We start from the raw sequence: 55,536 nt of genomic DNA, 5'->3' as shown, positions 1-55,536 counted from the left end.
GCGCACTCGTCGACCGCGGTGTCCGCCTCGGTGAGCACCCTGCCGACCGCCGCGGCGACACCCGCGGCCGCGGCCTTGGCGGCAGCCAGCCCCGGTCGCGCACCAGCCCGATCAGCCGCGGTGACGGCGGCGCTGCCCAGCAGCCGGAACCCCGGCCTGGCGGGCGATGTCGACACCAGGCAGGTGGCGGCGCCGTCGGACAGCACGGTGAGGTCGCCGGGCAGGTAGCGCGGGCCGGGGGCGCGGTCGGCCACGGCGAGCAGCACCGAGCCCGGCCCCTCCGCGGCCAGCAGCCCCCTGGCCACCCGAAGTCCCGGTCCGAGGTTGCCACAGCCCGCCCCGCCGACGGTGAACACCGGCACATCGGGGATACCGGCCGCCACGGCGAAAGCGGTGGCGGCCGAGGCGGGCGGGCGGGCACCGATCGTCTCGCAGCAGTACACGGCGGCCAGCGGCCGCGTGCCCGCCAGGGTCCGTACCGCACTGGCGGCCGCCAGGACCTCCGCGGGCCGGTCGGCGACCAGGCCGTACCGGACACCCTCGTCGAGGAGCAGCTCCACCTCGTCCCGCGCGCCGACGAACTCGGCCAGCTCCGCCACCGGCACCCGGGCACCGAACTCGACCTCGAACCCGCTCAGGTACATCGCGCTCCTTCGACGGTCACCCGCGGCAGCCGCCCCGGACACGCTCGTGGTCATCACGGGGCCTGGATGGTGTCGGTCAAACGGTCGGCGATGGTGGCCAGTGGCACCGGTTCGAAGAGAAGGGTGACGTCGAAGTCTGCGGCCAGGGAATCGCTGAGGCGGCGGTAGACCCGGATCACCTGGATCGAGGAGGCGCCGAGGTCGGCGAGCGTGCGGTCGGGTCCGACGTCGTCCAGCCGGAGGACGTCGGCCACGGCTCGGGTGAGGAGGCCGGTGATCGAGCCCTCCTCGCGTGCGGCGGGAGCCAGCAGGGCAGGCAGGTCGGACTTGCGCACCTTGCCGGAGCGGGTGCGCGGGAGGTCGTCGACGATGACGACGCGCGCGGGGACCTTGTGCGGTGCCAGCAGTTCGACGACGTGGGCCCGCAGTTCCGGTTCGGTCACCACACGGTCGGCGACGAGCGCGATCACGAGTTCCTCGCCCAGGATCGGGTCGGCGACCGGGAAGGCGGCCGCCTCCCGGATCGCCGGGTGAGCCTCGAACGCGGCCTCCACCTCGGGACAGGAGACCTTGCGCCCACCTACGCTGACCACGTCCTTGGTACGGGCGACCAGGTGCAACCTGCCCTCGTCGTCGAGCCTGCCCAGATCGGCCATGCGGACCCAGCGGCCGCGGAACGTCGCCGCGGTCGCCGCCGGGTCGTTCGGGTAGTGGCGGACGGGGATGCCGGGCGGCAGCCGCAGCTCGACGACCCCGGTCTCGCCGGGGCCGAGCGGGGCGCCATGCTCGTCGGTGATCCGCACGGCGCAGCCCGCGTTCGGCGCGCCGACCAGACCGGGCCGGTGGCCGTCGCCGACCACAGTGGACGCACCGGCCCACCCCGACTCGGTGCTGGAGTAGTCGACCACGAGCTCGGCCGCCGGGAAGAGCGCGCGGAGGGTGCGCAGCGCGGGCATCGGGGCTCGCGCCGACCCCACGATCACCCGCCGCATCGTCCCCGGCCGGGGCCGGGCGTCGCGCAAGGCTGCCGCCGTGGCGGGCACCATGGCCGTGTCCGTGACACCGTGCCGGTCGACCAGTTCCAGGAACAGCCCCGGGTCGAGCCGCGCCATCGTGACCACGCGCAAGCCCGCCAACAGCGGCGCGAGGGCCGCCCACTGACCGACCGGGACCGAGAGCGGGAACGCGTGCAACAGGGTTCGCCCACCGGGACCATCGGCGAACTCCGGCAACCGGTCGGCCATCCCGAACATGATGTCGCCATGCGGGACGGCGACCGCCTTGGGTTCACCCGTGGTACCGGACGTGAACACCACCGTGGCGGTGTCCCCGGGTCGCACCACATGTCCCGGGAGTTCCCCGTCGGCGACCAGGTCTTCCGCGGCGAGAACGGGAACGGTCGACACCGGAGCGGAGACGGTCCACGCACGGGGACCCACGATCCGGGTGACCCGCCCCTCCGCGACCAGTCTGCCGAATCCGGGCCCGGTCTCGTCCGCGGGCAATAGCACGGCCACAGCCGCCAACCGATGCAACGCCGTGAGCAGCACGGCGAACTCGTCGATAGCCGCACGCGGAAACGCCAAGCCGACGCACTCTCCCACGGCGACACCACGTGCGTGCAACGCAGCCGCGACTTCCGCGCTTCGCCGTGCCCACTGGACATATCGGAGATCGCGACCGTCGGGCAATATGTGCGCGATGTCGTCGGGAAAGTGATGCGCCCACCAGTCGAGCAGTCCCGCAGTGGTGATCCGCGCGTGATCGGTAATCAAACCCAGCTTCCCTTCGGATGGACCACCCAGCTCACGCCGCGACGAGACTTCCCGCTCGCGCCAGCAGCGCTGGACGGTCGAGTTTGCCGCGGCTGGTGCGCGGCAGGTCCGGAACGTGCACGTAGTGGTCGGGAGTGGACGCGGGCGGTAGGCGGGCGGCCACGAAGTTCCGCAGTTCGGCCGCGGGGCGCTCCTTCCCGCTGTAAAAGGCGACCAGGACGCGACCAGCGGCGCCGAGTGGGGCGACCACCGCTACGGCATCGACACCGGGCGCGGCGCGCAGGCGGTGTTCGATCTCGCCGGGTTCGACGCGGGCGCCGCGGATCTGCACCTGCCGGTCGACGCGGCCGAGGAAGACGAAGCCGTCGGCCCTGCTGCGGACGACGTCACCGGTGCGGTACCAGCGGCGACCGTCCGCGTCCAGGAAGCGCCCGGCGTCGTCACGCGGGTCGAGGTAGCCCCCGAAGGTCTGCGGGCCCGCGACACAGAGCTCGCCCTCCGCGGCCACGTGCCCGTCGGTGTCGACCACGAGCCCGGACAGCCCGTCGTGCAGGTCGCCGATCGGCACTATCCCCTGGGGGGATTCGATGTCGGCGCGCGTGTACCGGTGGGCCGTGCACGAGATCGTCAGCTCGGTAGGCCCGTACAGGTTCTCCAGCCGCGAACCCGGTGCGCACCGCTGCCAGCGCTCGGCGTCGTCGACCGGCAGGGGTTCACCGCAGAACAGGCTCCACCGGAGGGAAGGCATCGGGCGCAGTCCGCCGGTCCGCGCCGCCAACGGGATGGCACTGGGTGTGGAGAACCAGACCGTGATCCCGGCGCGGGTGACGAACCCGGCGATGTCGCGCAACGCCTGCGGCGGCACGGCGACCACTGTCGCACCCGCGCCCCAGGCCGCGAACAGGTCGAACAGGGCCAGGTCGAAGCCGATGTCGAAAGTCTGGGAGAACACGTCCCCGTGGCCGAAGTCGTAACGGCGGGCGACGTGGTCGAAGTAGTGCGCGGCCGCGGAATGCGCGACCGGGACTCCCTTGGGGACCCCGGTGCTGCCGGAGGTGAACAGGATGTAGGCGGTGGAATCCGGGCGCACGGCGAACGGCTCGGCCAGTCCCCGACCGCGGTCGTCAGGGTGCACTCGCACCACGGAGTGGCCCGACACCGCCGTGTCGGTGATCATCGCGTCGACCCGGGCAGCGTGCAGCATCGCGTCCCGCGTCGCCGCCGGGACCGACGGACTGATCGGGACGACGGACGCGCCCGTGTAGAGGGCGGCGAGCAGAGCCGCGTACGCGACGCGCCGGTGCCGGGCGAGCACCGCGACCGCGCGCGGCGGACCCGACACGGTGTCCGCGACGCGACCCGCCCAGTGCAGCGCCGTCTCATGCAGCCTGCCGTAAGTCCAAACGACATCGCCATCGCGGATCGCGGGCGCGCCATCATCCAGCACGCCCAGGAATGGCGCGTGCAGGAGCCCTTCACGGGATGCAGTCACGATGGCCGACCTCGCAGAAACGGATACCGCTCGAAGACCGCGTACCCGGTCCCCGCGTCGAACCTACTTGGTCCAAGGACATCCGGGCCGACTATGGATGACCTTGGCCTGTAACCGATTCTGGTGACAGCCGGACGAGTGGTCGGTTGGCTAGGCTGCGGCCAGGGTTCAGAGTGGGGACGCGACCATGGCAAAATCGACCATCTCCACCGCGCCCGCGGTGACCACTCCGCGCTTCGTGCATGAGCTACTGGACACCGCGGCGGCGAGATGGCCGTCGTCGTCGGCCGTATGCGACGCCAAGGAGAAGTGGACGTATGCGGAGCTGCGCCTGCGTAGCCTCCGATGCGCGGAGTTGTTGAGTGATAACGGAATCATGCCGGGGGACCGGGTCGCCGCGACGCTACCGAACAGTGTCACCACTGCCATGCTGCTCTATGCCTGTTCACGGGCAGGAGCCGTGTTCGTCCCGCTGAGCCCGTCCCTTCCCCCCGAGCGACTACGCGTGATCCTCGCCGACGCCCGCCCGGCCCTCGTGATCACAGCCGAGTCCCCGGTTCCGGCTCCGTCACTGTCCGAACGGGATCTGCTGGTGGCGACGGCGACCGATCCGGTCAATTCAGCAGCAGGCGCCGACCGGAACGGCGATGCCCTGCTCCTGTACACGTCCGGAAGCACATCGGCGCCCAAGGGCGTGCTCTGCCCGCATGCCGGTGTCCTGTTCGCCACAACGGCCATCGGCGACCGTCTGCGGTACCGACCCGGGGACCGGATCTTCGTCCGACTCCCGCTTTCGTTCGACTACGGCCTCTACCAACTGCTGCTCGGCTGCGCCGCAGGCGCGGCGGTGTGGCTGTCGACCGCCACCCCGGCCGCCCTCCTGCGCGAGATCGCCACCAGCCGGGCCACCGTCCTCCCCGTCGTCCCCACACTCGCGGGCCTGATCGCCGAGATCGCCGAGCGCAGACCTGCCGACACCGTGGTGCGTCTGATCACCAACACCGGCGCGGCACTGGTCCCGCGCACGGCCCGGCGGCTGCGGACCGCGTTCCCGCGGGCAGCCGTCGTCGCCATGTACGGGTTGACCGAGTGCAAGCGCGTCAGCATCGCCGATCCCGACGAAGACCTGGCCCGTCCGGGGTCGGTCGGCAGACCGCTGCCCGGCACCCGGGTCCGGATCGTCGACGACGCGGGCGAACCGCTGCCGCCGGGAGTGATCGGGCAGATCGTGGTATCCGGCCCGCACGTCATGGCGGGCTACTTCGGCGACGCCGGAGCCACGGCCGAACGGTTCACCGTGGACGCCTCGGGCGCACGGTCGTTACGCACCGGCGACTACGGGTTTGCCGACGCGGACGGGACCTTGCACTTCACCGGCAGGCGCGACGGGATCTTCAAGCACAAGGGGACGCGAATGAGCATCGCCGAGATCGAGGCGGCGGCCGAGGAGCTCCCGGGCGTGCGCGCGGCGATCGCGGTCCCGCCAACCGAGGACGACCGGCTGGTCCTGGTGGTCGCCGGGGCGGTGCGGCCGGAGGAGGTCATGTCCGGCCTGGCTAGGCTGCTCGATCCGGACCGCAGACCGGACGTCGTCGTGGTCATGGCGGCGTTCCCGCAGACGGCCACCGGCAAGGTCGACCGGGCCGCCGTGACGGCCTCGGTGGCACCGTGACCGGACTCGCCGCGGCGGTCACCGAGCACGGGAGCCCGCTCTACGTCTACGACCTGGCCGAGGTCACCGACGCCGTCACCGACCTGCGCGAGCACCTGCCGGGGTCCGCGCTGTTGTTCTACTCGCTGAAAGCCAACGCCAACCCCGCTGTGCTGACGGAACTCGCCCGCCTGGGCTGCCGGGCCGAGATCAGCTCCGGTGGCGAGCTCGCCGCGGCGCTGGCCGCCGGGTTCACGCCGGAAGCATGCCTGTTCACCGGTCCGGGCAAGACGGCGGCGGAGATCGCCGACGCGCTCGCCGCGGGAGTGGTCCTGTTCTCCGCCGAGTCGCTCGTCGAGCTGCGCCGCGTCGCCGAGGCGGGCCGCGCCGCGCACGTGGTTCCGCGTTGCCTGCTGCGGATCGACCCGGGTACCTCCGACGGGGACGCGGGCATCCGCATGGGGGGCGCCGCCGCGTTCGGCCTCGACGCGGACCGAGCGGACGAATGGGCGCCCGCCGCGCTCGCCGAGCCCGATGTCACGCTGGTCGGCCTGCACCTGTTCACCGCCAGCAACGCGCGCGGCGAGGAAGCCCTGATCACGGAGTTCCGCGCCAACCTCACGACCGCCGCGCGACTGCACGCCGACCACGGCCTGCCCCTGGACCTGCTCGACCTCGGCGGCGGGTTCGCGACCCCGTACGCCACGCCGGGAGCACGGCCCGCGTACCCGGGTCTCGCCGCCGCCATCGCCGCGTTCGCCCTCCCGGCCAGGACGCGGCTGGCCTTCGAGTCCGGCCGCTACCTGGTCGGTTCGTGCGGCACCCTGGTGACCACCGTGCTCGATGTGCGGGAGGCGCGCGCGGGCACGCATGTGGTGCTGGACTCGGGGATCAACCACCTCGGCGGTCTCACCGGCCTGCGGCGGATGCTGCCGCCGCGGATCCGGGCCGAGGTGGTGACCGGCGGTGGCCCGGAGGCCCAGGTGACCCTGATAGGTCCACTGTGCACACCCGCCGACGTGCTCGCCCGCGATGTCCGCATGCCCCTGCCCGCGCCCGGCGACGTGCTGGCGGTGCCGAACACCGGCGCCTACGGTCTGTCCGCGAGCCTGGTCGGGTTTCTCGGGCGGGCACTGCCCGCGGAGATCGTGGTCCGCGGCGACACGGTCGTCTCGGCCACCCGGCAGGAGATGACCCGGCACGTCGTGCGGTCCCCGGACCCGGTCGCCGCCGCCGAGAAGGTCGTCCCGGTGCTGCGCGCCTGCGCGGGCCCGACGGACGAGAAGGCCGAGTTCCCGCTGGAGAGCCTCGCGGCGCTGAGAAGCGGCGGGCTCATGGGTCTACTCGTGCCGCGCGCGTACGGCGGCCTCGGCCTCGGACCTGCCCGGCTGGCGGACGTCGTGCGCGTCCTGGCCGGTGCGTGCACATCCACCGCCATGGCGTTCGCCATGCACTGCCAGCAGGTGGACGCGTTGGTGCGGTTCGGTTCGGCGGCCCTGCGCGACCGCGTGCTCCCGCGCGTCGCGGCGGGCGAGGTGTACCTGGCCTCGATCACCTCGGAGCGCTCGACCGGCGGGGACCTGTTCACCGCGCACGCCCCGCTGCGCCGCAACGGCGAGGAGCTGGTCGTCGAGCGGGACGCGCCCGTGGTGACCGGCGGCGCGCACGCCGACGGCTACCTGGTGACCATGCGGTCGGCGGACGACGCCCCGGAGACCTCCGTCTCGTTGGTGTATATCGCACGCGCCCAGGCCACCGTGGCCGCGACCGGCGGCTGGGACCCACTGGGCATGCGGGCGACCGCCAGCGCGCCGTTGCGGCTGACCGCCCGGGTCCCGGCGGACCAGGTGGTGGGCGTCCCGGGCCGGTTCCGGGACGTGGCGGTGGCCTCGTTCACGCCGATCGGCATGATCGGGTGGGCCGCGTGCTGGCTGGGCACCGCGCACCAAGCGCTTCGCGACGTCGTCGGCCTGTTCCGCTCCCCCGGGCGTCCCGCGGGCGCGGACCTGTCGTCGCACCTGGTCCACGAGCGGGTGGCCGTCATCCGGCACGACCTGGAACTGGTGAGCGGCTACCTCAGCCGCGTGGTCGACGAGGTGGAGCTGTGCCGCGCCCGTGGCGACGACCCGGCGGGCGGCGCCCTGCAGGCACACCTGACCTGCCTCAAGGTGACGGCCGCGGAGCTCACCTACCGGGCGGTCGACCGGTGCGTCCAGCTGGCCGGGCTCGGTCAGGGCTACCAGCGGGGCTCGTCCCTGCCGCTCGAACGCAACCTGCGCGACCTCCGGTCGGCCGCGATGAACTGCTCGAACGACTGGCTCCTGCGCGCCAACGGGGTACTGACCCTCGCCGACCGCGCCATCACCCTCGCCTGAGCCGATCCGACGAAAGGGAACCGACCGTGCCGCACGACTGGGACGCCGACTTCGACCGCATCCTGCGCACCGCGCTCACCGGCCTGCCCGCGGACCAGCCGCTGCGCCCGGACGCGGACCTCGCGACCCTGGGGATGGATTCGCTCAAGTCGATCCAGGTGCTGTTCGCCCTGGAGGACCGCTACCGAGTGAGCTTCCCGGACGACATGCTCGGCCACGACCTGCTGGCCACCCCGCAGTCGCTCTGGAACGGCATCGGCACCGCCCGACGATGCTGAGGCCTGCCCGACGCGCCGGTGGGGACCAGCTCGACGGTGAGTTCCAAGTGGACTTCGGCGGCCGCTTCCGGCTGCCGGTAGGGGTCACCGAAAGGCGCACGCACCACGATGGACACCGGCCGCCGTCGGGAGCCGGTGTCCGGCCAGCCGAAACGGTGTGACGGCAGGCACAGCACACAGGGGCGGCCGCGAGCCGCTCGGGGCATACTCGGACGGGTGGACCACGGCATTCGACCGGCCGGGGCGGCTCGGTCCCGACCGCGAGGTGGCCGGGGCTACCGATAGGATCATTGGCCTACGCACGTTACCCGGAAGGCCAACGATGATCGACATCGCGCTTGTGCGGACGAATCCCGACCTGGTCAGGCAGACCTGCCAGGCCAGGGGATCTGACCTCGACGTCGAGCGGTTGATCTGGGTGGACTCCGAGTTGCGGCGGTTGACCACGCACGCGGAGGGGCTGCGGCACCAGCAGAAGCAGTTCGGCAAGGACACGCCTCGGGATGTGGCGGTCGCGGTCAAGGAAGAGCTTAAGGAGACCACCGAGCAGGCGCGCGCGCTCGAACAGGAGCGTGACGCGCTGTGGGTGCGGGTGCCCAATCTGGTTGCCGAGGACACCCCGCTGGGTGATGACGACGGCGGCAACGTCGAGCTGCGGCGGGCGGGCGAGCAGACTCCCGTCGACGAGGAGCGGGCGCACGACAAGATCGGCGAGCGGTTGCGGATCTTCGACATGGTTCGCGGCGCGGAGGTCGCGGGCTCGGGCTTCTACTACTGGCGCGGCGACGGTGCCCGGCTGGCCTGGGCGATCTTCTCCTACACCCAGGACCTGCTCGGCAAGCGCGGCTTCGTGCCCATGCTGACGCCGTTGATGGCCCGTGACCGCACCTTCTTCGGCACCGGCTACCTGCCGTTCTTCGAGGAAGAGCTGTACCGGGTGCAGAACACCGACCTGTCGCTGATCGGCACCTCGGAGCAGACGCTGATCGGCTACTACGGCGACATGGTCATCGACCTGGACGAGCTGCCGATCCAGCTGACCTCGTTCAGCCCGTGCTTCCGCACCGAGGCGGGCAGTGCCGGTCGGCACAATCGGGGTGGCTACCGGGTGCACCAGTTCCACAAGGTCGAGCAGATCGTGATCTGCAAGCCGGAGGACTCGGAGCACTGGCTCGACGAGTGTCAGCGCAATGTGGAGGACATCCTCACCGGCCTCGAACTGCCGCACCGGGTGGTGCGGGTGTGCATGGGCGACCTGGGCGCGCCCGCGTACAAGAAGTACGACACCGAGACCTGGTTCCCGTCCTTCGGCGACTACCGCGAGACGCACTCGAACAGCAACCTGATCGACTACCAGGCCCGCCGCTTCAAGATCCGGTTCCGGCGCGACGGCAAGATGGTGCACCCGCACACCATCTCGTCCACCGGCATCACCGACCGGGCGGCGCTGGCCATGCTGGAGAACCACGTCCGCCCGGACGGTTCGATCCACGTCCCGGAGGCGCTCCGCCCGTACCTCGGCGGCCGCGAAACCCTGGGCGCCTGAGGACCTGGGCGCCGGAAAGCCAGTCCGGCCACGGCCGCGCGGTTCCACCGTCGCGGTCGTGGCCGTCCCGACGCGGCCGCCGCACGCCCGCCCGAGCGAGAGGCCCTCGATCCGGCGCTGAGCAGTCTCGGTCTGCGCCGGGCTCCCGCGCGCCGCGTCGTCCATTTCGGACAGCTCAACGGATCCACTCATGTCACCGGGTTGATCAGGACTCGTTGACCTCCACCATGGTCGAGATTGCACCATGGCGATATGACGACTTCCACCGATCAGCTCCGGGCATTGACCGACCGGGTCGAGATCACCACGCTCATCGACCGCTTCTTCCGGGCCCTCGACGAGCGCGGACTGGACCTGGCCTGGGGGCGCACGGTCTTCACCGAGGACGCCCACGTCGCCTTTCCCATCGGAGAACACCGAGGTCTGTCCGAGATTGTCGCGGCGCTGGCCGACGGGATGAGCCGGTTCGGGGCGACCCAGCACGCCGGGAGCAACTACCTCGTCGACGTGGACGGGGATCGGGCCAACGTCCGATGGAACGCGATCCAGACGCACCTGCCGCTGGGCGGGACGCCGTTCGACGTGCCGTTCGTGTCCGGCGGGTACTACGAGGGCGAGGTCGTGCGCACGGCCGACGGGTGGCGGTTCCGGGAGCAGCGGTACCACATCGTGTGGCTCGGTGGCCAGCTGCCGCAGCCGTGAGTCATTCCCTGACGGCGGTGAGGCCCCAGGTCGCGTAGGGCAGGGTGATCACCCCGCCCAGCTCGTCGATCGCCGCGGCCACTGCGGTCAGCACCTCGGCGAGCTTGTCCGGCGGCAGGGTGGTGAGGCCGCCGGAGGTGGGCACCAGGTCCAGCAGCTCGTCGCGGGTGTAGGCGCGGGCCCAGTCGTGGCGCCAAAGGGTCGGTTCGGCGAAGCCGCCCGCCGCGCGGATACCGTCCGCGGCCTTGCGGTAAAGCCCCTGGTAGGCGTCGAGGATCGAGGTGCCGGAGCCGGGGGCGAACCGCATCGGCGAGTCGGGGACCGCCCGGTCGTAGGCCGCGGCCAGAGCGGCGGCCACGGCGGGCGGCAGCTCGTAGACGTGGCCGAACGGGGCCAGCACGCCGCCGGGGCGCAGGACCCGGGCGGCCTTGGCTGCGCCCGCGACGGGGTCGATCCAGTGCCAGGCGGTGCCGCACACGACCGCGTCGAAGGCGCGGCCTGCGGGCTCCCAGGTCTCGAAGGTCCCGACCTCGACCTCGACGCCGGTCCCCCGGGCGAACTCGGCCATCCGGGGGTCGGGCTCGACGCCGAGTACGACGCGGCCCGCGGCGGTGAACTGGCGGGCCTCGATGCCGGTGCCGCAGCCGACGTCCAGGAAGTCCGGGCCGGGGGCGGTGGACACGATGCGGTCGATCACTGCCTGGGGGTAGGCCGCGCGGGTCCGGTCGTAGCGCGCGGGATCGACGCCGAACGACTCGGCCAGGCGGCGGTGCTGGTGCGGTTCCGACGTAGTGACCATGCGCCCACTCTAGTGGTGCGACTCAGAACGTCGGCCGTGTATCGGCGGGTCCACGGCGTGGCTGGCGGTGCCGCCGGGACGGCCTCGTACTGGATGTACTTGGTCGTTTCCGGCGGTGCCGTCAGGCGCGTCGTGGGCGGGTCGAGACATGGTCGACGTTCTGGGTCGCACCACTAGTGACCATGCGCCCACTCGGGCGCGGGCTCGGAGGTACTCGCCCGGCCCTGACATAACGTCAGCGGCCGTGGCGAGAACCGCCTTGCCAGTCGAGAACTTGTCACGAACGGAAGACCCGGCGGTCAGCCGCCGGAGTTGAGCGCCGGTTCCGCCGGTCGGAAGAGCGAGCGGAGGCCACCCCGGACATCCGGGACCCCGGCCATCGTCAGCTCCGGCGCCTCGACCCGTTTCTTGATCAGCGGCACCGCCAGGGCGAGCACCGCATACCCGAAGTAGGCGTCGACCAGCACGGGTACCGACAGCCAGTGCGGCGCCACCATGAACACCGCCGCGCCGAGGAACGCCATCACCGGGAAGCCCTGCACGGCGAACGCGACGATCACCGGCAGGCACCAGACCCAGTGGTGCGACCAGGAGATCGGTGACACCAGCAGCATGGCCAGCGCGTTGAGGGCGAAGGCCGTGGTCGGCAGGTGCAGCGTGCGGCGCATGGCCAGGACCGCGAGCACGACGACCACCAGCGCCAGGATCGGGTACAGCCACTTGGCGTCGGCGCGGGTGAGCAGGCCCATGATCGACTGGTTGGAGATGTAGCCGACGCCGACCTTCTGGTCGGTGGTGAACACCGCGTTGGTCCAGAAGTCCACCGAGCGGTCCCAGGCCAGGGCGAAACCCAGGCCGGTGGTGACCACGAACGAGATCCCCGCCGTGCTGAGCGACTTCCAGTCCCGGCGCAGCAGGAAGAACAGCACGAACGCGGCCGGTGTCAATTTCAGCGCGGCAGCGATGCCGACCAGTGCGCCCCGCGGCCAGCGCGGTTTGCGGACCAGGCAGTCCACCACGACCAACGCCATCAGGATCACGTTGATCTGGCCATAGGACATCGTCTCGCGGAACGGCTCCAGGAACAGTGCGACAGGCAGCAGCATCAGCCACTGCACCGGCAGGTTCACCGAGGAGAGCAGCACGGCAAGAGTGACGCCGGTCAGGCCGACGGTGAGCACCGCAAGAATCGTGCTGGCCAGCCCGAACGGGATCACCGTCAGAGGCACCATCGCGATCGCCGAGAAAGGCGGGTAGATGAACGGGAGCACGATTCCCGCGTCGGTGGCGGGCAGTGTCCCGTACATGTCACCACCGGATAACCAGACATTCACGCCGATGCGGTACACGTCCAGGTCGAGGTGGTACTGCTTGGCGACGAAGAATATCCAGACGCCCGTGAGCAGTGCGGCCGAAACGGCGAGGACTCGCATGGGCTATGTATACTTGAACGTCGGTTCGCGGCGCATAAGAACGGCCTTTATCCCCTTTTTAACCCGGTTGGCGTAAACACCGCAGTATAACCGTGCCCGAGGAAGGGGACGCATGCGGGTGCTGGTGGTCGAGGACGAGGAGCTGCTGGCGGACGCCATCGCCGCCGGTCTCCGACACCTGCACATGGCCGTGGACGTCTGCTACGACGGCGACGCGGCCCTGGAGCGGGTCGCGGTGAACCGGTACGACGTCGTGGTCCTGGACCGTGACCTGCCCCGGGTGCCCGGCGACGAGGTGTGCAGGCGCCTGGTGGCCGACGGCGGCGAGACCAGGGTGCTGATGCTCACCGCCGCGGCGAGCATCCGCGAGCGGGTGGACGGTCTCGGCTTGGGCGCCGACGACTACCTCACCAAGCCGTTCGCGTTCGCCGAGCTGGTCGCGCGGGTGGAGGCGCTGGGCAGGCGGGCGCACCGGGCGGTGCCGCCGGTGCTGGACCGGGCCGGGGTGCAGCTGGACCCGGCGAAGCGGTACGCGGCCAGGGACGGGCGGCCGTTGGCGCTCTCGCCCAAGGAGTTCGCTGTGCTCCGGGTGCTGATGCGGGCCGAGGCGGGCATCGTGGTCAGCGCCGAGGAGCTGCTGGAGAAGGCATGGGACGAGAACGTGGACCCGTTCACCAACACGGTACGGGTGACGGTCATGACGCTGCGCCGCAAGCTGGGCGAGCCGCCGGTGATCCACACCGTGCCCGGGGCGGGCTACCGGTTCGGACCGTGAGGCCGCCGTCGCTGCGCGGCCGGGTGTGGCTCACGCACGGCCTGATGCTCGTGGTCGGGGTGGTGATCGGCCGGGCGACCTGGGGGAAGTTCCGCGACGGCCTGACCTCGCTGCTCAGCGGGTGCAACTACACCAACTGCGTCCCCTACGACACCTTCGACACGGCCGTGTGGGTCGCCGCCATGGTCCTGCTGCCGCTCTCGGCGGGCTACCTGGCCTGGTGGACCGCGAACCGCGCGCTGACACCGCTGCGCGCGATGGCCGGGGTCGTGCGCGGCCTCGGCCCGCACAACCTGGGCCAACGCATCCGACGCGGCGGCAGGCGCGACGACCTGCGCGCGCTGGCCGACGCCGTGGACGAGATGCTGGACCGGATGGTGGTGAGCTTCGAGAGCCAGCGCCGGTTCGCCTCCAACGCCTCGCACGAGCTGCGCACCCCGCTGGCCGTGCAGCGCACCCTGATCGAGGTCGCCATGGTCACCGGCCGCGGCGACCCGGAGATCGACCGGCTGGGCGCGCAGCTGCTGCTGGTCAACGAGCGCAACGAACGGCTGATCGAGGGACTGCTGGTACTGGCCGAGAGCGACCGGGGCCTGCCGAGCACGGTCCCGGTGCGGCTGGACCAGCTGGTCACGGAGGTGGTCGGCGGGTACGAGAAGTCGGCGGCGGAGCACGGGGTGGAGCTGCGTCGGAGCGTGACGCCGCGGACGGTCTCGGGTGATCCGGTGCTGTTGGAGCGGTTGGTCGGCAACCTGGTGCACAACGCGATCAAGTACAACGAGCCTGGTGGACGGGTGGAGATCGTGGTCGGGGAGATGCTGTCGGTGCGCAACACCGGGCAGGTCGTGCCCGCCAACGAGGTGTCGTCGCTGTTCGAACCGTTCCGGCGGTTGACGGCCGAGCGGACGCGGCAGCGTGACGGGGCCGGGTTGGGGTTGTCGATCGTGCGCTCGATCGTGGCGGCCCACCATGGGACGGTGTCGGCGCGGCCTGGCGAGCAGGGTGGTCTGTGGGTGGACGTGACATTGCCGTCCGCTCCACGTGCGGGCGGTTGAGGCTCGGTCCTACTTCTCGTCGCGTAGGCGGGTAAGGGCTTCCGGTGTGAGGTAGGTGGCGAGGCGTTCCAGTAGGTCGACGACGTCGGCCACGTTCCCCGGATCGGTGTCGAGGGCCTTGGCCAGGGCGGTGTCGATGGTGGTCGAGCGGACCTCGCCGACCCGGTCGGAGACCGTCGGCGCGGGCTGGATGACCAGTCGGCGTCGGTCCCGGGGGTCGGGTTCGGCCACGATCGCGCCCGCCGTGCGGAGCCGGGACACCGCGGCGGAGACGGCGCTCTGCGGCAGGCCGGTGCGCGCGGCGATCTCGCCGACGGCGCTGCCCGGGTGCGCGCGGATGTCGCTGACCACGATCAGCACGCTGCGGACGTTGGTCGGCTGGTCGCCGAGGCCCGCGGTGGGCAACGCCTCCTCGCCGATCTTCATCAGCGTGCGACCCAGCAGGAACAGCTCGACTCCGTCCATCCGCCGATACTACATCAGAACTGATACATCACTTTTGATACATCAATTCTGATGCATTATCGTGGACCACGCCCGACGCGAAGGAGTCCACGATGTACCTGCCCGTCCCCGGCGCGACCCTGTACTACGAGGTCCGCGGCACCGGCCCGACCCTGCTGATCGCGCAGAGCGGCGAGGGCGACGCGGACCGCAGCACCGACCTGGTCGACCGGCTCGTCGACACGCACACCGTGATCACCTACGACCGTCGCGGCCTCTCCCGCAGCACCCTCGACGACCCCGCCTGGGCCGTCACCCTCCCCCAGCACGCCGACGACGTGCATCGGTTGCTGGCCGAGCTCGCCGACGAACCGGTCGCCATGCTCGGCTGCAGCCTCGGCGCGTCGATCGGCCTGAACCTGGTCATCGAACACCCGGACCAGGTCCACACCCTTATCGCACACGAACCCGTGACACCGCGCCTGCTTCCGACCGCCGAGCGCGCGCACCACGAGGCGGAACTGCTGGAGATCCAGAAGATTCACCTCGAACACGGCCTGACCGCGACCCTCAAGGCGGTCACCCGGGTACTCGGCATCGACCCGGCCGCGATGGACGTTGAGCCGGACCTCACCCCGCAACCCATGACGCCTCAACGGATCCGCAACTTCGACTTCTTCGTGGCCCATGACTTCACCGCCGTCATCCAGGACCCGATCGACCCCGCGGGGCTGCCCGGCGCTCCGACCCGGATCATCCCGGCCGTCGGACGGACCACGCCCCGCACGGTGTTCGACTACCGGTGCGCGGTCGCCCTGGCGGATCTGCTCGGCGCCGACGTCGTCGAATTCCCCGGTGGGCACAACGGAAACACCGCACACCCCCGCGCCTACGCCGCCCGGCTACGCGAACTCCTCACGCCCTAGTGGTGCGCCACCAACACAACGTCCACCATGCCTACACCGCTGGCTGGCGCGAACCGCGCACGCCCTAGCCGTGCCGCCCGAGTTATCCACAGGCGCCCACCGGCACAGCTTCCACCTGCGCCTTCACCCCCGGTAGAATGAAATCCGGGGGTCCCCCACCGGGTTGTCCACATCCCCCGAAACCCATCCACAGCAGCCCAGCCGCCCTTGCCCGCCAACATCGCTGCCGGTAACCGGCAACACGGACAACTGGGCATCCCGGACATGCCGCCTGTCCGGCCTGATCGGTGACATCACAGTGCAGCCAGGCCAACGGCCGCGTCTCGGCCCACCGGTGTCCAACCTCGACTCAAGCGTGGCTGCATCGACCAACGCGACCGCACCCCAGGGGTACCGTGGCGGAACTTGCCCATGGTGACCCTGGGTCGCAGCGGCAACGCGCAACGCAACCACTTCCAAAAGATCCGGGGAGGCGGACAGTCAGTCGGACTGGTCCTCGCCGTTGGGCTTGGTGATTTCCTTCTTGAGGATGCGCAGCGATTTGCCCAGTGATTGGGCCGCCTCCGGGAGGCGTTTCGCGCCGAAGAAGAGCATGAACACGGCGGCGATGATGAGAAGGTGTGGCCACCCCAGGCCGTTGCTGAGCATCGTGCTCCTCCGACTCGCGCGGCGCCTGCCGCCGCACCGCCATGCTACGGCAGGAAAGCGGCTGTGGCGAGTGCTGTGACCAGGCACGATGCGGTATCGGGCGAAACCGGCCAACGGCGTCGAAAAGGCCCGTATTATCGGTCGCGATGAAACGTACGGTGGGGGACCTGATCCGGGAATGGCGCAAGCAGCGCGAGATCAGTCAAATCGATCTCGCGCTGCGGGCCGATGTCTCCACCCGGCACCTGAGTTTCGTGGAGACCGGGCGGTCGGCGCCGAGCCGGGCCATGGTGCTGCGGCTCGCCGAGCGGTTGGACGTGCCGTTGCGGGAGCGGAACCGGTTGCTGCTCGCCGCCGGGTACGCGCCCGAGTTCGCGGAGGGTGCGCTGGACACGCCCCGGTTGTCGCTGGTTCGTGCGGCGATCCGGCGCGTCCTCACCGGGCACGAGCCGTACCCGGCCCTGGTGGTCGACGGCGGTTGGGACCTGGTCGAGGCGAACTCGGGCGTGGCAGTGTTGCTGGAGGGCGCGCCGGAGGATCTGTTGGCGCCGCCGTTCAACGTGTTGCGCTACAGCCTGCACCCGCGCGGTCTCGCCGCGCGGATGGTGAACCTGGCGCAGTGGCGCGACCACGTGCTGATCCGGCTGGAACGCCAGATGCGCGCGGCGGGTGATTCCCGGTTGGTCGGGCTGCATCGGGAGTTGGCGGCTTATCCGGCAACCAACGACCTGGTCGACCACGAGGACGGCGTCGACCCGGATGCCGCCGATGTGCTGATGCCGGTGCGAATACTGCACGACGGCCACGAGTTGTCATTGTTCAGCACGGTGACCACATTCGGCACTCCACGCGATATCACGGTGGAGGAATTGCACGTCGAGAACTTCTACCCGGCCGACGCGGCAACCGAGAAGTACCTGCGATCGGGCGGGACCGGGCGCCTCGGTCCCATTTGATCAGGCAGCGGGCATCTTGTCGATGAACCCGTAGACCCCCTTGATCCGCCCCGTCTCGTCGAGCACGATCACGTCGAACCCGATCACGACCGCTTCCGCCCCGTCGGCCGGGACGAGATCCCAGGTGAACCGGACGATGTCGTGGTGCGCGTCGAAAGTCGCTCCCCGCACGAACCGCAGCCCCTGGAACTGCGCCTGCGCCCCGGCCACGACCTGGTCGAGCCCGGCCCGACCACGAACCGAGACGAGCGGATCGGTGTAAACGCCGTCCGCGGCCCACAACTCGTCGATCATCCGCGCACGCGCGCCCGCGTCGGTCTCGTTCCACACATCCAGATACGCGTCGACAACAGCGTCGAGATCAGCCACGGCGAACTCCTCGAATACGAGACCCATTGTCCGGAAACCCGGATCACCTTGCCAGACAAGTCTCATATGGGCACTCACCGGAAGTCGATTACCTCGTGGGTAATATCTTTCGACAAGGCATGGACGTCCCCGTCACCGCCAGAGACCGGCGCGCGCCGTGCGGTCACAGCCCGTGACGCGCCCATCGAGGCCCGCGCACCGACCCGTCGATGTGGTGCGGGTCACCCGCTCGATCGAGAGTCCCAAGTGGCCCGGAATTATCGTCACGCCCGGTTTGAGCAGCGAAGGTGCATTTCACCGCGACAATTCCGACAAAGTCGTTCCCAGGGAAAAACCGCTCGTTGAACCGCGCGCGCGAGCCGGTCGACCCTGTGCCTGGCCCACCCGATTCCCGGGCCGGGAAAGGACGATCCGATGAGAACAAGAGCGCTCCCTGCCGCGCTCGCGCTCGCCGTCGGCCTGCTCGGGGTGGCGCTGACCACCCCGGCCGCGCAGGCGGCCCAGTGCGGTGACCAGCTCGTGGCCAATGGCGGCTTCGAGAACGGCACCTCTTCGTGGACCCAGACCAACGGGGTGATCTCCGCAAGCACCCAGGACCAGCCCGCGCACGCCGGTGGCTCGATGGCCTGGCTGGACGGCTACGGCAGCACGCACACCGACTCCCTGTCCCAGTCGGTCGCGTTGCCGTCTGGCTGCACCTCGGCCACGCTCACCTACTGGCTGCACGTCAAGACGAACGAGACGACGACGTCGGTCAAATACGACACCCTGGATGTCCAGGTCGGTTCGGACACCGTCGCCAGTTTCTCCAATCTGGACGCGGCGAACGGCTATGTCCAGCAGACCGTCGACGTCTCCCGCTATCTCGGCCAGACCGTGACGTTCAAGGCCACCGGGATCGAGGATTCCGCGCTGGCCACCGATTTCGTGCTCGACGACGTCGCGGTCACCACCGCGGGTGGCGGCGGCGGTCCGCAGAACCCGACCGTCACCGGCCCCGGCAACCAGAGCACCCAGGTCGGCCAGGCGGTGTCGGTGCAGGTCCAGGCGTCCGACCCGCAGAACGACACGCTGACCTACAGCGCGACCGGCCTGCCTGCCGGGCTGTCGATCGGCGCGAGCACCGGCCGGATCACCGGATCGCCCACCACCGCGGGCACCTCGTCGGTCACCGTGACCGCGACCGACCCGGGCGGCAACACCGGTAGCGCGAGCTTCACCTGGACGGTCACCGGCGTCACGCCGCCCGGCGACACCTCGCGTACCCCGGTCAACCCGGCGTACACGGTCACCCTGACGTCCAACAGCACCGGCGACACCTGGACCGGGCACCAGTCGGTGAGCTTCACGAACGCCTCGCCGACCGCGCTGCCCGAGGTCTACCTGCGGCTGTGGGACAACGCGCACGGCAGCTGCCCGACCACGCCGATCACCGTCACCAACGTGACCGGCGGCACCGCGTCGGCGCTGACGGTGAGCTGCACGGCCATGAAGGTGACCCTGCCGACGCCGTTGGCACAGGGCCAGTCGGGCACCATCGCGTTCGACCTGAAGATCGTCGTGCCCAGCGGCGCGGACCGGTTCGGCCACGACGGCGCGTACAACATGGTCGGCAACGCACTGCCGGTGCTGGCCATCCGTGACGGCGCGGGCTGGCATCTGGACCCGTACACCAACAACGGCGAGTCGTTCTACACCGTGATCAGCGACTTCGACGTGACTCTGGTGCACCCGACATCGCTGCTCACCCCGGCCACCGGCACGTCCACCGAGACGACCAGCGGCGGCACGACCACCACGCACGCCACCGCCATCAAGGTGCGCGACTTCGCCTGGTCGGCAGGCCCGTTCTCCAAGGTGTCCGGCACCTCGGGCAAGGGCGTCCGGGTCAACGTCTACGGCGTCAGCGGCATCTCCACCGCGGACGCGAACTCCATGCTCAACCTGTCCAGGGACGCCATCGACGTCCACTCGGGACGCTTCGGCGACTACCCGTACCAGGAGGTGGACGTCGTACTGGACAACAACTTCTGGTTCGGCGGCATGGAGTACCCGGGCTTCGTGATGGACCTGGTCTCCACCACGGCCCTCCCGCACGAGCTGGCCCACCAGTGGTTCTACGGCATCGTCGGCGACGACGAGTACAACGCGCCCTGGCTGGACGAGAGCTTCACCGACTACGCCACGGATCTCTACCGGGGCATCAACGGCCAGGGCTGCAGCATCACCTGGCAGTCGAGCGCGGAGAAGCTGACCGACTCGATGGCCTATTGGGACGCGCACTCCTCGCGCTACTCGCCGGTCATCTACAACTACGGCAAGTGCACGCTGCACGACCTCCGCCGCCTCATCGGCGACACCGCGATGGCGAACCTGCTCAAGAGCTACGCCCAGTCGCACTGGTACGGCATCTCCACCACGGCCGAGTTCAAGGCCGCCGCCCAGGCCGCGGCCGGGTCACGCGACCTGACCTCGTTCTGGGCCCAACACCGCGTCGAAGGCTGACCGGGGACTGATGACGGGGGTGGGGGATTCGTCCCCCACCCCCGTTTTCGCTGTAACCGCGCCCCCGTTTCAACTTTCCCGCACAACCGCAACAAGTCGTGGCAGGCGCAAGAAAAGCGGGGCAAGACCCAACATCACATACGCGGCAGCCATGACAAGAACCGCCGTAGGCAGCGAGACGTGGGCAAGGAGCAGACCCGCCGTCGCGCTACCGAGCGGAAAGCCCAGCGACGAGACAGCCGTACGGGCACCCATGACCTGCCCTCGCACATCCCCCGGCGTCAACCGCTGCACCAGCGACCGTTCGAGCACGTAATACGGTCCCCAGAGGAACGACGCCAACCCCGTCAGCACGACCGCCACAGGCAAGTCGCGGACAAAGGCAAGGGCACCGAAAAGCGGAGCGCCACCGATGAGAACCACCGCGATCCGCCGCATCGGAGCGAGTCCACCGTGAATCGCACGCCCACAGGCAACCCCCAGCAAGGCACCCACCCCAGTAGCCCCGATCAACAACCCATACGCCCCAGGCCCCGCCCCCAGCCCGTCGCGACTGAAGACCGGATAGAAGACCTCCGCCATACCCTGAAGAAACAGGAACCCCACAGTCGTCAACGTAAGCACGACCACCGTGGGAAGCTTCCCCAACGCACCGAACCCCAGCCGCCGAGGCGCCCGGTCGACGTGGAACTCCGGTAGCCGGAAACAGATCGCACTCATCACCGCGAACGACACCGCGTCGACCACAAGCGCTGCCGTCGGCCCGGTCCAGGCGACGATGAACCCCGACAACGGCGGTCCCGCGATCGCCGCGATCTCCCAGTTGACGCCGAGCAGCGTGTTCGCCGTCTCCAATTCGTCGTCATCCACCAGGCGCGGCACCAGGGCGCTCTCGGCGACCTCGGTGAGCGCGGAGGAAACAGCGGAACAGGCCGCGACCACGCAGATCACCGCGATACTCCGAATACCGAGAACGTGCAGCAACGGAATGACCCCGATCAGGACCGCGCGAGCGAGGTTGTCCCAGCCGAGCAGCACTCGCGGCTGCCAGCGGTCCAACAGGTGGCCCGCGATCGGGCCGCTGACCAGGCGCGGAAGGCCGGAGCAGAGCAGCACCACGCCGAGCTCGGCCGGTCCGGCGATGCCCAGCACCAGCCACGACAGGGCCACGGTGGTGAACGCGTCGCCGGTCCGAGAAAGGAGCATCCCGGACCAGAAACGTCGGAACTCCGGGTCACGTCGAATGAGCGACAGCGCGCGCATGAACAGCCTCCCCTGATTCGCAGCGGCCACCGTAGCAGGATTCTTCGACATGCGAATTATTAATCGAAGGCGCTAATTAATTACCCGGACCACGAGACCGTGTGCGATGGTGGGGCGACCAGCCGCTGATCCGGGGGAACCATGGCGCTCAAAAGTCTGCTCATCGACGCACGCCCACTGCGTGAATCACCCGAGTTTCGCACGCTCTGGGCCGGTATGACCGTTTCCTATATCGGCGGGCAGATGACGACGTTCACCGTCGCGCTACAGGTGTTCCAGCTGACCGGCAGCTCGCTGGCGGTGGGCGCGGTCGGCCTGTGCACGGCGTTGTCGATCGTGACGTTCGCGCTGTTCGGCGGGGCCATCGGGGACGCGGTCGACCGGCGGCGGCTGGTGTTGGCGGCCACCAGCGGGCAGACCCTGGTGTCGGTGGTGCTGGCGGTGCAGGCGTTCGTCGGCCTCCGGCAGCTGTGGTTGCTGTACGCGCTGGTCGTGGTCCAGTCCATGCTCGGCGCGCTGAACGTGCCCGCCCGTCGCACCTTCCTGCCCCGGCTGCTGCCGAAACCGCTGGTCCCGGCCGGGATCGCGTGGAACGTCTCGGCCATGCACCTGGCCGCGATCACCGGACCGATGCTGGCGGGCCTGGTCATCGCGGCGGGTGGCCTGCAGACCTGCTACGTGATCGACGTGCTGACCTTCGCCGCCGCGCTCAACGGCGTGGCGCGGCTGCCCGCCATGCGCCCGGAGGGCTCGATCGCCCGGCCCGGCGCCCGCGCGGTCGGCGAGGCGCTGCGCCTGATCTGGCGGGAGCCGGTGCTGCGCGGCACGTTCCTGGTCGACATGACCGTCACCACGCTGGGCGTGCCGCGTGCCCTGTTCCCGGCGATCAACGCCGAGCGGTTCGGCGGCGGCGCGCTCACCCTTGGCTGGCTCGCGGCCGCCACCGCGATCGGCGGCCTGCTCGGCACACTCGCCTCCGGCCCGGTCGGCCGCACCGCACGACCCGGCCGCGCGCAGCTCACGTTCGGCGTGGTGTGGGGCCTGCTGATCGCCGGGTTCGGGGTGTCCCACGACCTGATGCTGTCGATCGCCCTGCTGGCCCTGGCGGGCGCGCTCGACTCGCTGTGCGTGATCTTCCGTTCCACCATGGTGCAGACCGGTACCCCGGACGGGTTGCGCGGCCGGGTCGGCGCGGCGGAGTACGTGGTCGGCTCGGGCTGCCCGCAGCTGGGCAGCTTCCGCGCGGGCGCGCTCGGCTCGGCCACCTCGTCCACGTTCAGCGCGGCGAGCGGCGGCCTGGTGACCGTGGCCACCCTCATCATGATCGGTTGCAGCCTCCCGGCTTTCCGCCGCCACCGCGCGGAAACAGCCGAGTGACTCGGTGTCGCCCTGTTGAATGTGGTGTCGAGCGAAAGGGAACGTCATGGGCTGGAGTGCGGCGGACGCGGTCGCTTATGTGGCGCACCACATCGAGACGTGGAACGACCACGACCTGGACCACATCCTCGACCTCTACGCCGAGGACGCGGTGCTGACCTCCCCGCTCGCCGAGGCGGTGACCGGCAGCGAGGTGGTGTCCGGCCGCGCGGCACTGCGCGAGTACTTCGCGGCGGCGCTGCGGCGGTACCCGGACCTGCGGTTCGAGGTCCTGGACGTGCTGCGCGGCACGGACGGCGTGACGATCCTGATGGTCGGCGCGGGCGGCAACACCGTCGCCGAGGTACTGACCGTCGGGCCGGACCGGCGGGTCACCCGGGTCGCCGCGCACTACAGCTGTTCAGGGCTTGGTCCAGGCGCGCACGCCTAGCTCGCCGGTGGTGCCCAGGTCGATCGTCATCGTGACCCGCTGCCACCCCTTTCCCGGCAGCGGGGCGACATCCACTCCACTACCCACGGTGGGCGGCGTGTTCACATCGGTGACCGTGTTGCGCCACATCAACCCGGTGGTCGCGATCTCCCCCGGCTGCAACACCACCGGCGCGGGCGGCGCGTCGAAACCGTCCACCACGGCGATCCCGGCCGACCCGTGCCTGACCGTCGTCTCGCCGCCCACGACCTTGACCGCCGGATACCCGTTGACCCGGTAGACCCCGGTCCCGCAGTTGATCATCCGCACGGTCGCGACCCGCAGCCCCATCGCCGCGTCGTCCACCCCCGGCTCGATCCGCACGCCTTCCACCGGACACACCGGCACCCTGGACGTGATAATCGGATCCGACTGTGGCGGCGCGGGCAGCCCGCACGCGCCGACAACACCACGACCGCCAACCAGACCCGCCCCCACATGTGACCAAGTCTGCCCGACCCTTGCCTTGACCCTCAGGTCAATGTCTACCGTGCGGGTATGCGGATCGGCGAACTGGCCAAACACACCGGCACCACCACCCGCGCCCTGCGCTTCTACGAGTCCCAGGGCCTCCTCACCGCCCCCCGCGACCCCAACGGCTACCGCGACTACGGCCCCGCCGAACTCCGCCTGGTCAACGAGATCCTGACTCTCCGCAGCGTCGGCTTCAGCGTCGAGGAGACCCGGCCGTTCGTGGCCTGCCTGCAGGCGGGGCACGCGGCGGGGGACGCGTGCGCGGACTCGGTGGCGGTGTATCGGCAGAAGCTGGCCGAGGTGGAGGACTGTTTGGCGCGGTTGGGGGAGGTGCGGGCGGAGCTGCTGGGGAAACTCGCGCGGGCGTTGGCGCGGCAGCCGGGGACGTGTGGGGTCGGCGAGGCTGACGAGATGTAGCGCCGGTGCGGTCAAGTCGGCCGGTGTGTCCTGTGGATGGTTTGCGGGATTGTGGACAACCTTTGGGGGATCCCCGGATTTCCATTCTATCTGGAGGCGGGGGAAGTCCGCGAGCACAGCTGATCTTGCCTGTGGACAACCTGCGGCGGCGGGAATGTCAAGCCGCTCTGCGCGCCTGGGGATGGATCGACATGGCTGTGGACAACTCGCCAGGGGATCCCCCGAGATTCCATTCTACCTGGGTGAACAGCCGGGTCGCGAGCGCCGATGATCTTGCCTGTGGACAAGCGGGTTGGAGCCAGCGAAGGCGGGTGGGAGACCGGGGGTGTCAAGCCGGTCGGTGAGGTTGGGGATGGTTCGGCCCGATGTGGACAACTCGTCGGGGACCCCCGGGTTCCATTCTACCGGGAGGGCTCGGCGGTCGGGGGTAGTGATGATCTTGGCTGTGGATAACCGAGGAAGGGGACAGAGATGGCAGTGACGAGCGACCTGGTGACCGTCGTGACGGAGGAGACGTTCGCGGAGGTGGTGTTGGGGTCGGACAAGCCGGTGCTGGTGGACTTCTGGGCGCAGTGGTGCCCGCCGTGCCACATGATCGCGCCGGTGTTGGCGGAGATCGCGGCCGAGCAGGTGGACACGTTGCGGGTGTGCACCGTCAACGCTGATGAGAATCCCGGGATCGCGCGGGATTACCAGGTGATGTCGATGCCGACGCTCATGGTGTTCCGGGATGGGGTGCCGGTGCGGTCGTATGTGGGGGCGCGGCCGAAGGTGCGGCTGGTCGCGGAGCTGGCGGACGCGCTGCGCTAGTGGTGCGACCCAGAACGTCGGCCGTGTATCGGCGGGTCCACGGCGTGGCTGGCGGTGCCGCCGGAACGGCCTCGTACTGGATGTACTCGGTCGTTTCCGGCGGTGCCGCCAGGCACGTCGTGGGCGGGTCGAGACGCGGTCGACGTTCTGGGTCGCACCACTAGATCCACTTCGGACCGTCCCCGGCTCGGAGGAATCTGCACCGGCCCGCCGCGAAGCGATCCCTGAGCCTGCAGTGGATTTTGATCGTCCATACAGGACAGACAGACGCCACCCGGTCAGGTGATCGGACTAGCCCGAACCGAACATGAGTTCGATAGAGCCGCTAGGGTGGCGGCATGTACGACGACCGTCCGCCGGACATGGCGGTTCGCTATCGGGTAAGCAGCATCGGGGAGCGGGTCGCGATCCTCCCCGCCACCTGCAAGGTGGGCACCCACTCGCTGGCGCGGGTCGGTTACCGCGCGCAGGCCAGTGAGCTGGAGGGTGTGGTACGGGTGTCGTGCAACGCCTGCAACGAGGATGTCGATGTCGACCATTTCTGGGCGCTCACCCTCACCGGGTCCGCGCCTGCCCGGGTCGAGCTCGACGACACGCCGTACCTGGGGGTGGTGCCGGTGATGGTCGAGCCACGGCCACGGCACCCGGGCTGACCCCGAGCACGCGGCCGACCTCGCCGTTCGGTACACAGGAGTGGTGGACGATCTTCCTCTGGCCGGGCGCGGGGCACTGGTCACCGGGGTGAGCAGGCGGGCGGGCATCGGGTACGCGGTCGCCCGGCGGCTGGTCGGGCTGGGTGCGCGGGTGTTCCTGCAACACCACGTGGCCCACGACGCCGACCAGCCGTGGGGCGCCGACCCGGACGGGTCCGCCGCGCTCGCCGACGGGCTCGCCCCGGGTACCCCGCACCTCGGCGTCGACCTGGCCGACCCCGACGCGCCGCACCGGCTCGTCGACGCGGCCTGCGCGGCGCTGGGGCATCTGGACATCCTCGTGTGCAACCACGCCCGCAGCGGCGGCGACGGCCCGCTGGGCGCCCTCGACGCGGCGATGCTGGACGCGCACTGGACGGTCAACACCCGCTCATCCATCCTGCTCGTCCAGGCCTTCGCCGACCGGCACGACGGCCGCCCCGGCGGGCGGGTGGTGCTGCTCACCTCCGGCCAGGACCGGGGCCCGATGCCGGACGAGATCGCCTACGCGGCCAGCAAGGGCGCGCTCGCCTCGATCACCCCCAGCCTGGCCGACCACCTCGCCGACCGGGCCATCACGGTCAACGCCGTCAACCCCGGCCCGGTCGACACCGGCTACGCCTCCCCCGCCGACCTCGACCGCGTCCGCCACCGCTTCCCCACCGGCCGCTGGGGCCGCCCGGACGACCCCGCCCGCCTCATCGCCTGGCTGACCACCGACGACGCGGAATGGGTCACCGGCCAGGTCCTCCACTCCGAGGGCGGCTTCCGCCGCTGACCCCGGAGACCGATCGACCAACTCCCCCTGCCCTGTGGACAAACCCGAGCACGCCACACGCGGTTGCCGGCAGGATTGAAACCGGGGGTCCCCCGGGCGGTTGTCCACATCCCCTTCGAACCATCCACAGGCGGCGGCCCGCTCTTGACACAGCCCGGAGGACGGGCGCGCGAGGTTCACCTGAGAGGCGAAGTCGGGGTCGAGCACGGCGGACCGTGCTCGCGTCCGTCACATAGCCGAACTGGCATCGGGATCCCGTGGGCAACTCGCGCAGGCCGGATGCTGGACAGCCGTCGAGGAAGATCACGATCCTGGTGGGTATGCCCGCGATGAAGCTCGGCCTGCTGACCGCCTGTCTGCCCTGGCTCACCCTCCCCGAACTCGCCCCCTGGGCGTCCGCTGCCGGCTACCGGACGCTGGAGGTCGCCGCTTGGCCCACCGACAGCGACCACATCCACCAGGCCGCCCACCTCGATGTCGCCGCGTTCACCCGGTCCGCCGCGGACGACGTCCACGCCCTTCTCGCCGCGAACGACCTCACCATCTCCGCCGTCACCTACTGCGACAACAACCTGCACGCCGACCCCGAGACCCGCGCCCGGATCCACCGCCACCTCCGTGCCTGCGTCGACACGGCCGCCACCCTGGGTGTGCCGTTCGTGGGCACGTTCATCGGCCGGGACATCACCCGTTCCGTCGCCCAGAACCTGGTTCTGGCCGAGCAGGAACTGACTCCGCTGATCACTTACGCGCGAGACCGAGGAGTGCGGCTGCTCGCGGAGAACTGCCCCATGGAGGGTTGGCACCCGGATGGCTACCCGGGAAACCTTGCGTATTCACCGGAGCTGTGGGACTGGATGACCGATCTGGGCTTCGGTCTCACCTATGACCCATCCCACCTCCCCTGGCTGGGAATCGACCCGATCGACGCGCTTTCGTTCGCGTTGGAGCGCGGGATCGTGGCGCATTTCCAGGCCAAGGACATCGAGATCGATACCCGCGCGCGCACTCGTTACGGCGTGTTCGGCAAGACAGTGAGCAGGACCAGTCCGACCGACGTCGGTTGGTGGCGTTATCGGGTGCCGGGGCGCGGTTCGCTGGATTGGAACCGGATCGTCGACATGCTCTACAGCGCCGGATACGCGGGTTCCATCGCCGTGGAGCACGAGGACCCGGTGTGGGGCGGTGATCTGGCGAGGACGAAGGAGGGCCTGCTCATCGCCGTGCAGACCCTCGGGCCGTTGGTCCGCTGATAAAGGACCACGGCGGTCGGAGAGCATCCCGACCGCCGTGGTCACCCCCGGAGCGGCGCCTGTGGCGACCAAATGCACCTTCGGCAACGGGGTGACCCGCATGAGAGAGTTCGGCGGCGAACTCCGCGCGTGGCCGGGTGTTCACCGGAAGTAGCGGTCACCCGTATCGCGCGACCCGGCCCCGCCGGTTCTGGTTGAACACCGCCACCGCGGCCGTCACCGCGGCACCCGGCGCCCCGTTGCGGAATCGGGCGGCTGCTTGTTCGGCGTCGATCCGGCGCGCGAATCCCTGTCCGGACTGGGACACTTCGCCCGTCTCGCCGCGTAGTCGCCACCACCACTGGCCGGTTTCCGCGTGCTGGACCTCGATCCGCGCGGCCCCGGCCATCCGGCGGACGCGGTCGATCTCGGCTAACGCCCGGTCCAGGTCGCCGAACTCTCCGACGCCGAGGCCGAGTACCCGGTTGTTGCCGCCGAGCAGCCGCCACCGGATGCCGGAACCGTCGACCTGATAGCACTGGAAGCGGGCCACTCCGGTCCTTTCCTGGACATGGCCGCGAATGGTCCGGAACGCCCCCGGCCGCGCGCGGCTAACCCCCTGCATCGGTCCCGGGAACCGGAAGGTTTCCGTTGACCCCCACTGTTTTCCGGCGCGACTGGGAATTCACCGGTGCACGGCGGACTGGATCTCGGCCAGGGCCCGCCGGATGACCTCCGGCGACTCCTCTGACTCGACGGCCGCGCGCAGGCCGTCGAGCACCGCGGTCAGCCCGGCGTGGTCGGGGGTGGCCCGGATGACCGTGGTGAGCCACACCAAACCCGTGGTCAGGCCGCCTGCGCGGGCGATGCCGGTGAACGTGCGGGCGACCTCGGCGGCCGGGCCGAAGGCGGGCGAGGTGAGCGCGGCGGTGCGGATGGCGGCGGCCAGCGCGGCGATGACGTGTGCCTCCAGATCGGTGACCACGCGGATCCCCCTGCCCGAACCGCCCCTGAACCCGGCAGAGTAGAGCCGGTCGGGCCGGTGGCGAACGACGGCTGTTCGGCTGACGGCCGAGCGGGGGTCACCGCGAGCGGGCGGGAGGACGGGGTTGGAGCGGAAAACGGGTGGCGGCGAGCCCGATCTCAGCGAGGTGCCCGGCATCCTCACCGCGCGCCCGGACGCGCCCGCCGCGGAGGCCGCGCTGAACCGGGTGATCGCCTGGTGCGCGGCCGCGATGCGGGTGGCGGTCGCGGTGTCCGGCGGGTTCGCCGCGATCGCCGGGGTCGACCCGCCCGCGACGGCGGACCGGGTGTGGTTCGCGGTCGCGGTGAACGTGGTGTGGTCGGCGGTGTTCGCCTGGGTGGTGCTGCGGCGCGGGATGCGCGGCTGGGTGCTGGCCGTGGAGATCGCGCTCACCGTGCTGCTGTGCCTGGTGCAGCCGTGGCTGGTGTCGCCGCCGCTGCTCACCGGCGGGGTCAGCTGGGTGGACGGGGTGACCAGCATGACCATCGTGATCTCCAGCCTGGCCTGGCGGCCGCGCGCCGCCGTGCCCGCCGGGCTGGGCGTGGCCGCGGCGCACCTGGTCGGCACGCTGCAGGCGGGGTCCGGCACCGGCGCGGGCACGATGGTGATCTACCTGGTGCAGGTCACCGCCGCCGCGACGCTGATGACGGTGCTGCGCAAGGCCGCCGCGCTGGCCGATGACGCGCTGGCCGACCTGCGCGAGACCGAGCGGGTGGCGGAGGTGATGCGCGCCAGGCGCACCGATGAGCGCGCGCACAACCGAAAGCTGCACGACACCGTGCTGGCCACGCTGACCACGGTCGGCACCGGCGGCATCACGGCGAGTTCGGAGTCGCTGCGCAAGCGGGCCGCCGAGGACCTGGCGGTGGTCGAGACTCTAGGCCAGACCCGGGAGTCCGATGTGGATGTCGACCTGCGGCTGCAGCTGCGGGCCGCGGCCGACCGGGCGCCGGTGGCGGTGGAGTGCGACCTGGTGCCGTGCCGGGTGCCGGTGCGGGTGGCGGTGGCGTTCGCCGAGGCAGCGGCGGAGGCGTTGACCAATGTCGGGCGGCACGCCGGGGTGCCCGCCGCCCGGTTACGCCAGCACGCCGACCGGGCCAGTGTGTGGGTGACGGTGTCCGACGACGGGCGCGGTTTCGACCCGGACACGGTGCCGCTGCACCGGTACGGGGTGCGCGAGGGAATCGTCGGCCGGATGCGCGCGGTCGACGGCGACGCCGAGGTCACCTCGGACGCCACCGGCACCCGGGTGCTGCTGCGGTGGCCCGCGTGAGCAGCGAGCCGACGGTCCTGGTCGCCGAGCGCTACGCCTACGGCGCGACGGTGGCGGCGGTGGTGATCGCCGGGTTCTGGCACGTGGGCTACGACCTGCCGATGACGATCGCGAACTACGACGTCTACGCGCACCCGTGGGCGGCGGTGCTGGCCTGGCTGGTCGAGCTCGCGGTCGGCGCGGCGGCCGCCGCCGACGTGCTGCACTCCGGCTCCACCCACTGGGCCTGGCCGCTGGCGGTGCCGCTGCTCGGGGTGGCGGGCCTGATGGTGCTGGCCACGCCGGACGCGACGATCCTGCAACCCGCCGGGTGGGCGTGGGGGTCGATCGGCTGGGTGGCGGTGATCCTGTTCTGGCAGCGGCCGTTCTGGCACCTGATGGTGTTCCAGGTGCTGAACGCGGCCGTGCTGGGCACCTCGATGGGCGTGCTCGGCATCAGCGACCACATCAACGTGGCGCGCGCGATCATGGTGCTGTTCGGCGCGGTCACCATGCAGCTGGCGTTCGCCTTCGGCGCCCCTGGCCTGCACGCCGCCGCCCGCTGGGCCGCCCGCATCTCGGCCGCGCGCGCCAAGGCGACCGCGCGCCGGGCCGCCGCCGAGGCCGTTGCCGCCGCGCGCGCCCAGCGCTACCAGGAGCTGCACCGCAGCACGTCCGCACTGCTGGCCGAGTTGGCCGGGGGCGCCGACCCGGCCGATCCGGACGTGCGGTATCGATGTCTCGCGGGCGCGGCCCGGCTGCGCAGGCTGCTCGCCGAGACCGACGACGTGCCCGACCCGCTGCTGCACGAGCTGCGGGCGGGCGCCGATGTCGCCGAACGGCGGGGGGTGGTGGTCTCGTTGGCCGTGGTCGGCACCGTGCCGGACCTGCCGGTCGACCTGCGCCGCGCGCTCACCGAGGCCCCGATCATGGCGTTGAGCACCGCGCGCGGCACGGCCCGGGTGACGGTGGTGGCAGGCGACGGCGAGGTGGCGATCGGGGTGGTCGCCGACGCGCCGGAGGTGGCGATCACGACCCGGCCCGGCATCCGGCTGACCCAGGACCGAGAGGGGGAACGGCTGTGGTTGGAGACCGTGTGGCAGGCCGCCCGGTGACGGTGGCGATCATCGAGGACCATCCGGTGGTGGTGGACGGGGTGAGCCACTGGATCGAGTCCGACCCGCTGTCCCGCGCGGTCGTGGTCGACAGCGGCGACGACGTGGACGCGGTGCTGTCCGGGCCGGGTGGGGAGGCGGACGTGCTCCTGCTGGACCTGCACCTGGGCGAGGTCGTGGTCACCGACCGGGTGGCGGACCTGTGCGGGGCGGGGCACCGGGTGGTCGTGTACTCGGGCCTGGAGGACCCGGAGACGATCCTGACCGTGCTGGAGGCGGGGGCGTCGGCGTTCCTGTCCAAGCACGAGGGGCGGCAGCACTGCGTGGACACGATCGTCGCCGTGGCCACGGACCGCCCGTATGTCACGCCGTCGGTGGCGGGCGCGCTGCTGTCGGACGAACGCGCCCCGCAGCTGTCGAAGCGTGAGCGGACGGCGTTGTTGTTGTGGTTCCAGTCGATGTCGAAGGCGTCGGTGGCCAAGCGGATGAACCTGAGCGAGGCGACTGTCCGGCAGTACATCGACCGGGCCCGGGTGAAGTACGCGAAGCTGGGTCGGCCTGCTCCGACGAAGACGGCGTTGTTGGCGCGGGCGATCGAGGACGGGTTGATCCGCGCGGACGAGATCGGGGAGTACCGCTCGCACGCGGCGCCGCCCGACTGAGGGTGATGTCGGGAAACCGCGGGACTTCCGGCGTGCTCGGTGGTGGGGTGTTGGCATGCCGCGACAGAACAGGGTCACGCCCGCCGGGGATCTGGTGGCTTGCAGTGCGCGGGGCACGATGTTCGGTAACCGGGGTGTGCTGCATGACGCGTCCGGCGTGATCGTGCGGCGGGGGCAGGTTCGCCGGTGGATCGTGTGCGAGCTGTCGTTCCGGGGGCGGCGGCGGGAGATCATGGCGCCCAATCGGTATACGGAACTGTTCTTCCTGGACGAGGCTGTGGCTTTGGCTGCGGGACATCGGCCATGCGCGGAATGCCGAAACGCGGACTACCGGCTGTTCCGTTCACTGTGGGTAGTGTCGGACCTGCCTCGGGCGGAGGATATCGACGCGGTGTTGGCCGCCGAACGAGCATTGGTCGATGGGCGGCGGCAGACTTGGCCGATGGCGGCCGACAAGATTCCGCGAGGAGTTTTCGTGGAATGGTCTGACTCTTACTGGCTGGTGAACGACGGCCTAATCCGCTGGAACCCGTCCGGCTACACCGACCGCGTACCAATGCCTACCGGCGACCTGGCCGTACTGACCCCACCGTCCACAGTGGCCGTCATCGCCCAGGGCTACCGACCACGCTTGCACGGTTCGTGACACTTCGGCGCGGTCATGGCGCGTGCCGGTCAGCCTGCCCGGACGAGGTCGCGGGTGGTGTCGGCGCGCAGCTGCCGTAGGGCTTCGGTGATCGTCTTGGTGCTGTCGTCGGCGCTGAGCGCGTTCGCGCGGGCGGCTCGGATGTCGTCGGCGAGGTTGTCGAGTTCTTCTCGTCGGTGGAGCCAGAGGGTGCTTCGCCGGGTGTGGGTGACGGCGAGGGTGGCGTTGTGGGTTCGGGTGAGAGTGAATGGTTGGTCGGGATTTCCGTCAGGGTCGGCGGGTGTGAGGCGTAGGTCGATACGGGGATGTTCGGTGAGCCTGAGGAGGTATTCGAGTTGGGCGATGGTGCCGATTTCGCCGACCGGTGGGTCGAGCGCGGCGGCGCCGAGCAGGATGGTCAGTTCGGTGGTCTTCTGGTTGAGAAGAATCCGTTGGCGCTCGCGCAGCGCGGTCACGTGGGCGACTGCCTGGTCGGCGGGGACTTCCCCGGCCTGGGCGATGGCGGTGGCGACCTCGCGGGTGCGCAGCAGGGGCGGGATGGCCCTGGGGGCCAGCTCGGTGACGTGGGTGGCGACGGTGGCGAGCGCGAGGTAGGCGTCGCGTTGGACGTGGTGTTCCTCGTCGGTGGTGGCGATCCACGTGGGGTGGTCGAGGTCGTCGCACAGCCGCATGACACGGCGGAACCGGGTGCCGTTGACACCGAGCGCGGCAAGGATGTGCGTGACATGTTGGGGTTTGGGGATGCGTTCGCCGGTTTCCCAGCGGGACAGGGTGGGGAAGTCTCGGTCTATCCGATCGGCAAGCTCACGCAGGGAGAGCTTCGTTTCCCGGCGGAGCTGCCTGATGGTGACGCCGAGGGCGACCGCACGAGGTGTCGAAGACATGGGATTCCTTGGTCCGGACTCAAGAATGACAAGCAGGATGCTGCGGAAAGAACGCTACATCCGTCATTTTTGACGCCGGTAGTACGTGACGTAGTAGTCGCGTAGTCCGACCGGGTGATCGATTAGTACTGTACTTTTAGCTTTCGCGCTAGCGAGCCGATCGGCGCGCCGGACAGCTTGCGTCGTTGTCGCTGGAGCAGCTCGCTGACGATCAGGCGCGGCTTTGCCTGGTACTCGATCCAGTCGGGAGCCATCGACTCGACCGCGAGCAGCGCGTTGACGGCCTTGTCATCTTGTCCGGTCCGAGCGAAGGCGAATGCCTTGTCCGTGAGGTGCCGTGCGCGCGCCGCCAATGGGAGGGTGCTCCCTGGCGGCATCTCGCGGGCGACGCTCAGTGCCCTGCCGTAGTTCTCGGTGACCAGAAGAACATCAACCGTTTGCATGGCGATCTGGGATGGCCCGAACGCCGTGTTGTAGTCGAGACGGTCGTATCCGATCCGATCCGAGATCTCTCGGGCGTGGTTGATCAGATCCAGGGCCGACTGCCCGTCGCCTCCGCGAGCGGTGGATGTTCCGGCGGTGATGAGAAGCGATCCGTAGGACGACAGGTGCTCGGGCGGCACTTCACCGTATGGCTGGATCGCTTCGGCCGCCTTGATCGCGACGTCGGTCGCCTCGTCGTATCGGCCCTGCGCGAGCAGCTGCCAGCCGAGACTGCCGAGCAACGTCGCATGCAGGAGCTCGTCGCTTGCCTGTCGTGACGCCTCCAGTGCCTCGCGGATCGCGAAGTACGCGGCATCGGGTTGCCCCATCTGCACAAGAGTGCAGCCGGTAGCCCACAGCAGTTGGGCCAGAAGTTCATGCGCTACCGGACGATCACTTTCAGAGCTACTTCGCGCGGTGGCCTTCAGCTGAGAGATAGCCACCGGGAGTGTGCTGCCCAGCAGTTGAAACTTGCCGTTCCAGTAGGCGCCCCAGGTGTACGTGACGTGGTTCCGTGCCTCAGCCAGCGACACCGGCTCGGCTTGGCCAGTGCCGGTCAGATCCTCCACCGAGGTCAACGCTCGGCGGATGGCCACGACGCCTTTCTCGCTATCACCCGGCTGTGGTTTCCCTCTGGCCAGGAGCTGCGTCGCATCGACATCGAGCGCCCGGGCGATCTTGTGCAGGGAACCGATCGACGTCGTCGAACGGCGATTCTGTTCTAGTGCGCGAATCAACTCGACAGATACACCGGCGGCGGTCGCCAGTGCCTGTTGCGTCAAACCCCCGCGGAACATCCGGATGCGATCGCCAAGAGTCTGCTGCTCGTCCACCGGGCACCTCCCGTACGCCACGGTACCCGTTGATCTTGCCCGATCACTACATCGATGGTTGTCCGGCGTACCGGTCAGGCGGTGCGGGGGAAGTCGCCGAAGATCCAGGTGCCGGGGGAGGTCGGGTCGTTGCCGGACCAGAACTGGGTCCAGAGGGTGGTGAACTCGGCGCGGGAGAGGTGGCCGTCGGAGTCGAGGTCGAGGCGGGCGAAGGTGGTGGCGGTGTCGGCGGGGCGGCCGTTCCAGGCCTCGATCATGGTGCGGTACTCGTCGGCGGAGATGGTGCCGTCGGCGTTGGTGTCGACGGCGTCGAACATGGCCTCGGCGGTCGCGGCGACGGCGGAGGGCATGGCGGGGAGCTGGTCGACGACGGTGAGGACGTCGTCCAGGGTGACGTGGTCGGCGGCAGCGGCGGTGCGGAGGGTGTGCCACCAGCCGAGCATGACCGTGGTGAGGCGGTGGTGGTCGGCGGAGTCGGGGGCGCAGCCGCGGACGCGGGTCCAGCGGTCGGCGAGGGCGGCGAAGTCGGACTCGGTGAGGACCTGGTCGCCGTCGTGGTCCATGGCGGCGAACACGGCCGCCACCTTGTCGCGCTGGAATCCGCTGGCCATGGGCCGCCTCCCCGGGTCCGATGTGGAGGTCCAGCCTGGTCGGTTGGCCGGGATGGCCGACAGGCGCCACCTCGGTGCTGGATATCCACTAATGGGTGATCCGTTGCTCACGCTGTGCAGGACAGCTCCGCATTCGCGTGACTAGACTCCCGATCACGCCGAATCCGCGGTTCCACATCGACACCGGAGGTCCGGATGCGCCGACTGGCCGTCACCGCCCTGGCCGTGCTCGCCCTCGCGGGCTGTGGCACGACGCCCGAGCCGAGCGGGAGTGCCCCCGCCGGGGTCACCGGAAAGGTGACGGTGTTCGCCGCGGCGTCACTCACCGAGACGTTCACCGCACTCGGCAAGGACTTCGAGGCCGCGCACCCCGGCACCCAGGTCACCTTCAACTTCGCGGGCAGCTCGGCGCTCGCCCAGCAGATCCAGCAGGGCGCGCCCGCCGACGTGTTCGCCTCCGCCGCCCCGGCCAACATGCAGCAGGTCACCGACGCGGTCGCGCCGGTGACGTTCGTGCGCAACCAGCTGGAGATCGCCGTCCCCAAGGGCAACCCCGGCCACATCACCGGCCTCAAGGACTTCGCCGACGCGGGCCGCAAGATCGCGCTGTGCGCGGAGCAGGTCCCGTGCGGCGCCGCCGCGAAGAAAGTCTTCACCGCGACCGGCATCACCGCGGCGCCCGACACGCTCGAACAGGACGTGAAGGCCGCGCTGACCAAGGTCCGGCTTGGCGAGGTCGACGCCGCGCTCGTCTACCAGACCGACGTCAAGTCGGCGGGGGACGCGGTCGAGGGCATTCCCTTCGCCGAGTCAGCCCAGGCGATCAACGACTACCCCATCGCCGTGCTCGCCAAGGCCCCCAACAGCGCGGGCGCCCGCGCGTTCGTCGACTACGTCCTGTCCGACAAGGGCCGCAAGGTCCTCACCGACGCCGGTTTCGCCGCCCCCTGACGCCTACCGGTCCCCCATTGCACCCACGTTGTCCACATACCCGCCGAACCATCCACATGGCTCGCCTCTCGCCTTGTTTCCGCAGGTCAGGGCAAGATAGGGTGAAAAAGGGACGAAGGCCCCGGGATGGGTGGGGGCTGCCGTGCGCGGCGGGTATCGATCTTGCATGTTGCGGCGGGGGAATTGTGGTGGGCGGGGAGGTCGAGGCGGGCTCGTCGAGCAGAGGGCGGGCGTGGGAGGTGTGGGATGCCGTGGGCGTTGGCGGGGCAGGCGTTGGGCTCGGGTGAGTGGTGAGGGCGCGACGGGGGCAGATGCCGTGGGTGCTGGTGGCGCCCGCGGCGGTGGGGCTGGCGTTCCTGCTGGTGCCGTTGGTCGGGCTGCTCGCGCGCACGCCGTGGGGGGACCTGGCGGGGCGGTTGTTCAGTGCCGAGGTGGGGCAGGCGCTGCGGTTGTCGGTGGTGTGCGCGAGTCTCGCGACGGTCATCTGCGTGCTGCTCGGGGTGCCGTTGGCGTGGGTGCTGGCGCGGGGGGACATCCCGGGGCGGCGGTTCGTGCGGGCGTTGGTGACGGTGCCGTTGGTGCTGCCGCCGGTGGTCGGGGGTGTGGCGTTGTTGCTGGTGCTCGGGCGGCGGGGCCCGGTCGGGCAGTTGTTGGACAGCTGGTTCGGGGTGTCGTTGCCGTTCACGACCGCGGGTGTGGTGGTGGCGGAGGCGTTCGTGGCGATGCCGTTCCTGGTGATCTCGGTGGAGGGCGCGCTGCGGGCCGCCGACCCGCGGTTCGAGGAGGCGGCGGCGACGCTCGGGGCGTCGCGGTCGCTGGTGTTCCGGCGGGTGACGTTGCCGTCGGTCGCGCCGGGGTTGGTGGCGGGCACGGTGTTGTGCTGGGCGCGCGCGCTCGGCGAGTTCGGTGCGACGATCACGTTCGCGGGCAACTTTCCCGGTGAGACAACGACGACGCCGCTCGCGGTCTACCTCGCGCTGGAGTCCGATCCGGACGCGGCGATCGTGCTGAGTGTGGTGCTGCTGGCGGTCTCCGTCGCGGTCCTCGCCGGCCTGCGCGAGCGGTGGATCACCGCATGAGTCTGGATGCTGATATCCGCACCGGTCGGGGTGAGTTCACCGTGGACTTGCGGCTGACGGTCGAAGCGGGTGAGACCGTTGCTCTGCTGGGGCCCAATGGCGCGGGGAAGACGACGGTGTTGCGGGCGTTGGCGGGGTTGCTTCCGTTGCTGGACGGGCACATTCGCGTCAACGACACCGTCTGGGATGAGCCGCCCAGGACGTTCGTTCCGGTGGAGCGGCGGCCGGTTGGTGTCGTGTTCCAGGACTATCTGTTGTTCGCCCATATGTCGGTGCTGGAGAATGTCGCGTTTGGACTGAGAGCGCGCGGGATGCGGCGGGACGCGGCGCGGCGACAGGCGATGGAGTGGTTGGCGGTTGTCGGGCTCGGGGACAAGGCGCAGGAGCGGCCGCGGCGGTTGTCGGGGGGACAGGCGCAGCGGGTGGCGTTGGTGCGGGCCTTGGTGGCTGGGCCGGAGTTGTTGTTGATGGACGAGCCGTTGGCGGCCCTGGACGCGGGCACTCGGGTGCGGGTGCGGGCGGAGTTGGGGCGGCATCTCGGGGAGTTCGCCGGGGGGACCGTGGTGGTGACGCACGATCCGTTGGATGCCATGGTGTTGGCGGATCGGCTCGTCATCGTGGAGGGTGGGCGGGTGGTGCAGAGCGGGTCGCCGGTCGAGGTCGCGCGGCGGCCGAAGACCCGGTATATCGCGGATCTGGTGGGGTTGAACCTCTGTCGTGGCGCGGCATCGGGGACGTCCGTGGCGCTCGACGGCGGGGGTGCGCTGATCATCGCGGAGCCCGCGCAGGGGCCGGTGTATGTGTCGTTCTCGCCCGCGTCGATCGGTCTGCATGCGGAGCGGCCGGGTGGGAGTCCACGGAACGCCTGGCCGGTCGTGGTCACGGGACTGGAACAGCACGCGCACACGGTGCGGGTGATGGTGGAAGGCGCGCCGTCCGTGCTGGTCGATGTGACGGCTGGGGTCGTGGCGGAGCTGCGGCTGGAGGTCGGGGCGCGGTTGTGGGCGGTGCTCAAGGCCACGGAGATCCAGACGTATCCGGCGTGATGCCGGGTCGGGCCCCCGCCGGGTCGTTGGTGAGGCGGGGCAGGGTGACGGTGAAGGTCGTGCCCTGGCCCGGGGGCGAGGTGACCGAGATGTGCCCCTGGTGCGCGGCGACCAGCGCGGCCACGATCGCCAGGCCCAGGCCCGCGCCGCCGCTGTCCTGGCTGCGGGAGGGGTCGACGCGGTAGAAGCGTTCGAAGACGCGGTCGAGCTGGTCGGGCGGTAGGCCGGGGCCCTGGTCGGCGACCTCCAGGATGGCGAAGTGGGCGGACATCCTGGTGCGGACGTCGATCGCGGCGGTGGTGTGGGTCAGGGCGTTGTTGACCAGGTTCGCGACCACCTGCCGCAGCCGCAGCTCGTCGCCGAGGACCAGGGCGCCCTCGTCGGCGACGTCCAGGTGCAGGCCGATGGCGCGGTCGGGGGCGACGACGCGGGCGTCGGTGACCGCGTCCACGGCGAGTACCGCCAGGTCGACCGGGGCCAGGTTGAGCGGGCGCTGGCGGTCCAGGCTGGCCAGCAGCAGCAGGTCCTCGACCAGGGTGCTCATGCGTTCGGCCTGGCCCTCGATGCGGCCCATCACCTCGCCGACGTCGGTGACCGCGCCCTGCCGGTACAGCTCGGCGTAGCCGCGGATCGAGGTGAGCGGGGTGCGCAGCTCGTGGCTGGCGTCGGCGACGAACCGGCGCATCCGGCCCTCGGAGACGCGGGCGGCCTCCTCGGAGCGGGCGCGGGCGTGGAAGGCCTGCTCGATCTGGCCGAGCATGCCGTTGAGCGACACCGCGAGCCTGCCGACCTCGCTGCCCGGGCGGCGGACCGGGACGCGACGGCCCAGGTCGCCCGCGGCGATGGCCTCGGCGGTGGCCTCGACCTCCTCCAGCGGCCGCATGCTGCCCCGGACCATGGCGTACCCGGTGCCCGCGAGCAGTACCAGGGCACCCAGGCTGATCAGCAGGAACGTGGTGCGGAGGTCGTCGACCGCGGCGTCGACGTCGGCCTGGCCCGCCGCCACCACGACCTCGCCGAGCGAGCCAGCCGAGGCGTCGCGGACCGGGCGGACCAGGACGCGCCAGCGCGGGCCCTTGTCGCCGACCGAGTCGACGGTCAGGTAGGTGCCCGAGGTCGTGGTGCCGTAGTCGGGGAGGGCGGGCCGGGACGAGCCCTCGCGGCGGGGGCCGAGGTCGACGCTGTGCCCGTCCGGGTAGCGGACCAGGACCAGTTCCAGCTGGGCCGAGACGAACCGCCGGTTCGAGCCGGACGGCTCCTCGCCGGTCAGCGCCATCCGCTCGGCCAGCCCGCTCATCCGGTCGAGCCGGGTGTCGATCTGGCCGAGCAGGTAGTTCTGCATGACCTGGGACCCGATCGCCCAGGTGCCGAGCAGGCCCGCGGCGGCCAGCAGCACCACGACGAGCACCAGGTGCACGCGCAGCGGGAGGCGGCCGAAGGCGTCGCGGACGCGGCGGATCCCGGTCACGGGGCACGCAGCACGTAGCCGAAGCCGCGCACCGTGTGGATGAGCCGCGGCTGGGCGTCGTCCACCTTGCGGCGCAGGTACGAGATGTAGGACTCGACCACGCCCGCCTCGCCGTTGAAGTCGTAGTTCCAGACCTGGTCGAGGATCTGTGCCTTGGATACCACCCGGCCCGCGTTGCGCAGCAGGTAGTGCAGGAGCTTGAACTCGGTCGGGGACAGCTCGACCACCCGCCCGGCCTTGCGGACGACGTGGCTGTCGACCTCCAGCTCCAGGTCGCCGACGCGCAGCCGTTCCGGGGCGTCGCCTGCCGGGCGGGTGCGGCGGAGCACGGCGGTGACCCGGGCGATGACCTCCTCCAGGCTGAACGGCTTGGTGACGTAGTCGTCGCCGCCGATGGTCAGGCCGGTGACCTTGTCGTGGTTGGCGTCCCGGGCGGTGAGGAACAGCACCGGCACCAGGTCGCCGCCCGCGCGCAGCGAGCGCAGCACGTCGAAGCCGTCCCGGTCGGGCAGCATCACGTCCAGCAGCACCAGGTCCGGGCGTCGCCGCTGGGCCTTGCGCAGGGCCTCGGTGCCGGTGGCCGCGGTCTCCACCTCGAAGCCCGCGAAACGCAGGCTGGTGGCGAGCAGGTCGCGGATGGCCGCGTCGTCCTCGACCACCAGCAGCGAGGCCCGCGCGCTCACCCCGCGGCCTGCCTGCGGGTGAGGGTGCGCGCGGTGACCGTGCCGTCGCTGCCCTGCTGGCCCTGCACCACGACGGTGTCGCCGGGGGCGAGGTCGCTCAGCTTGCCGGTGCTCATCAGGTCGACCACCGTGGAGTCCGATGTGGACACCTTGACCACCTTACCGTCCTGGGTCTTGACGTAGACCGTGGTGCCGTCCACGTGGTCGATGGTGCCCGCCGTGCCGCCCCGCGCGCCACCCGGGGCACCCGCGCCGCCCTGACCGCCCTGTCCCGGCTGCCCGCCCTGGCCCGTTCCCCGGCCGTAACCGCCGCCGAACCCGCCGTAGCCGCCCGCGCGGGCTCCCTGGCCCGCCGGGGTGGACGAGCTGGAGCCGAACGCCTTGTAGGTGAGCGCGCCGCCGCCGAAGGCGAGCAGCACCAGCACGACCACGCCGAGCACGATCGTGGTCTTGCTGACGCCCTTGCCCGCGTTGTGCAGCTGCTTGTCGAGATCGCCGCCGCCGACCGGCTGGGCGAGCAGCTGCTCGGGGTCGGGCTGGGGTGTGGTCACGGGAGGGCTCCTTGGTCGTGCCGGCTCATTCGTGCCGGAGGGCTTCGATGGGACGCAGGCGGGCCGCCCGGCTGGCCGGGTAGCTGCCGAAGAACAGGCCGATCAGCGCGGAGACCGCGAACGCGAGCAGCACCGAGGACGGCACGACCACCGGGGTGATGCCCGCGATGGTGAACCCGGAGCCGATGAACCCGGCGGCCACGCCGAGCGCGCCGCCGAACAGGCTGAGCATGGTGGCTTCCAGCAGGAACTGGCCGAGGATGGAGCCGCGGCGGGCGCCGACGGCCTTGCGGATGCCGATCTCGCGGATCCGCTCGGTGACGGTGACCAGCATGATGTTGGTGACGCCGATGCCGCCGACCAGCAGCGAGATGGCCGCGACCGAGGCGAGCAGCACGGTGAACGTGTCGGTGGTGGCGGTGCGGGCGCTGAGCAGCTGTTCCTGGCTGAGCACGCGGTAGTCGGCAGTCTGCCCATAGCCGATCTTGTGCCTGCCGTCCAGGATAGTGGTGACCTGGGCTTGGGCGTCGGCCAGCTTGTCGGCGCTGGTGGCCTGGACGACGATCTGGGAGAGGCTGCCGTAGCCCGCGAGCGCGTTCTGCACGGTGCTCAGCGGGGCGACGGCGATGTCGTCGGCGTCCTGCAGGCCACTGGATCCCTTGGTGGCCAACACGCCCACGACGGTGAACGGGATGTTGTTGACCAGGATGGACTGTCCGACCGGTTGGCTGCTCGGGAACAGCTGGGTGGCCACGGTGGCGCCGATGACCACGACCTTGCGGCCCTGTCTGACGTCGTCGGTGGAGAACAGCGCGCCCTGGGCGACCTCGCTGTTGGTGGTGCCGAAGTAGGCGGGGTCGGTGCCGATGAACTGCTGGACGCTGTAGCTGGTGGCGGCGTGGCTGGCGGTGGCGGAGGCGGACACGACCGGGGACGCGGACTTCACCGCGGGCGCCTCGACCGGGTCGGCCAGCGCGGTGGCGTCGGCGACGGTGAGCGGCTTGGTCGTGCTGCCCGCCTGGGCGCGCTGCGGGGAGACGGTGAGGATGTTGGTGCCCAGCCCGGCGATGCTCTGCTGCACCGACTGGGAGGCGCCGTTGCCGACCGCGATCAGCAGGATGACCGACGCGACGCCGATCATGATGCCGAGCGTGGTGAGCGCGGAGCGCAGCTTGTTGGCGGTGACCCCGCGCACGGCGAAGGCCAGGATCTCGGTGAACCTCATGCCGGTACTCCCCAGGCGGTGCGGGACTCGACGATCTGCCCGTCGACCACCCGGATCACCCGGCGGGCGTGCGCGGCGACATCGTCCTCGTGGGTGATCAGCACGACGGTGCGGCCGCTGGCGTGCAGGCGGTCGAGAATGCCCATGACCTCCTGGCTGCTGTGCGTGTCGAGGTTGCCGGTTGGCTCGTCGGCCAGCACGATCGCGGGCCCGGTGACCAGCGCGCGGGCGATCGCGACGCGCTGCTGCTGGCCGCCGGACAGCTCGTTGGGCCGGTGGCCTGCGCGGTCTTCCAGGCCGACCATGCGCAGCGCGGCCATCGACCGGGCCCGCCGCTCGGCCCGCCGGACCCCGGCGTAGACCAGCGGGAGCTCCACATTGGCCAGCGCGGTGGTGCGCGGGATCAGGTTGAACGACTGGAACACGAACCCGATCTTGCGGTTGCGCAGCAGGCCCAGCTGGGCCTCGCCGAACTCCGAGGTGTCGATGCCGTCGATCAGGTACCGGCCGGAGGTCGGGATGTCCAGGCAGCCCAGCACGTTGAGCAGGGTCGACTTGCCGGAGCCGGACGCGCCCATGATCGCCAGGTACTCGCCGCGCTCGACGACCAGATCGAGCCCGCGCAGCGCGTGCACCGCGGTGTCGCCGGAGCCGTAGGTCTTGCGCAGCTCCCGGACCTCGATGACCGGCGCACCGCCACCCGGGGCACTGCCTATCGAGGCACTGCCTGTCGAGGCACTGCCTGTCGGGGCACTGCCCGCCAGAGAGTTTCCCGCCAGGGCGTTGACGGCGCGAGTGTCGACGGGCCGGGTGTCGCCACCTCGGGTGTTGCCTGACCGGGTGTTGCCGCCCCGGGTGCTGCCTGATCGGGCGGTCATCGGCCCGGCCCGGTTCCGCCCGCGCCACCTCGCCCGGCGCCGCCGGTCCCGCCGCCACCGAACCCGGCGCCGCCGAACCCGCCCGTGCCGTTGCGGTTGTTGTTCCCGGTGCCCGCGCTGGTGGCCACCTGCGGCAGCAGCACCTGGTCGTTCTCGGACAGCCCGGAGGTGACCTGGACGTACTGGTCGCCGCGCACGCCCAGCTCGACCGTGCGCCGGGTCTCCTGCCCGTTGACCACCACCGTCACCGTGCTGGCGGTGCCCACGGTCTGCACCGCCGCGGACGGCACCGACAGCGCACCCTGGGCGCTGGCCACGGTGATCGACACGCTGGCCGACTGACCGGGTTTCAGGTTGGCGGGCGGGTTGGCGAGGGTGAGCGTGGTGCCGTACTGCACGACGTTGTTGGACGTGGTCGGCAGCAGGTCGATCGCGGCGACGGTGGCCTGCACGGGCTGGGTGGGCATCGCGTTGATCGTGACGGTCGCGGTCTGCCCGGCCTTGAGCTTGCTGACATCGCTCTCGGCGACCTCGGCGTGCAGGGTCAGGTTCTTCAGGTCGGTGATGACGAAGTCGCCGGACGGGGTGCTGGTGGTCGAGGTGCCGGAGCTGGAGCTGCTGGAGCCGCCGCCGGACGAGCCCGCCTTGGCGCCGACGGTCACGTTGACGGCGGTGATGGTGCCGTCGCCGGGCGCGGTGAGCGTCATCGCGGCGAGTGTCGCCTTGGCCTGGTCGCGGGCCAGGACGGCCTGGTCGACCTGGTTCTGCGGCTGCGCGGTGTCCTTGCCCGCGGTCTCCGCGTCGTCGAGCGTGGTGACCGCCTGGTTGAGGTTGTTCTGCGCGATGGTCAGCTGCAGCTTGGCCTGCGCGGTGTCCAGGGTGCCCAGCGTCTGGCCCTTGGTGACCACGTCGCCGACCTTGACCGGCACCGTGGCCACCGTGCCGGAGGTGCCGAACGAGGCCGCGCCGGAGTAGGAGCTCTGCACGGTGCCGGAGGCCGTGACGGTCTCCTCGACATCGCGCGTGGTGGCCGCGGCGGTGCGCTGCGCCGCGGCGGCGGCGGGTTCACTGCCGCTGCCGAAGAGCAGGAAATACCCGCCGACCAACACCCCGGCGAGCACGACCGCCAGGAGCCCGTTCACGACCCACCCACGTCTCATGACGGCAATGCTCGACCCGGACCCTGTGGCGCACCTACGAGAAAGCCGGCAATCTCCTGTGAAAGGTTCAGCCCGGGCGGCTCAGCCGAAGCGGCCGCTGCGCCGACCGCTCACCAGGCCCACCACCATCAGGCCCGCGACGAACACCGCCCCCGCCGCCAGCGCGATCATCGCCGCGGACAGCAGGGGCTCGAAGAACACCGTGACCAGAAAAGTGGGAATCACCGGTAAGACGAACAACAACGCCAGGGTCACCAACGCGCTCAGGAACTCCCGCACCGGTCCCACGCGCGGAACCTGGTCGCCGGAACAGATCGCCTGCACGCACCGCGCGAGGTCCACCAGCCCGCGGTCGTCCTGGTACAGGTATTCCAACGGGCGCGCGCGGTTGAGCCGCATGTGCACGGACTCGGCGCCCACGCGCAGCTCCAGCATGTCCGCGGTCTCCAGGCGCACCACCAGGTCGTCGCCGTCGCGGATGTCCGTGCGGGACACCGGTTCCGCCGCCCGGCCGAGCGCGTCGGCCACGATCGCCAGGACGTCGTCGGGTGATCCGTTGGTGTGCGGCACGCCGTCCGGCGCGTCGAACAGCCGCACCACCGCGTGCGGCACGGCGGCGCGCGGCACCCAGCGCTCGTAGTAGCCCGCCCGGTCCTCGAACGCGAACTCCTCCAGGTCGCCCGCGGCGATGGCGTCGTAGAAGGTCTCGCCGGAGTCGAAGAAGACCCACCAGGAGCCCTCGTTCCAGTAGCCGGTGACGCACATGTCGGCCAGTTCCGGACGTAATCGGGTGATCGCCGGGCCGAACCCGGTGATCGTGCCGGGCACCTCAGCGTCCATCGCGGACACCTCGCGGCTTGGCGAACCGTGCCGTGTGCCGGTCGCGCTCGCCGAGCAGTTCGGTCAACGCCCGGTGCAGCGGTGTGCGGATCGGGCTGCTGACGCGGTGCCGCAGGACGAGCACCCGCCCGTCGGTCAGCCGCAGCGACGGCGCCCGCCAGCCGACGGGGAAACGCCGGTTCTCGGTGCCGGGCGGCACGACCCACCGCCACTCGGCCACCTCGTCCGGGCGCAGCCGCCACCGCCTGCCCAGGACGCGGAACTCCAGTCGCCCGTCGCGCACGCGGATCGGGGCGAGGTCGAGCAGCGCGACCCCCGCCACGGCCATCGCCGCGATCCCGCCGACCACCAGGCCCAGCGCGAGGACGACCACGGCGCCGTCGGCGAAGTGGATCTCCCCCAGGTACCCCCACGTGATCAGGAGACCGAGGAGGAACAGGCCGCACCAACCCAGGGTGAGCGGCCACTGCCTGCCGAGCACAACCATGACCGCCCCACCAGTACGCCCAAGGCCCCGACCCATTGCCGAGTCTAGCGCGCGGCACCGCGCATGATCGACCGTTCAGACCGGACCGAGACCTTGTCCCGCACCGTCGCGGGCCACCAGCGGTCGACGCCCGGTCACCAACAGCAGCCGGGTGTGTGGCCGGACCGGGAAGACCTCGCCGTCGTCGGACACCACCTCGGCCACCCCGGGCGCGGCGATGCCGAGCCTGGCGTGCACCTCGGTCTCCTCCTCCCCGACCGTGACCGTCTGGTGGAAGAACCACGACACCGGGCCGCCATGGCCGGGCCCGGCCGGATCGATGACCGTGCCGCCGACCGCGGCCGCGGGCCACCACCGGCCGTCTTCCCGGTGGAAGCACGCGAGATCGCACGCGATACCGCCGTCCCTGCGCAGGCGCGCGAGCACTACCGCGGCCAGGTCTTCACCGCGCCAGACCGCGAGTGGGGACCATCCCGCGTCGGGGTCGGTCGGCCACGCGTGGACCTCGGTCCCGCTCACCGCCGCCAGCGTGACGGGATCACCCCACGGTTCGCTCACGCGGCCACGCTAGCGGTCTCGATCCGGGAAGTCGGTCTACTTCCCGGATCGAGCCGCGCCGCTCAGGCCAGTCAGGACGGTGTGGGCTCGGCGCCGTGCGTGCGCAGCCGGACGGCCCGCTCGGTGATGAGCCGGATGGACTCGTCCGGGCTCAGCGAGCGGGTGCGGATCGTCTCCACGTCCCGCTCGTACACCCGGACGTCGTCGGGCCGGTGCAGCCAGAGCGTCGACAGCCGGGTCGCCACGAACACGACCGGGTTGAGCCGCTCGGACTCCAGCACCGCGAACGAGCCGTCCAGCCCCGGGTGCCAGCCAAGGCCGAACGGGGTGACGCGCAGCTCGATGTGCGGGCGGCGGGCCATGGCCACCAGGTGGTCCATCTGGGCGATGGAGGTCTCCACGCCGCCCACGTTCTGGTAGAGCGCGGCCATCCCGATCAGGGCGGTGAACCGGGTCGGGCGTTGCCCGCCGAGGATCCGTTGGCGCTCCAACCGGATCCGCACCCGTTCGTCGACCTCGTCGGTGGTCGCGCCGCTGGACCGGACCACGGCCGCGGTCACGTCCGGCAGCTGCAACAGACTCGGCAGCACCAATGGCGCCACCTGCACGACCCGCGAGGCGAGGCGTTCGTACTCCAGGTACGCCTCGTCCTGCTGGCGCCGCTCGGCCGGGGTGGTGGCGATCCACTGCGGCTCGTCGACGTCGTAGGCCAGCGTCATGATCTGCTCGAACCGCGCCCCGGCCAGCCCGAGCACGGCCAGCATCCTGGCCACGTGCTCCGGCCTTGGCGTCCGTTCACCGGTCTCCCACCGGGACAGCGTGGGTGCGTCGCGATCGATGCGGAACGCGAAGTCCCGCAGCGACAGCCCACCGGCCTCGCGCGCCTGCCGGAGCACGCGCCCCAGCGCGACGGCCTTCGGAGTCCTCGGCATGTCCTCTCCCCTGCTGACAAGTCCGCTTGTTGACAAGACGGCAACATCCCCGCGTCGATACCCGGCATGCTGAAGTCGCCGGATCCGCTGATGACAAACGACTCGCCCGACTCGGCCTTTGGCCCGAGACTCGGGATCGCCTGGTTTCCGATTGTAGATCATATCCAGCGGAGTTCACATGTCCGGTACACACGCGCCCATCTCCGCCGAGGAAGCGCTCCGCCGCTTTCCCGAGCTACGCATTCTCGTCGAACTGCGCGACCGCGCCTGGCGCTTCCACCTGCTGACCGAGAATGAGCGGCTGGTGGCGGTCGCCGCAACATACAGCACGGACAGCCACACCGACGCCGTTTTCGTCTTCGACCGCACGCATGTCCTGGCCAACCGGCTGGTCGGCGACGGCGTGGTCTGGATGCGGGACGGCTCCGACCTCACCGAGGTGGTCACCGACCTGCTGGAACTCCCCACCCCGGGGCAACCCGGCGCACCGTGCCTGGTGATTCGCCCGACCACGCTGTGGATCCCATGAGCACCGGCGAAGTCTGGCAAATGGTCCTAGGACCTTTCATCGCGATCCTCCTCGGCTACGGGCTCCTGCTGTGGTTCACAACCTCCAAGGATCGGTGGAAGCGATAGCTTGTGTTGCTTTGTTAGCTTGATGATAAGCGGGTTTTGCCGACACCGCTCCCCGGGTGACATCAATTTGCGGTCATCCCGGGCGACATTCGGAAGGTCCTAGGACCTCACCGGGGGTGCACGGCAAACAACGGCGGTGAAAATCACCACCGCCGTGATCAAGAAAGGTCCACCGCCGGAAAACGAACGCCGCCGCGACCCGGCACGGGTCGCGGCGGCGTTCGGGGACTGGACTCAGCGGCGGCGCAGCAACGTCGACACCGCGTACGTGCCCGGACCCGCGGCGGCGATGAGCAGGAAGACCCAGGCGAACAGGGCCGCCTGCTCCCCCATGTTCGCCAGCGGGAACAGGCCGAGCGGCGCGTGCACGGTGAAGTAGGCGTAGGCCATGGAGCCGGAGCAGACGAGCGCGGTGACCCGGGTGAACAGTCCGATCAGGACCAGGGCGCCGCCGACCACCTGGATCAGACCGGCGTAGAAGCCCGGCCAGGACCCGACCTCTACGGCGGTGCCGTGCGTGTCGATCCCGCCGAACGAGCCGAACGCCTGGAGACCGTGGCAGATGAACAGGAAGCCGACGACGACTCGGACGACGGACAGGACGGCGCCGAACAGCCTGCCGTCGACAGGAGTCGTGGTGGTGGTGGTGGTGGCCTGGTCGATCATGGATCGGTCCTTTCGGGAGTGTTCTCGCCGAGCAGGGGGTCGGGCATGGACGCCGCGCCCGAGCTGTCCACAACCCCGCCGAGTTGTCCACAGGCCCCGCGGCCGACCTTGTTTACGCAGGTCAAAGCTCGATAGGGTCGAAAAGGGACGAAGGCCCCTGGGAAGGGCGGGGGCTGCGCCGGGCAAGATCGTCGATCTTGGGGTTGATCTTGGCGGGCGCGGCGAGTGTCGATCTTGACGGCGGGGGCCTTGGCGGTAGGCGGCCATAGCGGGGCGGCGGGGGTCGATCGTGGTCGCGTCGGCATGTCGACGTCGGTGAGCGTGGTGTGGTCGATCACGCGGTGCGGACGCGGGCCGGCTGCGGGAGTTTCGGGAAGGTACGGCTGGCAGCGCGGAAGAGAGAGGTCGGCTATCGGGCGGGCCTTGACAGGGTGACCGTTGCCGGCTTGTCGGTGTCGGACGGAAGGGCTGGGAGGTGGGGACTCCCAGCCCGGAGGATCAGGCGAAGACGGAGTCGAGCCAGTGCTGCCAGGCCTCGGTGGTCTTGGCGGCGTCGGCCGGGGCGGTGAACAGGTGGTGCGCGGCGGAGGCGGGGCCGCCCCAGCGGTCGCGGCAGTAGAAGCGGTAGAGGGCGTCGGCGGAGCGCAGGCCGATGAAGTGGTCGTCCAGGTAGTCGACCTCGGCGTCCACCGGGTCCAGGCCGGGGACCTCCAGCCGGACGCGGTCGCCGACGGCGGTGACGCCGAGCGCGGTGCGGAGGACGTCGACCGAGCCAGCCGTGGTGGAGGCGGCGGGGCCGTCGGCGGCGAGGTAGGTGGCGTCCCGGCCGGGGAAGAACCTCACGTACTGGCCGAGCGAGTGCAGGTAGAAGTCGGTGTGCACGCCGACGCCGTCGTACTGGGTGTCCCAGTCGCCGGTGAAGATGCCGCTGTGCACGTAGCGCAGGACGGTGGTGCCGCCATCGCGGGCCTCGATGATGTGCTCCAGCGCGTTGAACCAGCCGTCCGGGCCCTCGGTGCGGTAGGCGACCGCGGCCGGCGGGTCCCAGGTGGTCACCCGGTTGCCCTGGTCGTCGGGGGTGCCGTCGGCGGGCGGGTTGGGGGTGGGGAACATCCAGCCCGCGTGGTTCTCGGCGATGGCGTTGAACACCTGCTCCGGGGTTGCTTCCAGGACGACCTCGCGGCGGACCTCGAACTGCTTCGACATGATTGCTCTCCTCAGGGGTTCTGGGGTGACTTGAGACTGGGGTGCAAGGCGACGATCAATCGGTGCTTACGGCCGCCGGGCGCGTTCTCCGCGTGGTACTTGCGCACCAGGTCGGCGACCGCGTCCTGCAACTCGCCCGCGAACGCGGCGCGGTCGGCGGCGGTGGCGAAGGTCAGTTCGGTGTCGCAGGCGTAGGTGGCCAGCCGCTGCTTGGCTGCGGTGGCGCCCTCGATGAGCCTGCCAAGCTCGCGCACCATGCGGGCGGCGAGCGCGAGCAGCCACCGCGCGGAAAGCTGGTCGGGCGACTTGGACGGGTCGGGCGCGACCGCGGACAGCGCGGCTGGCGAGATCACGTATGAGGCGGCGGTGGCGCGGAGCACTCGCTCGGTGCAATTGCCCTTTCTCCGCTCCTCCACCAGCTCGACCAGGCCGTGCTTCTCCAGGGCGCGCAGGTGGTAGTTGACCTTCTGCCGGGGCAGGCCGACCACGGCGGCCAGCGAGCTGGCCGAGCCGGGCTCCGCGAGCGCGGCCAGCAGGGCCGCCCGCACGGGGTCCAGCGTGACCTCGGCCGCGGCCGGGTCCTCGATCACCGCTACGTCGAACATGGAGCAAGCCTGACACCGACAACTTTTCTTGTCAAGGATGAACCGAGTTGTCGGTGTGCGGACGCCGTACCATGCCGCTGACCACGTGAGATCCGGCAGATCGGGAGTACATGCCCACCCACGCGCTGCTCGTGCGGCCCGCGCTGAACCGCGTCTACGCCGAGTCGTCGGTGGCCCTCATGGCGGCCGAGCTCGCCGTTTTCGGCACCCACGTCCTGGGCGGCCGGGTCACCGGCATCGAGCCGACCCGGATCGGCGGCGTGCCCTACCTGACGTTCGATTGCCCCGATCTCTCCGACCGCGACGCGGATTACCTCGCCAACCTGTCCTCCGCGTATGCCCTGTTCGAGCTGCGCGGCGACCTGCTGGCCCCGGTCACGCTCACGCCGCTGGACAAGTTCGACGACGACCTGGTGACGATCCAGAAGTACGTGGGCAAGACGAACGAGCACTTCACCAAGCTGATGCTGAACCTGGCGGTCGTGTCGTCGGCTGCCGGTCCGGACATGCTGACCCGGCGGCTGCGCGTGTTCGATCCGTTGTGCGGGCGCGGGACCACGCTCAACCAGGCCCTGCTGTACGGCTGGGACACGGCCGGAATCGACCTGGACACCAAGGATTTCGACGCGTATTCGACGTTCCTGCAGACGTGGCTCAAGCGGAAACGGGTGAAGCACCAGGCCGACGTCAACCGGGTCCGCCGCGACGGCAAGGTCATCGCGCGCCGGTTCACGGCTTCCATCGGGACGACGAAGGAAGGCTACAAAGCGGGTGACGCGTTGAGCCTCGATTACGTCAACGCGGACACCGTCGAATCACCGAGGTTCCACCGGGCCGGGACGTTCGACGTTCTCGTCGCCGACGCGCCTTATGGCGTGCAGCACGGGAGTCGGGCGACCGGCGGCCTGCACCGGGGGCCGATCGACCTGGTCACGGCCGCGATCGGCGGCTGGAGCGGGCTGCTTCGGCCGGGTGGGACGATCGCCTTGTCGTGGAACACGAATGTGGTGCCGCGCGAGGCGATGGTGGACGCGCTGACGACTTCCGACCTGACGCCGCTGAATGACGGCCCCTATCTGGAGTTCTCGCACCGGGTGGACCAGGCGATCGTCCGGGACATCGTCATCGCTCGGAAGACGGCGTGACCCGGAGCTTTCCGTCGTGGAAGCTCCAAGCGGTGCCATCGGGATTGGCGCCCGCGAGGCCGTCCAGATCCCCCATCCGGTCGGGCAACGCGGGACAAGCCAATCCCGAGAACGCGATGGTGCGATTCGGCCGCCATTCGGGCATGCGGGTGAGGCGGTTTCCCATGCCCTGCCAGGCGCCCGCCTGATCGGCCAGCACCCACACGTCCGGGTTGCCCGCCGCCAGCCTGCACGCCGGGCGCAGCCAGGACGCCGCCGTCGCGGGCCAGGACACGATTGCTCCGATCTCCCCCGGCCAGGCCGCGACGAACGCCCGAGCGGCGGCGACCGACGCGGGATCCCGGCCGTGGCCGACGTTGGCCAGGCCACCGCCCCGGCGACGAGCCAGGGCCAGGACGGTGGCCAGTTCGGCGTCGGTCATGTGCCCGGCCCGCACAGCTCGCACGGGCGGTAGCCCGCCTTGAGCGCCGACGCCAGTGTGCGAAAGCCGCGTCGGTCGTCCTGAGTGGACTCGCGGACCCGGGCGCAGGTGGGGTAGCAGACCGTCGCCCCGGTGGCGATGAACAGGATGTTGGCGGAGGCCCAGTTCAGGACCTCGTCCACGTTGGTTTCCTCGGTGCGCAGCAGTCGTTCCTTGAGCGGCGCGCCGAAGACGTACTGTCCTAGTTGACCGTCCGAGCGCACGACCCGGTGGCACGGGATCAAGACCGGGACAGGGTTGTGCCCCAACGCGGTGCCAACCGCCCTGACCGCGCGTGGACGGCCGATCTCGCGCGCGACCCACGCGTACGGACGGATCTGACCGACCGGGATGCGACGGGTGGCGGTGAGCACATCACGCTCGAAGTCGGTGAGCACCCGCAGATCCACCGGGACGTGCAATGCCGTCTCGGGCGATCGGAGCGCGGGGAGCAATCCGCTCGGTGCATGTGTGGCGCGGCGCAGCGGGCGCTCGAAGAGCTCGTAGAAGCGGTCTCGGAACAGCTCCTCATCGTCGGACACCGACTCGGCGGTGCGGATATAACTGACCCCGACGTCGGTGAAAGCCACGAACAGCTCGCCGACCGGCCCGGGAACCCGGGTCCAGTCGCTGAACAGCGCGGTGGTCAGGTCGCGCGGTGGTTCGGCCGACAGCTCCGCCAGCTCGGCCGCGACCAGGTCGTCGAAACTCATGCCAACGCCTCCTTCGCGTACGTCTCGCGCAGCCGGGCCAGGCCGCGGCGGACATGGGACTTCACGGTGCTCTCCGGCACCCGCATGACGGCGGAGATCTCCGCCACCGGCAGCCCGACGACGTGCCGCAGCACGACCGCCACCCGCTGGTTCTCCGGCAGCCCGGCGAGCGCGTCACCGAGCTCCCGCCGGGTCTCCTCGGCGGTCACCAGCTCCTCCACACTCGCCCCACCCGCGGCTTCCTCTGGCACGTCCGCCACGGGCGTCGCCGGGTGGCGGGTGGCCGAGCGTACGGTGTTGCGCCAGGTGTTGAGCAGGATCGTCAACAGCCACGCGCGGGGGCGCAGGGCGAGGATGCGGGACCGGTCGTATCGGCGCAGAGCACGGTAGGCCCGCAGAAAACACTCGGCGGCGAGATCCTCCGCATCGACCCCGCCGACCCGCAGCGCCACGGAGTACACGACCCGCTGGTGCGCGCGCACCAGCGCCGCGAACCCGGCATCGAGATCATCGCTCAGAGCGGCGAGTAGGGCCGCGTCATCGGACAGGTCAGACATGTATGGAGAACACCGCCGTCGTCATCGGCGTTGCACGTTGTCTGGGTGAGGGTACTTGGGGTGGGGGTTGTCCACAGGTGCGCTGGTTCATCCCCAGGTCACGGCTGGGGGATATTGACAGTTCTCAGGACCGCGTAGCGTCATGAGTGGGGGGCTTCCGAGGCCCCTGGGTGGGCGGGGTCTGCCCTGTCGCCGGTGTGGGCCGAGCGAACCCATGATCGGAGTCGGCCGGTCCGAGCGGGCTCGTCGAGTTGTCCACAAGTTGCCGGATTCGTCCACAGGTCTCGGTCGGGCGATATTGACAGCGGCCTGGACCGGATAGCGTTCTCCCCAGTGGGCCCGCCCTCCTGGGTGGGCGTTTGCTGTGCGCGGGGCGGCGAAATGGGGACGGGGCCACCTGATCGGGGTGGGCGAGGTGGGGCTGGTTCCGGGTTTCACGGGCAGGTGATGATCTGGCCTGCCCAGGAGAGGCCACCGCCGAAGGCGAACAGGAGGACGGGGCGGCCGGTGGGGAGGTCGCCGCGTTCGTGCAGTTTGGACAGGGCGAGGGGGACCGAGGCGGCCGAGGTGTTGCCGGACTCGACGACGTCGCGGGCGATGACCGTGTTCTCGGCGAGATCGAGGCGTCGGGTAAGGGATTCGATGATGCGCAGGTTGGCCTGGTGGGTGACGACGCCCGCCAGGTCGGTGAGGGGGATGCCTGCGCGGTGGCAGGTCTCGCGGGCGATGTCGGGGAGTTCGCCGGTCGCCCACCGGAACACGGCCTGACCCTCCTGGGCGAAGCGGGGCTGCCAGGCGTCCATGAGACGGACGAGGGTGGCGCGGGTGGGGTCGGAGCCCCAGACGACCGGGCCGATGGCGGTGGTGGGGTCGTCGGTGGCGCTCAGGATGGCGGCGCCCGCACCGTCGCCGAGGAGGACGCAGGTGGTGCGGTCGGTCCAGTCGGTGATGTCGGACATCTTCTCCGCGCCGATGACCAGGGCGTGCCGGGCGGCGCCTGCCTGGATCGAGTGGTCGGCGCAGGCCAGCGCGGTGCAGAAACCAGCGCAGCCGTTGTTCAGGTCGTAGCAGACGGCGTTCGGGATACCCAGGCGCGCGGCGACCTGGGCGGCGATCGACGGGCAGCGGTCGATCGCCGAGCAGGTGGCGACGGTGACCAGGCCGATCTCGTCGGGCGCCAGGCCGGACGCGGCAAGCGCTTTCGCGGCGGCCTCGGCCGCCAGGTCGGTGACCGATTCGTCGGCTCCGGCGATGCGCCGGGTGGCAATGCCGGTGCGCTGGCGGATCCAGGCGTCGTTCGTGTCGACCATGGCCTCAAGGTCGGCGTTGGTGCGCACGCTCGCGGGCTGGTGGTGGCCCAGCGCGGCGATCCGGGATCCAGGCAACGGGTGCTCCTCGGGTCGGGTACCGCGAATATAGCAACCGATCGGTCGGAAGCTAAGCTGGGAGCGTGAGTCCTCGGAAGTCGGCGGTCGAGACCAGACGGACCCGGCAGCGCATCCTCGACCGGGGCGTGGCGATCGCGTCCGTGGACGGACTGGAGGGGTTGACCATCGGCAGGCTGGCCGCCGAGATGGAGATGAGCAAGGCGGGCATCCTCGGTCACTTCGGCACGAAGGAGACCCTGCAACTCGCGGTCATCGATACGGCGGCGGAGCTGTTCACGCGCGAGGTACCCGCCCGCGTTCGTGCTACCGGTCGCGGCCTCCCCTACCTGCGCGCGGCTTGTGAGGCGTGGGTCTCGTACCTGGAACGCGGGGTGTTTCCCGGCGGGTGCTTCTTCACGTCAGTGGCGGCCGAGTTCGACGGCCGGGGCGGACCGATCCGCGACGCCGTTGCCGCGTTGCAGACGCAGTGGCAGCGGAACCTCACCCTGCACATCCGGCACGCGGTGGTCTCGGGGGACCTTTCGGCGGACACCGATGTCGAGCAGCTGATCTATGAGCTGACTGGCGTGATCCTGTCGCTCAACCACTTCCTACAACTCAACCACGATGCGACTGCCCCTGCCCGCGCCCGCCGCGCTCTCCAACGGCTGTTGCCTGCGCCTTCGGCCGAGTTGTCCACAGCCCGCTCGATCCGTCCACAGTTTTCGAACGGGGGATATTGACAGCGGGCAAGATCGCCTAGTGGTGCGACCCAGAACGTCGGCCGTGTATCGGCGGGTCCACGGCGTGGCTGGCGGTGCCGCCGGGACGGCCTCGTACTGGATGTACTTGGTCGTTTCGGCGGTGCCGTCAGGCACGTCGTGGGCGGGTCGAGACATGGTCGACGTTCTGGGTCGCACCACTAGTG

The 55,536-nt window shown here is 70.4% G+C and carries 59 protein-coding genes (1 of these 59 only partly in view); 27 read left to right on the top strand and 32 right to left on the bottom strand.

What is annotated here, in order from left to right; all coding sequences use genetic code 11:
- The 3 genes in view from C503_RS0130620 to C503_RS0130610 are tightly spaced (at most 31 nt apart) and all read right to left on the bottom strand, a layout consistent with a single transcriptional unit that may run on beyond the window.
- Positions 1–698, bottom strand: partial view of a beta-ketoacyl-[acyl-carrier-protein] synthase family protein gene (locus C503_RS0130620; RefSeq protein ID WP_156893631.1) — the 5' portion only. The gene continues 232 nt to the left of window position 1, outside the view; the window shows 698 of its 930 coding nt (coding positions 1–698); it begins with the start codon at positions 696–698; the stop codon falls past the left edge of the window.
- Positions 698–2,419: an AMP-binding protein gene (locus C503_RS0130615; protein ID WP_084477399.1), complete on the bottom strand. Its 1,722-nt coding sequence runs from the start codon at positions 2,417–2,419 to the stop codon at positions 698–700. The genes C503_RS0130620 and C503_RS0130615 overlap by 1 nt, the downstream gene beginning before the upstream one ends.
- 31 nt (positions 2,420–2,450) lie before the next feature.
- Positions 2,451–3,911, bottom strand: a complete 1,461-nt coding sequence (locus C503_RS0130610; protein WP_084477398.1) for an AMP-binding protein — start codon at positions 3,909–3,911, stop codon at positions 2,451–2,453.
- Positions 3,912–4,098: 187 nt separating this feature from the next.
- Between C503_RS0130610 and C503_RS0130605 the strand changes: the two genes are divergently transcribed.
- The 5 genes from C503_RS0130605 (at position 4,099) to C503_RS0130585 (ending at position 10,463) form a co-directional block, all read left to right on the top strand.
- Positions 4,099–5,583: a class I adenylate-forming enzyme family protein gene (locus C503_RS0130605; protein ID WP_063710857.1), complete on the top strand. Its 1,485-nt coding sequence runs from the start codon at positions 4,099–4,101 to the stop codon at positions 5,581–5,583.
- Positions 5,580–7,937 carry an acyl-CoA dehydrogenase family protein gene (locus C503_RS45105; RefSeq protein ID WP_018686047.1) on the top strand — a complete coding sequence of 786 codons (2,358 nt, stop codon included), beginning with the start codon at positions 5,580–5,582 and terminating at the stop codon, positions 7,935–7,937. Before C503_RS0130605 ends, C503_RS45105 begins: the two co-directional genes overlap by 4 nt.
- Positions 7,938–7,963: 26 nt before the next feature.
- Positions 7,964–8,215 (top strand): phosphopantetheine-binding protein, encoded by a 252-nt coding sequence (locus C503_RS47015; RefSeq protein ID WP_018686046.1) that lies wholly within the window; start codon positions 7,964–7,966, stop codon positions 8,213–8,215.
- A gap of 322 nt (positions 8,216–8,537) precedes the next feature.
- The gene (serS, locus tag C503_RS0130590) at positions 8,538–9,761 is read left to right on the top strand and encodes a serine--tRNA ligase (RefSeq protein WP_018686045.1); all 1,224 of its coding nucleotides are present in this window, start codon (positions 8,538–8,540) and stop codon (positions 9,759–9,761) included.
- A gap of 252 nt (positions 9,762–10,013) precedes the next feature.
- Positions 10,014–10,463 carry a nuclear transport factor 2 family protein gene (locus C503_RS0130585; protein ID WP_018686044.1) on the top strand — a complete coding sequence of 150 codons (450 nt, stop codon included), beginning with the start codon at positions 10,014–10,016 and terminating at the stop codon, positions 10,461–10,463.
- A 1-nt stretch (position 10,464) separates the two neighbouring features.
- Here the strand turns inward: C503_RS0130585 and C503_RS0130580 are convergent, their stop codons facing one another.
- Entirely contained in the window at positions 10,465–11,262 is a 798-nt protein-coding gene (locus C503_RS0130580) for a class I SAM-dependent methyltransferase (protein ID WP_018686043.1), read from the bottom strand.
- A 299-nt stretch (positions 11,263–11,561) separates the two neighbouring features.
- Entirely contained in the window at positions 11,562–12,695 is a 1,134-nt protein-coding gene (locus C503_RS41435) for a glycosyltransferase 87 family protein (RefSeq protein WP_018686042.1), read from the bottom strand.
- Positions 12,696–12,807: 112 nt separating this feature from the next.
- Here C503_RS41435 and C503_RS0130570 point away from each other — a divergent pair, with 112 nt between their 5' ends.
- Positions 12,808–13,470, top strand: a complete 663-nt coding sequence (locus C503_RS0130570; protein ID WP_018686041.1) for a response regulator transcription factor — start codon at positions 12,808–12,810, stop codon at positions 13,468–13,470.
- Complete coding sequence (locus tag C503_RS0130565; protein WP_018686040.1) at positions 13,467–14,525, top strand: sensor histidine kinase; 1,059 nt, start codon at positions 13,467–13,469, stop codon at positions 14,523–14,525. The genes C503_RS0130570 and C503_RS0130565 overlap by 4 nt, the downstream gene beginning before the upstream one ends.
- A gap of 9 nt (positions 14,526–14,534) precedes the next feature.
- Here C503_RS0130565 and C503_RS0130560 read toward each other — a convergent pair whose 3' ends face one another.
- Positions 14,535–14,990: a MarR family transcriptional regulator gene (locus C503_RS0130560; protein WP_018686039.1), complete on the bottom strand. Its 456-nt coding sequence runs from the start codon at positions 14,988–14,990 to the stop codon at positions 14,535–14,537.
- 92 nt (positions 14,991–15,082) lie between these two features.
- Between C503_RS0130560 and C503_RS0130555 the strand changes: the two genes are divergently transcribed.
- Positions 15,083–15,895: an alpha/beta fold hydrolase gene (locus C503_RS0130555; protein WP_018686038.1), complete on the top strand. Its 813-nt coding sequence runs from the start codon at positions 15,083–15,085 to the stop codon at positions 15,893–15,895.
- Between the two features lie 480 nt (positions 15,896–16,375).
- On the opposite strand, the gene C503_RS0130550 is transcribed toward C503_RS0130555, so the two are convergent.
- Complete coding sequence (locus tag C503_RS0130550) at positions 16,376–16,543, bottom strand: twin-arginine translocase TatA/TatE family subunit (RefSeq protein WP_018686037.1); 168 nt, start codon at positions 16,541–16,543, stop codon at positions 16,376–16,378.
- Positions 16,544–16,689: 146 nt separating this feature from the next.
- Between C503_RS0130550 and C503_RS0130545 the strand changes: the two genes are divergently transcribed.
- Complete coding sequence (locus C503_RS0130545; protein WP_033401213.1) at positions 16,690–17,499, top strand: helix-turn-helix transcriptional regulator; 810 nt, start codon at positions 16,690–16,692, stop codon at positions 17,497–17,499.
- Here C503_RS0130545 and C503_RS0130540 read toward each other — a convergent pair whose 3' ends face one another.
- Positions 17,500–17,868 carry a nuclear transport factor 2 family protein gene (locus C503_RS0130540; RefSeq protein WP_026316861.1) on the bottom strand — a complete coding sequence of 123 codons (369 nt, stop codon included), beginning with the start codon at positions 17,866–17,868 and terminating at the stop codon, positions 17,500–17,502. It abuts the gene before it with no gap.
- Positions 17,869–18,282: 414 nt separating this feature from the next.
- Between C503_RS0130540 and C503_RS0130535 the strand changes: the two genes are divergently transcribed.
- Positions 18,283–20,373: a putative Ig domain-containing protein gene (locus tag C503_RS0130535; RefSeq protein ID WP_018686034.1), complete on the top strand. Its 2,091-nt coding sequence runs from the start codon at positions 18,283–18,285 to the stop codon at positions 20,371–20,373.
- 69 nt (positions 20,374–20,442) lie between these two features.
- Here C503_RS0130535 and C503_RS0130530 read toward each other — a convergent pair whose 3' ends face one another.
- Positions 20,443–21,636 carry an MFS transporter gene (locus tag C503_RS0130530; RefSeq protein ID WP_169514627.1) on the bottom strand — a complete coding sequence of 398 codons (1,194 nt, stop codon included), beginning with the start codon at positions 21,634–21,636 and terminating at the stop codon, positions 20,443–20,445.
- Positions 21,637–21,777: 141 nt separating this feature from the next.
- Here C503_RS0130530 and C503_RS0130525 point away from each other — a divergent pair, with 141 nt between their 5' ends.
- Positions 21,778–23,013 carry an MFS transporter gene (locus C503_RS0130525; protein ID WP_026316860.1) on the top strand — a complete coding sequence of 412 codons (1,236 nt, stop codon included), beginning with the start codon at positions 21,778–21,780 and terminating at the stop codon, positions 23,011–23,013.
- Between the two features lie 46 nt (positions 23,014–23,059).
- Complete coding sequence (locus C503_RS0130520) at positions 23,060–23,443, top strand: nuclear transport factor 2 family protein (protein WP_018686031.1); 384 nt, start codon at positions 23,060–23,062, stop codon at positions 23,441–23,443.
- On the opposite strand, the gene C503_RS47450 is transcribed toward C503_RS0130520, so the two are convergent.
- Positions 23,414–23,806 (bottom strand): DUF4232 domain-containing protein, encoded by a 393-nt coding sequence (locus C503_RS47450; RefSeq protein WP_033401222.1) that lies wholly within the window; start codon positions 23,804–23,806, stop codon positions 23,414–23,416. The two genes, C503_RS0130520 and C503_RS47450, sit on opposite strands and share 30 nt — an antisense overlap.
- A gap of 174 nt (positions 23,807–23,980) precedes the next feature.
- Here C503_RS47450 and C503_RS0130510 point away from each other — a divergent pair, with 174 nt between their 5' ends.
- From C503_RS0130510 to C503_RS0130490, 5 genes are all read left to right on the top strand, one after another.
- Positions 23,981–24,373: a MerR family transcriptional regulator gene (locus C503_RS0130510; protein ID WP_018686029.1), complete on the top strand. Its 393-nt coding sequence runs from the start codon at positions 23,981–23,983 to the stop codon at positions 24,371–24,373.
- 471 nt (positions 24,374–24,844) lie between these two features.
- Positions 24,845–25,183 (top strand): thioredoxin, encoded by a 339-nt coding sequence (gene trxA / locus C503_RS0130505; RefSeq protein WP_018686028.1) that lies wholly within the window; start codon positions 24,845–24,847, stop codon positions 25,181–25,183.
- 338 nt (positions 25,184–25,521) lie between these two features.
- Positions 25,522–25,836, top strand: a complete 315-nt coding sequence (locus tag C503_RS0130500) for a hypothetical protein (protein WP_018686027.1) — start codon at positions 25,522–25,524, stop codon at positions 25,834–25,836.
- Positions 25,837–25,879: 43 nt separating this feature from the next.
- Positions 25,880–26,653, top strand: a complete 774-nt coding sequence (locus tag C503_RS0130495; protein ID WP_018686026.1) for an SDR family oxidoreductase — start codon at positions 25,880–25,882, stop codon at positions 26,651–26,653.
- Between the two features lie 320 nt (positions 26,654–26,973).
- Positions 26,974–27,906 carry a sugar phosphate isomerase/epimerase family protein gene (locus tag C503_RS0130490; protein ID WP_018686025.1) on the top strand — a complete coding sequence of 311 codons (933 nt, stop codon included), beginning with the start codon at positions 26,974–26,976 and terminating at the stop codon, positions 27,904–27,906.
- A gap of 157 nt (positions 27,907–28,063) precedes the next feature.
- Here the strand turns inward: C503_RS0130490 and C503_RS41425 are convergent, their stop codons facing one another.
- Together C503_RS41425 and C503_RS0130480 are read right to left on the bottom strand one after the other, a co-directional pair.
- On the bottom strand, positions 28,064–28,438 hold the full coding sequence (locus C503_RS41425; RefSeq protein WP_018686024.1) for a DUF1508 domain-containing protein: 375 nt from the start codon (positions 28,436–28,438) through the stop codon (positions 28,064–28,066).
- A 132-nt stretch (positions 28,439–28,570) separates the two neighbouring features.
- On the bottom strand, positions 28,571–28,870 hold the full coding sequence (locus C503_RS0130480) for a hypothetical protein (RefSeq protein ID WP_018686023.1): 300 nt from the start codon (positions 28,868–28,870) through the stop codon (positions 28,571–28,573).
- A 124-nt stretch (positions 28,871–28,994) separates the two neighbouring features.
- On the opposite strand from C503_RS0130480, the gene C503_RS41420 reads away from it, so the two are divergent.
- Genes C503_RS41420 through C503_RS0130460 form a run of 4 tightly spaced genes read left to right on the top strand, consistent with a single transcriptional unit; the run spans position 28,995 to position 32,584 of the window.
- Positions 28,995–30,182, top strand: coding sequence for a sensor histidine kinase (locus tag C503_RS41420; RefSeq protein ID WP_018686022.1), 1,188 nt, complete (start codon positions 28,995–28,997; stop codon positions 30,180–30,182).
- Positions 30,179–31,276, top strand: a complete 1,098-nt coding sequence (locus C503_RS47445; RefSeq protein ID WP_211222491.1) for a hypothetical protein — start codon at positions 30,179–30,181, stop codon at positions 31,274–31,276. The genes C503_RS41420 and C503_RS47445 overlap by 4 nt, the downstream gene beginning before the upstream one ends.
- Entirely contained in the window at positions 31,258–31,938 is a 681-nt protein-coding gene (locus tag C503_RS45085) for a response regulator (RefSeq protein WP_018686020.1), read from the top strand. The genes C503_RS47445 and C503_RS45085 overlap by 19 nt, the downstream gene beginning before the upstream one ends.
- Before the next feature lie 55 nt (positions 31,939–31,993).
- Positions 31,994–32,584, top strand: a complete 591-nt coding sequence (locus C503_RS0130460; RefSeq protein ID WP_026316858.1) for a hypothetical protein — start codon at positions 31,994–31,996, stop codon at positions 32,582–32,584.
- 29 nt (positions 32,585–32,613) lie between these two features.
- Here C503_RS0130460 and C503_RS43735 read toward each other — a convergent pair whose 3' ends face one another.
- From C503_RS43735 to C503_RS0130445, 3 genes are all read right to left on the bottom strand, one after another.
- Positions 32,614–33,468: a Scr1 family TA system antitoxin-like transcriptional regulator gene (locus C503_RS43735; RefSeq protein ID WP_018686018.1), complete on the bottom strand. Its 855-nt coding sequence runs from the start codon at positions 33,466–33,468 to the stop codon at positions 32,614–32,616.
- Positions 33,469–33,590: 122 nt separating this feature from the next.
- The gene (locus tag C503_RS0130450; protein ID WP_018686017.1) at positions 33,591–34,784 is read right to left on the bottom strand and encodes a helix-turn-helix domain-containing protein; all 1,194 of its coding nucleotides are present in this window, start codon (positions 34,782–34,784) and stop codon (positions 33,591–33,593) included.
- Between the two features lie 74 nt (positions 34,785–34,858).
- Positions 34,859–35,395: an EF-hand domain-containing protein gene (locus C503_RS0130445; RefSeq protein ID WP_018686016.1), complete on the bottom strand. Its 537-nt coding sequence runs from the start codon at positions 35,393–35,395 to the stop codon at positions 34,859–34,861.
- A gap of 195 nt (positions 35,396–35,590) precedes the next feature.
- Here C503_RS0130445 and modA point away from each other — a divergent pair, with 195 nt between their 5' ends.
- The 3 genes from modA (at position 35,591) to C503_RS0130430 (ending at position 38,471) form a co-directional block, all read left to right on the top strand.
- On the top strand, positions 35,591–36,346 hold the full coding sequence (gene modA / locus C503_RS0130440) for a molybdate ABC transporter substrate-binding protein (protein ID WP_018686015.1): 756 nt from the start codon (positions 35,591–35,593) through the stop codon (positions 36,344–36,346).
- A 311-nt stretch (positions 36,347–36,657) separates the two neighbouring features.
- Positions 36,658–37,425, top strand: coding sequence for a molybdate ABC transporter permease subunit (modB, locus tag C503_RS0130435; protein ID WP_018686014.1), 768 nt, complete (start codon positions 36,658–36,660; stop codon positions 37,423–37,425).
- Positions 37,422–38,471 carry an ABC transporter ATP-binding protein gene (locus C503_RS0130430; protein WP_018686013.1) on the top strand — a complete coding sequence of 350 codons (1,050 nt, stop codon included), beginning with the start codon at positions 37,422–37,424 and terminating at the stop codon, positions 38,469–38,471. Before modB ends, C503_RS0130430 begins: the two co-directional genes overlap by 4 nt.
- Here C503_RS0130430 and C503_RS41405 read toward each other — a convergent pair.
- The 10 genes from C503_RS41405 to C503_RS41400 form a co-directional block, all read right to left on the bottom strand.
- Positions 38,437–39,939, bottom strand: a complete 1,503-nt coding sequence (locus tag C503_RS41405) for a sensor histidine kinase (protein ID WP_018686012.1) — start codon at positions 39,937–39,939, stop codon at positions 38,437–38,439. The genes C503_RS0130430 and C503_RS41405 overlap by 35 nt on opposite strands.
- Complete coding sequence (locus C503_RS0130420; protein ID WP_026316856.1) at positions 39,936–40,622, bottom strand: response regulator transcription factor; 687 nt, start codon at positions 40,620–40,622, stop codon at positions 39,936–39,938. The genes C503_RS41405 and C503_RS0130420 overlap by 4 nt, the downstream gene beginning before the upstream one ends.
- Entirely contained in the window at positions 40,619–41,173 is a 555-nt protein-coding gene (locus C503_RS0130415) for a DUF5666 domain-containing protein (RefSeq protein WP_018686010.1), read from the bottom strand. Before C503_RS0130415 ends, C503_RS0130420 begins: the two co-directional genes overlap by 4 nt.
- A gap of 25 nt (positions 41,174–41,198) precedes the next feature.
- Positions 41,199–42,398 (bottom strand): ABC transporter permease, encoded by a 1,200-nt coding sequence (locus C503_RS0130410; RefSeq protein ID WP_018686009.1) that lies wholly within the window; start codon positions 42,396–42,398, stop codon positions 41,199–41,201.
- On the bottom strand, positions 42,395–43,114 hold the full coding sequence (locus C503_RS0130405) for an ABC transporter ATP-binding protein (protein ID WP_026316855.1): 720 nt from the start codon (positions 43,112–43,114) through the stop codon (positions 42,395–42,397). The genes C503_RS0130410 and C503_RS0130405 overlap by 4 nt, the downstream gene beginning before the upstream one ends.
- A gap of 158 nt (positions 43,115–43,272) precedes the next feature.
- Positions 43,273–44,436 (bottom strand): efflux RND transporter periplasmic adaptor subunit, encoded by a 1,164-nt coding sequence (locus C503_RS0130400; RefSeq protein WP_033401212.1) that lies wholly within the window; start codon positions 44,434–44,436, stop codon positions 43,273–43,275.
- Between the two features lie 81 nt (positions 44,437–44,517).
- Entirely contained in the window at positions 44,518–45,276 is a 759-nt protein-coding gene (locus C503_RS0130395) for a hypothetical protein (RefSeq protein ID WP_018686006.1), read from the bottom strand.
- On the bottom strand, positions 45,266–45,763 hold the full coding sequence (locus tag C503_RS0130390; protein ID WP_018686005.1) for a hypothetical protein: 498 nt from the start codon (positions 45,761–45,763) through the stop codon (positions 45,266–45,268). The genes C503_RS0130395 and C503_RS0130390 overlap by 11 nt, the downstream gene beginning before the upstream one ends.
- A 75-nt stretch (positions 45,764–45,838) precedes the next feature.
- Positions 45,839–46,321, bottom strand: coding sequence for a hypothetical protein (locus C503_RS0130385; protein ID WP_018686004.1), 483 nt, complete (start codon positions 46,319–46,321; stop codon positions 45,839–45,841).
- A gap of 71 nt (positions 46,322–46,392) precedes the next feature.
- Entirely contained in the window at positions 46,393–47,253 is an 861-nt protein-coding gene (locus C503_RS41400; RefSeq protein ID WP_018686003.1) for a helix-turn-helix domain-containing protein, read from the bottom strand.
- Between the two features lie 178 nt (positions 47,254–47,431).
- Here C503_RS41400 and C503_RS0130375 point away from each other — a divergent pair, with 178 nt between their 5' ends.
- The gene (locus C503_RS0130375) at positions 47,432–47,782 is read left to right on the top strand and encodes a hypothetical protein (protein ID WP_018686002.1); all 351 of its coding nucleotides are present in this window, start codon (positions 47,432–47,434) and stop codon (positions 47,780–47,782) included.
- 341 nt (positions 47,783–48,123) lie between these two features.
- Here the strand turns inward: C503_RS0130375 and C503_RS0130370 are convergent, their stop codons facing one another.
- From C503_RS0130370 to C503_RS0130360, 3 genes are all read right to left on the bottom strand, one after another.
- Positions 48,124–48,555, bottom strand: a complete 432-nt coding sequence (locus tag C503_RS0130370; RefSeq protein WP_018686000.1) for a DoxX family protein — start codon at positions 48,553–48,555, stop codon at positions 48,124–48,126.
- 498 nt (positions 48,556–49,053) lie between these two features.
- Entirely contained in the window at positions 49,054–49,761 is a 708-nt protein-coding gene (locus C503_RS0130365) for an SRPBCC family protein (RefSeq protein ID WP_018685999.1), read from the bottom strand.
- Between the two features lie 11 nt (positions 49,762–49,772).
- A complete protein-coding gene (locus tag C503_RS0130360) occupies positions 49,773–50,366 on the bottom strand; it encodes an ArsR/SmtB family transcription factor (protein WP_018685998.1) in 594 nt (197 codons plus the stop codon).
- Positions 50,367–50,476: 110 nt separating this feature from the next.
- On the opposite strand from C503_RS0130360, the gene C503_RS0130355 reads away from it, so the two are divergent.
- Complete coding sequence (locus C503_RS0130355) at positions 50,477–51,511, top strand: TRM11 family SAM-dependent methyltransferase (protein WP_018685997.1); 1,035 nt, start codon at positions 50,477–50,479, stop codon at positions 51,509–51,511.
- Here the strand turns inward: C503_RS0130355 and C503_RS0130350 are convergent.
- From C503_RS0130350 to C503_RS0130335, 4 genes are all read right to left on the bottom strand, one after another.
- The gene (locus C503_RS0130350; RefSeq protein WP_245572623.1) at positions 51,489–51,956 is read right to left on the bottom strand and encodes a hypothetical protein; all 468 of its coding nucleotides are present in this window, start codon (positions 51,954–51,956) and stop codon (positions 51,489–51,491) included. The genes C503_RS0130355 and C503_RS0130350 overlap by 23 nt on opposite strands.
- On the bottom strand, positions 51,929–52,684 hold the full coding sequence (locus tag C503_RS0130345; RefSeq protein ID WP_018685995.1) for a methylated-DNA--[protein]-cysteine S-methyltransferase: 756 nt from the start codon (positions 52,682–52,684) through the stop codon (positions 51,929–51,931). The genes C503_RS0130350 and C503_RS0130345 overlap by 28 nt, the downstream gene beginning before the upstream one ends.
- Positions 52,681–53,241, bottom strand: coding sequence for an RNA polymerase sigma factor (locus C503_RS0130340; protein ID WP_018685994.1), 561 nt, complete (start codon positions 53,239–53,241; stop codon positions 52,681–52,683). The genes C503_RS0130345 and C503_RS0130340 overlap by 4 nt, the downstream gene beginning before the upstream one ends.
- 434 nt (positions 53,242–53,675) lie before the next feature.
- The gene (locus C503_RS0130335; protein WP_018685993.1) at positions 53,676–54,626 is read right to left on the bottom strand and encodes a beta-ketoacyl-ACP synthase III; all 951 of its coding nucleotides are present in this window, start codon (positions 54,624–54,626) and stop codon (positions 53,676–53,678) included.
- 65 nt (positions 54,627–54,691) lie between these two features.
- Here C503_RS0130335 and C503_RS0130330 point away from each other — a divergent pair, with 65 nt between their 5' ends.
- A complete protein-coding gene (locus C503_RS0130330) occupies positions 54,692–55,351 on the top strand; it encodes a TetR/AcrR family transcriptional regulator (RefSeq protein ID WP_018685992.1) in 660 nt (219 codons plus the stop codon).
- Positions 55,352–55,536 lie beyond the last annotated feature (185 nt).

It is taken from the genome of Actinokineospora enzanensis DSM 44649 (genome assembly GCF_000374445.1).
GTDB classification, from domain to species: domain Bacteria; phylum Actinomycetota; class Actinomycetes; order Mycobacteriales; family Pseudonocardiaceae; genus Actinokineospora; species Actinokineospora enzanensis.
The sequence above is the reverse complement of the archived record's forward strand: the minus strand, read 5'-3'. Positions and strand labels throughout refer to the sequence as shown.

Excerpts from the sequence above, each read along its gene's own strand:
- C503_RS41435 (WP_018686042.1), bottom strand. The coding sequence starts at position 12,695 with ATGCGAGTCCTCGCCGTTTCGGCCGCACTGCTCACGGGCGTCTGGATA.
- C503_RS0130445 (WP_018686016.1), bottom strand. The coding sequence starts at position 35,395 with ATGGCCAGCGGATTCCAGCGCGACAAGGTGGCGGCCGTGTTCGCCGCC.
- C503_RS0130605 (WP_063710857.1), top strand. The coding sequence starts at position 4,099 with ATGGCAAAATCGACCATCTCCACCGCGCCCGCGGTGACCACTCCGCGC.
- serS (WP_018686045.1), top strand. The coding sequence starts at position 8,538 with ATGATCGACATCGCGCTTGTGCGGACGAATCCCGACCTGGTCAGGCAG.
- C503_RS0130525 (WP_026316860.1), top strand. The coding sequence starts at position 21,778 with ATGGCGCTCAAAAGTCTGCTCATCGACGCACGCCCACTGCGTGAATCA.
- C503_RS0130365 (WP_018685999.1), bottom strand. The coding sequence starts at position 49,761 with ATGTCGAAGCAGTTCGAGGTCCGCCGCGAGGTCGTCCTGGAAGCAACC.
- C503_RS0130360 (WP_018685998.1), bottom strand. The coding sequence starts at position 50,366 with ATGTTCGACGTAGCGGTGATCGAGGACCCGGCCGCGGCCGAGGTCACG.
- C503_RS0130400 (WP_033401212.1), bottom strand. The coding sequence starts at position 44,436 with ATGAGACGTGGGTGGGTCGTGAACGGGCTCCTGGCGGTCGTGCTCGCC.
- C503_RS0130500 (WP_018686027.1), top strand. The coding sequence starts at position 25,522 with ATGTACGACGACCGTCCGCCGGACATGGCGGTTCGCTATCGGGTAAGC.
- C503_RS0130370 (WP_018686000.1), bottom strand. The coding sequence starts at position 48,555 with ATGATCGACCAGGCCACCACCACCACCACCACGACTCCTGTCGACGGC.
- C503_RS0130530 (WP_169514627.1), bottom strand. The coding sequence starts at position 21,636 with ATGCGCGCGCTGTCGCTCATTCGACGTGACCCGGAGTTCCGACGTTTC.
- C503_RS0130390 (WP_018686005.1), bottom strand. The coding sequence starts at position 45,763 with ATGGTTGTGCTCGGCAGGCAGTGGCCGCTCACCCTGGGTTGGTGCGGC.
- C503_RS0130555 (WP_018686038.1), top strand. The coding sequence starts at position 15,083 with ATGTACCTGCCCGTCCCCGGCGCGACCCTGTACTACGAGGTCCGCGGC.
- C503_RS0130560 (WP_018686039.1), bottom strand. The coding sequence starts at position 14,990 with ATGGACGGAGTCGAGCTGTTCCTGCTGGGTCGCACGCTGATGAAGATC.
- C503_RS0130510 (WP_018686029.1), top strand. The coding sequence starts at position 23,981 with ATGCGGATCGGCGAACTGGCCAAACACACCGGCACCACCACCCGCGCC.
- C503_RS0130545 (WP_033401213.1), top strand. The coding sequence starts at position 16,690 with ATGAAACGTACGGTGGGGGACCTGATCCGGGAATGGCGCAAGCAGCGC.
- C503_RS0130535 (WP_018686034.1), top strand. The coding sequence starts at position 18,283 with ATGAGAACAAGAGCGCTCCCTGCCGCGCTCGCGCTCGCCGTCGGCCTG.
- C503_RS0130355 (WP_018685997.1), top strand. The coding sequence starts at position 50,477 with ATGCCCACCCACGCGCTGCTCGTGCGGCCCGCGCTGAACCGCGTCTAC.
- modB (WP_018686014.1), top strand. The coding sequence starts at position 36,658 with ATGCCGTGGGTGCTGGTGGCGCCCGCGGCGGTGGGGCTGGCGTTCCTG.
- C503_RS41400 (WP_018686003.1), bottom strand. The coding sequence starts at position 47,253 with ATGCCGAGGACTCCGAAGGCCGTCGCGCTGGGGCGCGTGCTCCGGCAG.
- C503_RS0130395 (WP_018686006.1), bottom strand. The coding sequence starts at position 45,276 with ATGGACGCTGAGGTGCCCGGCACGATCACCGGGTTCGGCCCGGCGATC.
- C503_RS0130490 (WP_018686025.1), top strand. The coding sequence starts at position 26,974 with ATGCCCGCGATGAAGCTCGGCCTGCTGACCGCCTGTCTGCCCTGGCTC.
- C503_RS0130585 (WP_018686044.1), top strand. The coding sequence starts at position 10,014 with ATGACGACTTCCACCGATCAGCTCCGGGCATTGACCGACCGGGTCGAG.
- C503_RS0130340 (WP_018685994.1), bottom strand. The coding sequence starts at position 53,241 with ATGTCTGACCTGTCCGATGACGCGGCCCTACTCGCCGCTCTGAGCGAT.
- C503_RS0130410 (WP_018686009.1), bottom strand. The coding sequence starts at position 42,398 with ATGAGGTTCACCGAGATCCTGGCCTTCGCCGTGCGCGGGGTCACCGCC.
- C503_RS0130345 (WP_018685995.1), bottom strand. The coding sequence starts at position 52,684 with ATGAGTTTCGACGACCTGGTCGCGGCCGAGCTGGCGGAGCTGTCGGCC.
- C503_RS0130580 (WP_018686043.1), bottom strand. The coding sequence starts at position 11,262 with ATGGTCACTACGTCGGAACCGCACCAGCACCGCCGCCTGGCCGAGTCG.
- C503_RS43735 (WP_018686018.1), bottom strand. The coding sequence starts at position 33,468 with ATGTCTTCGACACCTCGTGCGGTCGCCCTCGGCGTCACCATCAGGCAG.
- C503_RS0130550 (WP_018686037.1), bottom strand. The coding sequence starts at position 16,543 with ATGCTCAGCAACGGCCTGGGGTGGCCACACCTTCTCATCATCGCCGCC.
- C503_RS0130460 (WP_026316858.1), top strand. The coding sequence starts at position 31,994 with ATGCCGCGACAGAACAGGGTCACGCCCGCCGGGGATCTGGTGGCTTGC.
- trxA (WP_018686028.1), top strand. The coding sequence starts at position 24,845 with ATGGCAGTGACGAGCGACCTGGTGACCGTCGTGACGGAGGAGACGTTC.
- modA (WP_018686015.1), top strand. The coding sequence starts at position 35,591 with ATGCGCCGACTGGCCGTCACCGCCCTGGCCGTGCTCGCCCTCGCGGGC.
- C503_RS0130430 (WP_018686013.1), top strand. The coding sequence starts at position 37,422 with ATGAGTCTGGATGCTGATATCCGCACCGGTCGGGGTGAGTTCACCGTG.
- C503_RS0130570 (WP_018686041.1), top strand. The coding sequence starts at position 12,808 with ATGCGGGTGCTGGTGGTCGAGGACGAGGAGCTGCTGGCGGACGCCATC.
- C503_RS0130520 (WP_018686031.1), top strand. The coding sequence starts at position 23,060 with ATGGGCTGGAGTGCGGCGGACGCGGTCGCTTATGTGGCGCACCACATC.
- C503_RS0130375 (WP_018686002.1), top strand. The coding sequence starts at position 47,432 with ATGTCCGGTACACACGCGCCCATCTCCGCCGAGGAAGCGCTCCGCCGC.